The sequence below is a fragment of the Roseateles sp. genome (assembly GCF_036486225.1).
In the GTDB taxonomy this organism is placed as follows: domain Bacteria; phylum Pseudomonadota; class Gammaproteobacteria; order Burkholderiales; family Burkholderiaceae_C; genus Roseateles.
In genome coordinates this window covers 1-51843 of sequence record NZ_DASVNZ010000292.1, presented here as the reverse complement: position 1 = coordinate 51843, position 51843 = coordinate 1, and the positions used below count along the sequence as shown (strand labels likewise).

Sequence of the window (51843 nt, the reverse complement as noted above, 5' to 3'; positions counted from 1 at the left end):
GTCGCCCTCCTCCAAGGACTCGTCATGAAGCGCTCCCTCCTCCTGCTGCTCGGTGCGGCCGCCCTGTGCGCGCCGCTCGCCCCGGCGCTCGCCGACGCCTACCCCAGCCGTCCGATCACCATCGTGGTGCCGTTCCCGGCGGGCGGCGGCACGGACGCCCTGATCCGGAGCCTGGCGCCGGCGCTGTCGCAGGAACTGCACCAGACGGTGCTGATCGACAACAAGGCCGGTGCCGCCGGCACGATCGGCTCCGCCGCGGTCGCCCATGCGGCGCCGGACGGCTACACGCTGGGCGTGGCCACGACCAGCACGCATGCGGTGGCCCTCGCCGTGGTCAAGGGCGCGCGCTACGACCCGCTGCGCAGCTTCGCGCCGATCGGGCTGATCGGGTTCTCGCCGTACGTGCTGGTGGCACGGCCGACCTTGCCGGCGAAGACGCTCGCGGAACTGATCCGCGACGCCAAGGCCGCGCCGGGCAAGCTGACCTTCGCCTCGGTCGGGCAGGGCTCGCTGTCGCACCTGATCGGCGAGCAGTTCAAACAGGCGACGCGGACCGACCTCGTCCACATCCCCTACAAGGGCGCCTCGCCCGCGCAGACCGAGCTCATGGGCGGTCAGGTCGACCTGCTCTTCGACAACCCGGCGACGCTGGTGCAGCAGATCCGCGGCGGCCGGATCAAGGCGCTCGCGCAGACGCAGCGCAGCGCGCTGCTGCCCGAGGTGCCGACCTTCAAGGAGGCCGGCCTCGCGGGCTTCGAGTCGCAGCTCTGGTACGGGCTCGTCGCGCCGGCGGGCACGCCGCCGGCGGTGGTGAAGCAGCTCTCCGACGCGCTGCGCAAGGTGCTCGCCAACCGGACGACCGTCGCCACGCTGCAGAGCAGCGGCGTCGCGCCGGCCGAGGGCACGCCGGCGCAGTTCGCCGCGACCTTGAACCAGCAGGTGCCGTACTGGGCGAACGTGGTGAAGACGTCCGGCGTGGTGATGGAATGAGCGCGCGCATGACTTCCCCGTCGATGACGCGTCGGGTGCGTGTCTTCGCCGCCGCGGACGGCAGCGGCGGCAATCCGGCGCCCATCGTGCTCGATGCTGCGGGCATGAGCGACGAGCAGATGCGCGCCGTCGCCGCCGAGGCCGGGCACGAGAGCGGCTTCGTGCTGCCGGCGGAGACCGGCTCGTCAGCCGACTTCCGGTTCCGCTTCTTTGTTCCTCGCCATGAGATGGAGATGTGCGGCCACGCGACCGTCGGGGCGCTGTGGTGCCTGCGGGAAGCGGGACTCTGGCGCGAGCCGCACGCGCTGATCGAGACGCTCAGCGGCCCGGTGGAAGGCGTCGTCCGCGAGGTGGGATTGCCCACTGAGCGCATCGAGATCACGCAGCCGGTGGGCCGTGTCGAGCCGATGGTCGATGCCGACGTGCTGCGGCGCATCGCCGAGGTGCTGCGCGTTTCCGCCGACGATCTGCTGCCGCATCCGGTGCTGAACGCCGCCACCAGTCGCGTGAAGACGCTCGTGGCGCTGCGTTCGGTGGCGGCGCTGGACGGCCTGCGGCCGGACTTCTCCCGCATGGAGGCGTTGTGCGAGGAGATCGGTTCGACGGGGCTCTACCCCTTCGCCGTCGAGTCGCTGGCGCAGCGCCGCTTCCATGCGCGACAGTTCCCCAAGTCGTCGGGATACCCGGAGGACGCGGCCACCGGCATTGCCGCGGCGGCCCTGCTGTTCGGGCTCAAGGAACTTGGCCTCGTGCCGGTGGACGACGAGGAAGTCCTCATGCATCAGGGGCGTGCGATGGGACACGGCTCCGAGATCCGTGTGCGATTCCATCGCGCGCCGGACGGCGGCGTGCTGGGCTGCTTCCTCGGCGGCCGAGTGGTGGCCGACGCGCCCGCGTGACCTCAGCCGAAGACCGTCTGCACCAGCGCCACGACCTGCGCCGGATCGGCGACGCCGCTGGCGGGCAACCCCTTCGACGACTGCACCCGGGCCAGTGATTTCGCGGACTGGTCGCCGAACACGCCATCGGCCTTCACCGGCTCGCCAGCGTCGGAGAGTGCCAGTTGCAGCAGGCGCACGTCCAGACCGCGCGTGAGCGGCGAGGTGACCGCCACCGGCCGTGTGCCGGGCGCCGGTCCGGCGTAGCAGCCGGGCGGCGGCTCGGACAGCGTCGCGGGGGAGATCTCCAGCCCGCGCACCACCAGGGGCAAGGCCAGGCCCCAGCGATCCTGGTCGATCAGGCGCTGGAAGGCGTCCATGCGGTAGACGGTGGCGCGCAGGTCCTCGCGCGCGCTGGTGGCCAGCCAGTTCATGCGGCGCCTGACGTAGGCCTGGATCCAGCCGCGCTCGCCTTGCTTCTGGAGGCTGCCGTCCTTCTCGGTCGTCTCGTCGCGCAGCCGGTCCCACGAGCCGTGCACGCGGCTGTCGTAGACGACGGCGAACGACAGCGGCAGGGTCAGGCCGAGCTTGCGGGCCGCGTCGACGGCCGGGGTCCAGTAGCGTGTGTCGAAGAACACGTCCTGCGTTTCGCGCATCACCAGGTCGTCGCCGCAGGCGCGCAGCACGTTGGCGAATGTCGCGTCCGTGTCGAGCGACAGGTCCAGCGCCGCGGTGCGCGCCAGGAAGGGCGCCAGGCGTCTGGAGAATCGAGCGCCGGGGTTGGCCGCGTACTGGGCGAGCAGGTCGTGCAGCAGACCCGAGCCGAGCGTGGTCTGCGAGCGGCCGTAGGTCAGGTGACCGGTGTCGCCGGGGATCAGCGTGACCTGGTCGTAGCGGCCCAGCACGGCGCTGGTCTCGAAGATGTTGACGAGGGCCTTGGCGGTCTGGGCCTGGGTGGCCGTCAGCACGAAGGCGCTCCTGGGCTCGCCGGCTCCAGGCGAGGGACCGTCGGTGATGCGTTCGGTGTGTGCCATCGCGGACTCCGTGGAGATTGCCCGATGGATGGCTTGTAGGGCGATCGTCGGCGGGTCGCATCCTCAATCCGGAGGAGGCCGGTGGGCCGGCTGAGCCCTGTTCACGGGTCCTCGGAGCGGCTTTCCGGATCGCGATCGCGCTCGTAGTGCCGGGCGATCGGGAACGGCGGCAGCCAGGCCTCACGGCGCACGGTCCAGAGTTCGTAGGTGGGCATCAGCTGGTCGGGCGCGTCCAGCGCGCCCAGGTGGACCTCGATCTCGTCACCGCTGCGGGAGAAGACGGACGATCCGCAGCGGGGGCAGAAGTGCCGGCCGCGGAACTCGTGGGTGTCGCCCCAGAGGGTGACCGCGTCCAGCGAGTAGATCGCAGACGCGTGGAAGAGCGCGCCGTGGTGCTTGCGGCAGTCGAGGCAATGGCAGAGCCCGACCCGGTAGGGACGGCCCGTCGCGACGAGGCGGACATCGCCGCAGAGGCAGCCGCCGGTGAATCGGTCCATGGGATCGTCTCCTTGCGCCTTACGGCGCTTCACGGCGCTTCACGGCGCTTCACGGCGCCTTCGCTGGCTCGCAGGCGACGCGCTTCATCGGGAAGTCGATGCCCCGCGTCGTGCCGTTGCTCTGACCTTCGATGCGGGCCGCGAGTCCCGTCTCGCCGACGGCCTTGTAGAGGATGCGTTGCGGGAAGTCGTGCGCCGGGTTCTCGAACGTGACCGCGCGCTCGCCGATCGAGGTCGCGACGAAGGTTGCCTCCTTCTGCCGGGACGGCAGCGCGATGTACACGACCTGGCCTTCGGCGTTGAGGCGGATCTGCAGGAACTCATGCTCGACGGTGCGCCCGTTCTTCACCGTGCGGCCGATGCCGAGCATCGTGCCGCCGGCCAGCGGCAGCCAGTGCTCGACCGAGCCGGGCTCACCCTTCTCCGCGGCCCAGCAGCCGGCGAGCCAGCTCAAGCGCTCCAACTGGGCCTCCTCGGCATGCGCCGGCGGCGATGCGAGCGACGAAAGCAAGGTCAGCAGCAAGGCGGTGGCGGCGATGGGTGAACGCATGGCGAAGTCTCCGGGCACTCGATGCACGGAATCTACTGCTGCCGGATGGCGACCGCCATCCGCGCTCAAGGGGGTCAACGGCGCTGCGTCTGATGTGCGGTGCATACGGTGTGAAAGGCGGTCAGCCCGGGTGGCCGCCACCCCTCTCCACCAACGCCTTGAGCGTCCCCAGATCGCGCGCCACATGCGCCGCGTCGTTCTCGAAGGCTTCATCGGTCACGCCGGGCATGCGCAGCAGCACGAAGGCCGCGACGCAGCCGTTGCCGGACGGCGTGATGCGCATCGCGTTGTGGAAGCGCTGGCCGTCCGGCAGCGTCACGTCGTGGTCGAGCACGCGGAACGCGTTGCGCGGCGCCATCTCCACACGGATGCGGCCCATCGGCGATTCGGCGAACCAGCCGTCGGCCTCCTGCCGGATGCCGGTCGCAAGCCCGGAGGCCCAGAGCGGCAAGCGGTCCGGGGCGCAGGCAAAGTCGTAGACCGTGTCGGCGTCGACATCGATCGTCTCGGAGATCACACGGGCGGGATGGACGGTCATGGGGTATCTCCTTTCGAGGGCAGGCCGGCGCACTGGACGACGGCCCATGGTTGCCCTTGGCAGGGAGCAAGGCAAGTGCCACCCCTCCTGCCGGCAGGTCGCACAATGACTGATTGGTTTCTCCAGACAATCCGGCGACATGGATCGATTCGACGCGCTGCAGGCCTTCGCCCGCGTGGTGGAGGCGGGCAGCTTCACCAAGGCGGCCCAGACGCTGCACATGAGCAAGACCACGGTGACGCAGCTGGTGCAGCAGCTGGAGACGAGGCTGCGCGTCAAGCTGCTGCATCGCACCACGCGGCAGGTGCGCGTGACGCCGGACGGCGCCGCGTACTACGAGCGCGTCGTGCGCGTGCTCGCGGAGCTCGACGACGCCGATACGGCGCTGTCGGATGCGACGAGCACGCCGCGCGGGCGGCTGCGCGTCGACGTGCCGAGCCCCTTCGCGCGCATGGTGCTGATGCCGGCGCTGCCCGACTTCCATGCGCGGCATCCGGAGATCCAGCTCGACATGGGCGTGAGCGACCGCATCGTCGACGTGATCGGCGACAACGTCGATGCGGTGCTGCGCGGCGGCGAGGTCACCGTGCCGTCGTTGATCGCGCGGCGCGTCGGGGATCTGCAGCTCGGCGTCTTTGCGTCGCCCGGTTATCTGAAGGTTGCCGGCACGCCGGCTCATCCGGGCGAGATCGAGGATCCCCATCACCGCATCGTCGGTTTCCTGCGCGCCAGCAAGGGCACCGTGATGTCCATCGAGATGCGGCGCGGCGACGAGACCGTGGAGGCGCGAGGCCGCTATGTCGTGGCGGCCGACGACGGCAACGCCTATCTGGCGGCAGGACTCGCCGGCATGGGTGTGCTCTGGCTGCCTCGCTACATGGCCGACCCGCATGCGGCGCGCGGCGAGCTCGTGCCGCTTTTTACGGACTGGGACATGGATCCGATGCCGATGTACCTCGCGTACCCGCCCAATCGGCACGTCAGCGCGAAGCTGCGCGTGTTCATGGACTGGATCGAGGAACTGATGGCGCGCCATGCGCCGATGGCGACAGGGCGCTTGTGACACGCGACCGCTGAGACGCGCCCGCTGAGGCGGATGCGTCCTGGGCGTGTTCAGGGCGCGGCGTTGGCCGACCCCGAGCCGGCGCTGCGGCGGCTGTCGACCCAGGCGTCCACCACCTGCTCGAGCACCGTCAACGGCACATCGCCGGTCAGCAGCACGGTGTTGTGGAACTGCTTGATCTCGAAGCGGTCGCCCAGCTGCTGGCGCGCCTTCTCGCGCAGCGCCTCGATGCGCAGCCGCCCAAGCATGTACGCGCAGGCCTGGCCCGGCCAGGTGACGTAGCGGTCGACCTCCTGCGGCGTGATGCCGTAGTCGATGGCCTGCTGGCGCGTCCACTTCATCGCATGCAGGCCCGTGTCGACCACCAGGCGGCGCGCGCGGAACAGCGCGCCGTACAGCTGGCCGAGGTGCCCCACCGGATCGCCGTCATACCAGCCGTTCTCCACGGCCAGTTGCTCCGAGTAGAGCGCCCAGCCCTCCACATAAGCCGAGCCCGCCATGAACGCGGCGCGACGGCGGAAGTAGGGCAGCTCCTTCGCCTCCATCTGGATCGCCAGCTGGAAGTGGTGACCCGGGATCGCCTCGTGGTGGACCAGCGTGCGCATGTCCGCGATCTCATAGGTCGGCCCCGCGAGCGGCGCCCAGAACACGCCCGGCTGCGAGCCGTCGGGCGCCGGGGTGGTGTAGTGCGCGGAGGCGGTGGGCTCGGTCAGAGCGGGCTCGCGGCGGACTTCGACGGGCGCCTTCGGCATCACGTCGAAGATCAGGCGGGCGCGCGTCTCGGCGTCGCGCAGGTAGGCGGTGTAGCGGTCCAGCAGCTCGCCCTGAGGCGCGGCGCCCGTGGGCTGGCGGTCGGCGTCCATCTTGCGGAAGCGCTGCTCGATCGTGCCGTCGGCATACCCGAGCTGCCGCAGCAGGCCGTCCATCTCGCCCTCGATGCGGGCGACCTGCTTCAGTCCGATGGCGTGGATCTCGGCCGGCGTGAGTTCGGTCGTCGTGTTGGCGCGCAGGCGCGCGGCGTAGAACCGGTCGCCATCGGGCAGGCGCCAGACGCCGGCATCATCGGTGGTCAGCGGCAGTTGCTCGCGCATCAGCGCCAGACCGCGTTTCCATGCCGGCGCGATCGACTTCGCGACGATCGTCTCGGCCCGCGCGCGGACGCGACGGCGGGCGGCGTCGTCCAGGTCGGGCAGCGCGGCCATGCGTTCGGTCAGCGAGATCACCAGCGGATTCGCGGCCGGCGGCACGGCCACGAACTGCTCGATCTGGCCGATCGTCGTGGCGGTGATGAACCGCGGCATCAGCACGCCCCTGACCTGCGCCGCGCGGGCGCGGGCGATGCCCTGGTCCATCAGCGCGGCCAGGCCTTCCATCCGCCTCAGGAAGCTGCGCACGTCGCGCGCGCCGCGCATCGGGTGCTCCTGCACGAGGAAGGTGATCGGCCCGACGTGCACGCCTTCCATGTGCTCGAAGACGTAGTGGTGATCGAAGAACGCCGCCTCGGCCACGTCCTGCTGCAGGGCCCAGGCCATGAGCGCGGCGGAGGTGCGCTGCGTCGGGGTCAGCGACTCGCGCGGGAACCGGTCGAGCTCCGCCAGCGCCCGGCGGTCGCGGGCCAGGTCGGCGAGCGCCGATGCCCGCGAGAGGTCGTCCCATCGGCCGTCCAGCCGGTCCTGCGTGGGGCCTTCGAAGTACTGCATGCGGGTCGCATGCTCGGGGAGGCTCTTCATGCGCGCGGCGGCGGTGCGCTCGGCCCACGCGTCGAAGTCGGCGGCGCCGTACGTGGTCTTCGCCGTCGCCGCGACAGCGTCGAAGACCGGCGAGGCGGTCATCCAACCGGCCACGCCGGCAGCGAGCAAGGTCCGGCGCTGGATGGGCAGCGCGCGGGCGGCTCGGGTCGTCTTCGTCATGTGCTCTCCCTGGTCGACGAGGCGTCGATTGGAACGGGAGGCAGCGTACCCGGCTATTCGTCACTCCCGGACGAGCGGGCGCGGGTCACTCGGCGCTGAACTCGTAGTCGGCGAACTCGGCGTGGTTCCACTTGATCAGCACCTTCAGCTTGGCGCCGGCGGCGGGGAGCGCGGACCGGTCGAACTGACAGAACACGCTGACATTGCCGTCCTCGCCGAACAGGCTGAGCTTGCTGCCCTCGCCGCAGGCGAACGGCTGGCCGTCGAGTTCCGGTGCGATGCTGGCCGAGGTGTCGTCATGCCCGCCGGTGAACATCGCGCGGAAGCTGAAGCGCTTGGGCGTCGTCCCGGCGGGGAGGGCGCAGGTGATCTCGCGCCAGTCCATCATGCGGTCGGTCTCGACGCAGGCGGTCGCCTTGAGCGAGGTGCCGGGTGTTGCGGCGGCGGGCGTTTGAGCGTTCGCGGAGGTGGCGCAGGACGCGCAGATGGCGAGCAGCAGAGCGATCGTTCGCATGGCGAGCCTCGATGCGTGAAAGCGGGAGATCTTCGCGAGGCTGTGTGACAAGGCGACACGCGGAACCTTGACGGTTGTCACGCGGGAATCTTGCGGGGGCGCATCGAGCTCGTTAGACTGCGAAGCTCAAGATCTGCCTGGGCGAGGTGTGATGGGCAGCGCCACCCGAGTCATCGGGTTCCAGTTGAACTGGTTATTCGCAGCAATGCGACAGAGAACCCCGCATCGCGGCGGCCCCTTCGGGGGCCGTCTGTCTTTGTGCCGGTCGATTAGCCTGAAATCTTTCGCCGAAGGGTGGTGGCCCTCAGGAGATTGAGAAACGAAATTCGGCGTCGCACACGGAACCGTTCATACGCAGAGAAGTCAACCGCATACGCGGATTGCACTTGCAGGAGCAGGCGGCCCTTCCGCTTGTTGTCACGCGTCACTTCAAAGAAGACGATGTACTGCTGGCCTCGCTCATCGGACCCTTCGACGGGTTTCGTGGTCACGAAGTTCTGAGGGTAGTCGCGAGCGATCTGAATTGTTCGCTTGCGTAGCTCTCGAATGATTTCCGGCAGATGTCGCTTCGAGAGCTCATACCGACGTTCGCAAAGCACGCGTATTTCGCGGCCGTCGTCGAACAGTTCCGTGGTGGGAATCTCGCGGCGGCGTCGTCCATCGCGCGAGATCGATCGTGTGAAACAGTGACTCGAGAATGCGACGACGACGGTCACTTCAAAGCCAAGCCCTGGATCGATGCGGAACGCGAGAGGGTCCAGATGCGAGAGATCCCATGTGTCTCCTCCGCGTATGACGTTCTTGAACCGATGGTGAGCTCGAACAACGTCAAGGTGATTAGCGATCGGCACATCGATGAAGGGAGAGTCTTCTTGAACAGGGCGCGGCTCGCCCTCCAGCGTTGAACTGCACATGACTTGGCGGCCCTGGGGATGATGGGCCGGTCATGTTTCCGATGAAGGACTCCTGCGATCTTGCGCGTGATCAAAGGATGCGCAGGTCAAGCAGAACGTGCTGCGTTCGTCGTGAGTTCGCGACCTTCAATGTGTGAATCGATCGCCGCAGGTGACTGAAGAATGTGGGCGCGAGACCGAGAGGAGTCGTGCTTATGGAGGTCAATCAGCCGTTCAAACGAACTGCGCCGCCGCGTTCGCCGACGCCCACGCCCACTGGAAGTTGAAACCGCCCAGATGGCCGGTGACGTCGAGCACCTCGCCGATGAAGTACAACCCCGGCGCCTTCAACGACTCCATCGTCTTGGACGACACCTCCTTGGTGTCGACGCCGCCCAGCGTGACCTCCGCCGTGCGGTAGCCCTCGGTGCCCGCAGGCACGACCTGCCACGTGGACAGGCGTTCGGCGATCTGCTCGAGTTCCGCGTGCGTGTACTGCTTGATCGGCTTGGACTCGAACCATTGCTCGCCGATCAGCGTCGCCATCTTCTTCGTGAACAGCTCCGCCAATAGCGTCTTGAGCTCCGCATTGGGTCGGTCGTTGCGCTGCTGCGCGAGCCAGCCCGGCACGTCGAGGTCGGGCAGCAGGTTGATCTCCACCGCCTGGCCTGGCAGCCAGTACGACGAGATCTGCAGGATCGCCGGGCCGCTCAGGCCGCGGTGCGTGAACAGGATGTTCTCGCGGAAGCTCTTCCCGTTGCAGCTGACCAGGCAGTCGACCGAGGTCCCGCTGAGCTCGTTGCACAAGTCCTTGAGCTGGTCCGTGATCGTGAACGGCACCAGCCCCGCGCGCGTGGGCAGCAGCGTGTGGCCGAACTGCTTCGCGACCTGATAGCCGAAGCCCGTCGCGCCCATCGTCGGGATCGACAGCCCGCCGGTGGCGATCACCAGCGACTGGCAGCGCATCGGTCCCGCGGTGGTCGCGAGCGCGTAGCCCGTCTCCGTCTTCTCGATCGTCTCGACGGTGGTGTCCAGCATCGGCGTCACGCCGACCTCGGCGCACTCGGCGAGCAGCATGCGCAGGATGTCGATGGACTTGTTGTCGCAGAACAGTTGGCCGAGCTTCTTCTCGTGGTGCGGGATCTGATGCTTGTTGACCAGCGCGATGAAGTCCCACTGCGTGTAGCGCGCCAGCGCCGACTTGCAGAAGTGCTTGTTCTCCGAGAGGAAGTTGGCCGGCTCGGTGTACAGGTTGGTGAAGTTGCAGTTGCCGCCGCCGGACATGAGGATCTTCTTGCCGGCCTTGTTGGCGTGGTCGACGAGCAGCACGCGGCGGCCGCGCTGGCCCGCGAGCGCGGCGCACATCAGCCCCGCGGCGCCCGCGCCAATGATCACGACATCGGTGTCCTGCACATTCACAACTGCTTCCCTTCGACCCTTGGAGGCCCGCTTCCTGAAACCCGCTTGCACCCACTTGCACCCGCTCCGCGTCGAGCGGAACGCTGCGGGCGATGGGCGCGGGACTTTAACGCATGCGCTCGGGGCAGGTCTTGCCGGCGTCGTCGCGTCGCATCGAGGAAGCGCCTGAGGCCTACAAGCCGATCGGGCCCGTCATCGATGCGCAGACGAGCGCGGCGCTCGTCGAGGGCGTCGCGAAGCTCAGGCCTTGGATGACGTTCAAGGCCTGAGCGTCCGCGGCGCCATGTCGACGGTGGCATCCCGGCAACGGATGCGCCACTCGATGCCCGACACGAAGAGCATGCGGAACTCGATGCCCGCCTCCAGCGCCTCCATCTCGAAGTAGCCGAGGTCTTCGAGTGCTTCGATCGAGATGCCTTCAGGCAGGGTACCGCCCGCGGTCACGCCGATGAACGTCATTGCATAGCGCATTGGATGCCGCAACGGTTGGTCCCAACCGTTCAGCGTGAGCGAGAGCTGTTGTCCTTGGACGTCCGTGTCGACTGCCACAATGCGGGCGTCGTGCAGCGTGTAGTCGTCCCACAGGCGCAGCAGGTCGTCAGGAAGCCGATGTCGGACGGACGCGAGATAGCTGTCGTACTGACGGAACACGGCGAAGTCGGGATCGCCGGCGGCGTCCCGCCACGCTGGGGTGAAGAACTTCATCTGTTGATGGGCTGCCGGGAGTAGGACGGGACATCCTACGTCGGCGTTGCTGCTGCGGACCTCAGAACGCGTGCCGGATCCCCATGCCCAGCCCCGTCTGCGAGCCGCCGGCCACCGGCGTGCTGCCCGCCGCCGCGGCCGCGTTGCTGACGCCCAGCGCGAGCGTGCCGTCGTTGTCGATGCGGCCCGCCGTCGCATAGACCGACGTGCGCTTGGACAGGAAGTAGGTGCCGCGCACCGCCCACAAGGTCGCCTCGTTGGCGCTGTTCTTGTAGTCGAGCTTGAACACCTGCGCGTCGAGCCCCCAGCTCGGGGTCAGCGACCACGTGGCACCGGCGTACCAGAGATTGCTCTTGGGCGTGGCGAGGCTGGCGTCGTTGCGGCGCGCGATCAACCCCGCCGCCAGCTTCCAGTCGCCGGTCTTGAACCAGCCCGCCACCGTGCTGCGGCGATCCTTCATCGCGCTGCTGGTCAGACCCGCGAAAGCGCCGGCGCCGCCGCGGATCTCGTCGACCGCCGCCGCCAGACCCCACACCGGCGTGTCGTACTTGACCATCGCCGACCATTCCCGGCAGGCGTTCTTGTCGGCCGCGTTCTCGCCCGCGCAGTTGGTGCCGGACGGACTCGGTCCCGCGTTGACCGCGTCGCGGCCGGGGCTCCAGGTCGCGCCGACGGTGAAGCCGTTGAACTGGCCACGATAGGCGATCGCGTTGTCCACGCGCGCATTCGGCAGGTAGCTGTCCAGCGAGCCAGAGCCGAACATCGCCGGGCCGAGGATGTCCGCGTCGGTCTGCGACCAGAACAGCATCGAGTACTGTCGCCCGAGGCTGATCGTGCCCCAGCCGCCCTGCAGCCCGACGTAGGCCTGGCGGCCCCACGCGCGGCCGCCTTGGTTGAGCGTGCCGCTGTCGGCGCCTATGCCCATCTCCAGCGTGAACACCGCCTTGAGTCCGTCGCCCAGGTCCTCGGTGCCCCGGAACCCCAGCCGTGAGGGCGCATAACCGCCGCTCAGGCCCGGCATCCGCGTCAGGCTCGCGCCGGCCGCGCCGACGTTGTTCAGGTACTCGACCGGCACATCGAGCAGGCCGTAGATCTGCACGTTGGTCGAGCTCGCCGACTGCGCCTGGACCGGCGCGTGCATAAGGCCGCAGAGCGCGCCGGCAGCGACCAGCGCGGCCGCAGGAATCCCATTTCTTGTCATCGCAATGTCTCCTCGTTTGTCGGTGTTGTCCAGAAAACGGCGCGACTCTAGGCAGCGGCCCGCGCCACCGATAGATGGCGCAACGAGGGGGGCGATAACCGCTCGTTATCATCCGCCCGCATGAAGCTCACGAACTTGCGGGCGCTGGTCGCCGCGGTGGAGGAAGGCAGCCTGCGGTCGGCGGCGCGTCGCGTGGGCGTGTCGCAGCCCGCGCTGACGAAGATGGTCCGGGAGCTGGAACGCGAGCTCGCCACGACGCTGCTGCTGCGCTCGACCACCGGCGTGCTGGCCACCGCGCAGGGCATGGTCCTGTACGAGCGCGCCCTGGCCGCGGATCGCGAGCTGTCGCACGCCCGCGAGCAGATCCAGCAGCTGAGTGGCCGCATGACGGGCTCGCTGACGATAGGCGCGGTGCCGCTGGCGGTGATGCTGCTGGTGCCCGAGGCGCTGCGCACCTTCGGCGCGGAGTTCCCCGACATCCAGCTGCGCATCGTCGAGGAGCTCTACATCGCGCAGCTCACCCGCGTGCGCAAGGGCGAGGTCGACATCGCGCTCGGCCCCTTGCCCGAGCACCTGCCGCGCGGCGAATGCACGGTCGAATCACTGATGCCGATCGACATGGTGGTCGTGGTGCGCAAGGGCAATGCCTTGGCGCGGTCGAAGCATCTGGCGGACCTGGCGGAGGCGCGCTGGGTCTACACCGGCGCGACCGAGGCGACCGGCCTGGCGCGCACGCTCTTCGAGACGAACGGGTTGCCGGCGCCGCCCGCTGGCGCGGTCGTGAACTCGACGCTGGGCCTGCTGTCCGTGATCGCCAGCGGCAACTGCGTGGGCCTGCTGCCGCGGCAGATCGCGGCGCATCCGTTCGCGAGCCAGTACCTGCAGGTGGTGCCCGTGAAGGAGGCACCGCTGCGCCTGACGCTGGGCGCGATGGCGCGCAACGACGCGGCGGTGAAGCCGGCGGTCAGGCACTTCATGGCGCATCTGCATCGCGCGGCCTACGTCATCACGCACGGTCGCGCTTGACGCTTCAGCACTGCCGCCGCCGCTGGCCCTCACCTCACCCTCTCCCGCAAGCGGGAGAGGGGGCAAGAAGGTTGCAGCACTTCCGCCATGCCGGAACTGAATAGCAGCTAGTCCAAGCCATAACTTGGACGACGAGCCTCGGCTCTCCACAATCCGCCGGAGTCGGCACGGCAGGGCAGCGCCATGCCACGGTCGTTCGCATCGAACCAGAGAGCCCCATGATCATCGACGTCCACGGTCACTACACCACCGCTCCTGCCGCGCTCGGCGCCTGGCGCGACCTGCAGATCGCAGGTCTGAAGGATCCGACGCAGGCCCCGAAGGCCAGCGATCTGAAGATCTCCGACGACGAGCTGCGCGAGTCGATCGAGACCAACCAGCTCAAGAAGATGAAGGAGCGCGGCTCCGACCTCACCATCTTCAGCCCGCGCGCCAGCTTCATGGCGCATCACATCGGCGACTTCCAGACCTCGGCCACCTGGGCCGCCATCTGCAACGAGCTCTGCGCGCGCGTCGCCGAGCTCTTCCCCGAACACTTCGTCGGCGCGGCGATGCTCCCGCAGAGCCCCGGCGTCGACCCGGCGAGTTGCATCCCGGAACTCGAGAAGTGCGTCAAGGACTACGGCTTCGTCGGCATCAACCTCAACCCGGATCCGTCCGGCGGCCATTGGACGAGCCCGCCGCTGACCGACCGCCACTGGTACCCGCTCTACGAGAAGATGGTCGAGCTCGACATCCCCGCGATGGTCCACGTCAGCACCAGCTGCAACGCGTGTTTCCACACCACCGGCGCGCACTACCTGAACGCGGACACGACCGCTTTCATGCAGTGCCTGACCGGCGACCTGTTCAAGGACTTCCCGACGCTGAAGTTCCTGATCCCGCACGGCGGCGGCGCGGTGCCCTACCACTGGGGCCGTTTCCGCGGACTCGCGCAGGAGCTCAAGAAGCCGCTGCTCGACGAGCATCTGCTGAACAACATCTTCTTCGACACCTGCGTCTACCACCAGCCGGGCATCGACCTGCTGACGAAGGTGATCCCGGTGAAGAACGTGCTGTTCGCTTCCGAGATGATCGGCGCGGTGCGCGGCATCGATCCCGAGACCGGGCACTACTTCGACGACACCAAGCGCTACATCGCCGCCACGCCGCACCTCAACGACGAGGAACGCCACCTGGTCTATGAAGGCAACGCGCGACGCGTGTTCTCACGCCTGGACGCGCGGCTGAAGGCGCAGGGTCGCTGAGCGGTCGCGGCGTGCCGCGGCGCGAAGTCGCCGCCGCTCATCGGCTTGCGCATAAGGATTCGCGCTGACGCCGCGCCGCTGTGCTGCGACACTCCTGGGCACGCTTTCTGCTTCGTGCCCGGGATGAGCGCCACACCTGACGACACCACACCGCCCGCTTCCATGATCGTCGCGGAGCCGCTCGCCGACCTGGCGATCCGCTCCCACACGGCTTTCGAGGACGCGCAGGCGATCTTCACCGGGACGCTGTTCGTCTCGCTGGCGCTGATCCTGTTCGCGCAGGTGGGGCTGCTGACCGGCGGCACCGCCGGCGCTGCGTTCGTGCTGCACTACGCGACCGGCATCAGCCTGGGCAAGCTGTTCTTCGTCATCAACCTGCCGTTCTACTGGTTCGCCTGGACCCGCATGGGCCGCGAGTTCACGATCAAGACCTTCGTCTCGATCGCGCTGCTGTCGGTGCTGACCGAGTTCTCGCCCAAGCTCTTCGCCATCGACCGCATCCACCCGGCCTACGCCGCGGTGCTCGGCGGCGCGCTGCTGGGCTCGGGCTGCCTGTTCCTGGCGCGGCATCGCGCCAGCCTCGGCGGCGCGACCATCGTGTCGCTCTACCTGCAGAAGGCCAAGGGCTGGCGCGCCGGCAAGGTGCAGATGGCCATGGACTGCGCCATCGTGCTGCTCGCGCTCACCGTCGTGGATCCGGAGCGGGTGGCGTACTCGGTGCTCGCCGCGGTGGTGATGAATCTCTTCATCGCCGTCAACCACAAGCCCGGCCGCTACGCGGTGCTGTGACCCCCGGCCGCTGGTCGAACGAGGGACGCCAACCTAGGGGGCCGTGAGGTCCTAGGGATGGGCTGTTGCGACGGGCCTGCCTAGTCTGCGGGTGAGGATCAATGGCGGTTGAACCGGTCTCCAGGGCCTCCCTAGCCCGGCGTCCCGGCCTGCCGGCGGCGGAATTCCGTCGTCGGCAGGCCGCCGACGCCCCAGTTCTCCAGCTCGACCTCGTCGATGACGACGAAGGTCATGTGATGCGGCTTGCCCATCACCTCGAACAGCAGGTCGCTGACGCCCTGGATCAGGGCCGCCTTCTGCTCGGGCGTGGTGGCGCTGGCGCCGGGGGCGGTGCCCTCGCGGGTCACCTTGATGTTGACGTAAGGCATGGTGGCTCCTTCGTTGGCTGAGACGCGAAGAGACCTTGCTCAGCGGCCGGCGTGCTGGCCGCCGTCGACGTTGAGCAGCTCGCCGGTGACGAAGCCGGCGCGCTCCAGGTACAGCACGGCCTCGACGATCTCGCTGATCTCGCCCATGCGGCCCATCGGGTGCAGCGCGGCGAGGAACTCGTGCGTCTCCGGCGCGTGCATCGGCGTCTTGATCACGCCGGGACGCACCGCGTTCACGCGCACGCCGGTCTTGGCGTACTCGATCGCCAGCGAGCGCGTCACCGCGTCCAGCCCGCCCTTGGTCAGGTTGGCCAGCGCGGCCGGCACGCCGGTGATCGGTTGATCGACCAGCGTGGTCGTGATCTGGACGACGTGGCCGCTCTTCTGCTGCAGCATCTGCGGCAGCGCCAGCTGCGTGACGTGGAAGAAGCCCGCGACGTTGACGGAGAACGCGTCCTGGAAGTCCTGCGGCGTGTATTCGGTGAAGGGCTTGGCGATGAAGATGCCGGCGTTGTTGATCAGCGTGTCGATGCAGCCGAAGCGGTCGAGCGCCGTCTGCACGACGCGCTGCGCGACGAGGCGGTCGCCGATGTGGCCCGGGACGGCGATCACGTCGGCGTCGTCGCCCTGCTGGATGTGGCGCGAATTGGCGACGACGGCGTAGCCCTGTGCGCGATATGCGGCGACGAGCGCGGCGCCGATGCCTTGCGAGGCGCCGGTGACGATGGCGACCTTGCGGGCGGCGGTGTTGGAAGTCGTGGACATGGAAAGGCTCCTGTTCATGCGGGATTCGGAGGATCCGGGTGGGTCGGGACGCCGCGTCGGGTGGTGGAGATCGTTCGGCGTTGGACGCAAGGTTAGGAGCCGGCCCTTCCGGGCGGTAGCCGCTATCCTGTCTCAATGGCTGATCAAAAACGCACAGGGTTCCGCGGGGGCGTCGACTGGGAGGACCTGCGCGTGTTCCTCGCGCTCGGGCGGCACGGCAGCCTGTCGGCCGCGGCGCGGGCGCTGACGGTCAATCACGCGACTATCTCGCGGCGCATCCAGGCGCTGGAGGACAGCCTCGGCGAGAAGCTCGTCGATCGCCGGCCTGACGGCTATGTGCTGACGGCGGCGGGACGGCGCGCGCTCTCGGCGGCGAGCGACATGGAGTCCGCCGCGCAGGCGCTCGCGCGCGAGGGCGGCGACGAGGGCGCGGTGCGCGGGCTGGTGCGGGTGAACGCGCCGCCCGCGCTGTCGCAGGGGTTCCTGATCGACCGGATGGCGCGGCTGGCGGTGTTGCATCCGGGCCTGGATCTCGACCTCGCGACGGACCTGCGGGCGGTGAGCCTCGACCGGCACAAGGCGGACATCGCGGTGCGCCTCACGCGACCGAAGGATGGCGACTTCATCGTGAAGCCGCTGGGCACGATGGGCTTCGGCTTCTACGGCACGCCGGCGGTCTGCGAGGCCACGGAGGCCGGCGCGGACCCGGTGTTCGTCGGCTTCGACGAGGAGAGCGCCGACATGCCCGATGCGCTGTGGCTGGCGCAGCGCTTCCCGCGCGCCCGGGTGGCGTTCCGCGCCAACAACCACATGTCGCAGGCGATCGCGGCGAGGACCGGCGCGGGGCTCGCGGTGCTGCCGCATTACATCGGACGGCAGGTCCCGGGACTGCGCGCGTGTGCGCTGGAACCGGTGCGCGATCCGCGCGAGATGTGGCTGCTGATCCGCGGCCAGGACCGCAAGGACCGGGCGATCCGCACGGTGGCGGACCACCTCCAGCAGGTGTTCGAGGAAGAGAAGGCGCTGTTCCTGCCGTGATGCCGTGATGTCGTGAGCGTCTGCGCGCCGCGGAACCTCAGCTCGAGGCGAGCTCCTGGAGATTCAACAGCCGGCGCACGCGCTCCTCGTCGTCGCGCGTCGCCGGCTGATAGACCACCATGCCAAGATCCGGCCGCTGATCGACGGAGAAAGCCGAGTACTCGAACGCGATCAAGCCGGCGACGGGATGGCGCAGCCGCTTCACGCCTTCGCCAAAGGCCGACACGTCGTGCTCGCGCCAGTACTTCGCGAACTCGGGGCTGAGCGCGCTGACCTCGCGCACCAACGCCTCGACCCTGGCCGTATCGGCGACGCGCGCGGAGTCCGCGCGGAACGCGGCCACGACGAAACGCGCGACGCTGTCCCAATCGTCCTGCGCCGCTTTCACGCGCGGGTTGCAGAAGATCAGCTTCACGATGTTGCGCTGCTCCGGTGGCAGCGCGCTGTAGTCGGTGAGCACGGCGGTCGCCGCGCGGTTCCAGCCGACGACGTCCCACATCGTCGTCTTCACGATCGCCGGGCTCAGCGTGAGCGCATCCAGTACGCGCTGCAGCCGCGGCGTGATGCCGACGGCTTCCGGCGCACGGATCTCGGGCGCGCGACCGAAGGCGAGCTGGAAGAGATGTTCGCGCTCGACGTCGGTCAGCAGCAGGGCGGTGGCGATGCGCTCGAGCACGACCTCCGACGGCGCACCGCCGCGGCCCTGCTCCAGCCACGTGTACCAGGTCGGGCTCACATGGGCGCGTTGCGCGACCTCCTCGCGACGCAGGCCGGGCGTGCGCCGGCGCGTCATCGGCAGGCCGAAGGTAGCGGGATCGAGCCGCTCGCGGCGATCACGCAGGTAGGCGCCGAGCACGTTGTCCCTGGTCGCCTGCACGGGCGCTGTCGGAAGCTCGGAGGCAGGACGCTCGGACGGAGGCAGCGCGGAGGGAAGGGGAAAGACGTTGTTCATCCTGTTAGCCGCCATACCTGGATATGGTCACTACTACACCGGGATGGATTCTGCGTCGACCATGCGAGGCATCAACTGTCGAGGGTTTCTCTCATGCGCGTTTTCGTCACTGGAGCCACGGGCTTCGTCGGGTCGGCGGTGGTCGATGAATTGATCGACGCGGGCCATCAGGTGCTCGGTCTGGCGCGGTCGGATGCTTCCGCGGAGGCGCTCGTCCGTGCGGGCGCCGAGGTGCATCGCGGCACGATCGACGATCTGGACAGCCTGCGTTCGGGCGCGGCAGCGACCGATGCGGTCATCCACACGGCGTTCGATCACGACTTCTCCCGCTTCGCCGAGAACTGCCGCCGCGACAGCGTCGCCATCGAGGCGCTGGGCGAGGCGCTCACCGGATCGGCGCGACCGCTGCTGGTGACGTCGGGGCTGGCGATGGCAGTGTCGGGTCGGCTGGGGCACGAAGGGGATCCGTGCCTGCCGGTGTCCGACGGTTATCCGCGCGCGTCCGAGCCGACCGCGCTGGCGCTCGCGGCGCGCGGCATCAACGCAGCCACCGTGCGGCTCTCGCCGACGGTGCACGGCGCGGGGGATCACGGCTTCGTGCCCATCCTCATCGACCTTGTGCGACGCACCGGCCGGTCGGCCTACATCGGCGACGGACAGAACGCGTGGAGCGCGGTGCATCGGCGCGATGCGGCGGTGGTGTTCCGCCGGGCGATCGAAGCACCGAAGGCCGGCGCGCGCTGGCATGCGATCGCGGAGGAGCGGATCCCATTCAAGGACATCGCGACGGCGATCGGCGAGCGCCTGGGCGTGCCGGTCGTGAGCCTGTCGCAGGAGGAGGCGCCGGCGCATTTCGGCTGGTTCACGAAGTTCGCCGGCTTGAACCTCGCGGCGACCAGCACCGTCACGCATGAAGCGCTCGGCTGGACGCCGCGGCATCCGACGCTGGCGGAGGATCTGGAGGACGCGGGCTACTTCCATGTGAAGACTTGACGGCGGTCTGGCGCGTGCCTGGGTGGCGCGCGCCATCGACATCGGGCTTCTTGACGTTGCGCAGCCATGTCTGCGCGAGCAGGTCGGCCTGCTTGCGCTCGTCGTCGGTGAGTGGCGGGGACGGTATGTCGAATTCGACCGGAGGGAGTGAGCGCCTCGAGCGCGTACGACTGTTCAGCGTTTCGAACGCGATCTCGTAGGCGCGCGTCTCGATGCGCGAGAGCCCGAACACATCGGGATGTCGCGCGAGCATCAGCGGTGCGATGTCGTCGCCGTCGAGGAAGTCGGCACGCAGCGCTTCGCTCAACGGGCCTCTCATCGATGCGGGCGGATCGAAGCCCACGAGTTCGCCGTAGATCGTGGCCACCTGTCGGGAGCCCGCGAGGAGCGCCCGCTCGGCGAGCTCCTTCTCGCGAGCCACGAGATCCGGGGGAATCGATTGGCACTTCCGGCCGCGTTTGCTGAACGCGTCGATCGCGACGGTGCCTGCCTCTCCGGCCATGCGGCCGTCGTCCCTCATCCTCTCGATGATCTGCAGGACGTCCGGATTGAAGCGGCAGACCGACATGAGATTGACCGCCTCGCTGAGCTGCTTGGGCGTGCCGCCGTTGAACGCCGCGATGACGATCTGGCCGTAGTCCCGCATCGCGGCGGAAGCGCCGATGCCGGGCGAAGGAGCGGGGGGGTCATCGGCCGAGCCGGGTGCGCCTCGACGCGCCGGTACGCCTTGACGAGCGGCCTCTGCGCCTTCGGGCAGCGCGGCATGTCGCGGCGCGGATGGCGACGACTGAACGGCAGCGGGCGCGGCGACCGACGCGACCTGCCCGTCCGTCGGCGACTCCTGCCAGAACGCAACGGCGATCGCCGCGACGGTCAGCAGCAGCCCGCTTGCCACGATCCAGCGGCGTGGATGATCCATCTTCGACTCCCTGCGATGCGGTCGTTCGCCGCATTGACGCCGCGGATGTTATCGACGCAGGAAACGAAAAAGGCCAGAGCCCCCCATCGGAGGGGCACCGGCCTCGTGGCCCGCTAGGGCGCAGGCCTCACTTCGGCTGCTTGACGATGCGCAGATACGGCTTCGGCGCCTTCCAGCCTTCCGGATAGATCGTCTTGGCTTCGTCGTCGGACACCGAGCCCGCGATGATCACGTCGTCGCCGTGCTTCCAGTTCACCGGCGTCGCGACGCGGTGCTTGGCGGTCAGCTGGATGGAGTCCAGCACGCGCAGGATCTCGTCGAAGTTGCGACCCGTGGTCATCGGGTAGGTCAGCGTCAGCTTGATCTTCTTGTCCGGACCGACGATGAACACCGAACGCACCGTCGCGTTCGTCGCCGCGGTGCGGCCGTCCGACGTGCCCGGCTCTTCCGCCGGCAGCATGTTGTACAGCTTGGCCACGTTCAGGTCGGTGTCGCCGATCATCGGGTAGTTCACCGCGGCGCCTTGCGTCTCCTCGATGTCCGCCGCCCACTTCGAATGGTTCTCGACCGGGTCGATCGACAGGCCGATCAGCTTGGCGTTGCGCTTGGTGAACTCGGGCTCGATCTTGGCCATGTAGCCCAGCTCGGTCGTGCACACCGGGGTGAAGTCCTTCGGATGCGAGAACAGGATGGCGTAGCTGTCGCCGATCCAGTTGTGGAAGTCGATCTCCCCCTTCGTCGTCTTGGCGGTGAAGTTCGGGGCGATGTCGTTGATGCGCAGAGACATGGTGGGCTCCAAGGTTGAAAGTGCCGTCGCCGGCAGAGGCGGACTGGCAAGCCGGGCGATTCTCGTCGTCAATCCTGCCGTCGGGGGCGCCCGAGGAGGCGGAGCGACATTCTTGTCCTCCAGATTGACGACGGACGGAGTCTGCCCAATGGCCTTACTCGACCCGCGACTTTACTCATGCGCAGACTGGATGCTCACTGGCCGAAGGTCCAGTTCGCACCGACGGTCCACCATCCTTCCTTCTGCGTCCGCGCGGTCGCGGACGTTCTCGCGTAGCTGAGGTCGAGCGTCAGCTGCTCGCTCAGCGTGCGTCGCAGGCCGAGCCGCGACAGCGGCCGTTCGCCGTCATGGAAATGCTCGGCCAGCGCCTGCCAGGCGGGCGTCATCTGCCACTCGACGGCGACACCGCGCTGGGTGCGGTCGTCGGCGCCCTTCAGCCGGGCACGTCCGAGGTTCAGGTGGAACGCCAGGTCCTCGCGCGGCGTCCAGGTCAGCGGCACCAGCAGCGACTGCTGCGACCGTGGGGTCTGGTCTTGCCACCCCAGCGCGGCGACCAGGCCGACCGCCAGTTGCGGCTGCAAGGCGGTCGCCCATTTGAGCTGCACGCCGTGCAGGTGGAGCGACGGGTTCGCCCGGGCGGTCTCGCGGTCGGCGTTGAAGCCGGCTTCGACGCCCAGCAGGTTGCAGCCCAGGCCCGCGTGCTGGAGCTGGCGGCGATCGAGGTTGGACCGCTCGGCCCAGAGTTCGAGGTTGCATTGGCCGGGGTCGTCGATCGCGGCGTCGTCGACGGCGTGATGCCCGCCGGCGGCGAAGCAGTGGACGGGCGGCAGCAGGCCGGTCGCCAGGACCAGCAGGAAAAAGCGCATGGGAAGACTCCTGCGCGCACTGTCAGGCATGCCCGTTGGGGCGTGATGACGGCGCGGTTCACGATGGATCGGATCGGGTGAGTCGTCGCGTGATGGCGACGGTTGCCTCGGAAAGGCGATCGATGCGACAGGAGGAGGAAGGCGACGCGACGCTGCGCGCCACCGGAGCCGGGTCAGCGCGTCAGTCGTGCGGCGGCCGTTCCGGCTCGCGTCGCGATGGGACTGGGGGCACTGTCCACGAAGGGCTCCTGGGGATGAAAGGCGCGGATTGTGGCATCGGGATGACGGGTGGGGCAACCTCGACCAGCCCATGGCGTCGAGAAAACTATCGCTCCGATAAACCCGGACTGTTGCCGCTCCCACTGAGCGGGTTCTAGACTCGTCCGCGCTCGCACGCTGTGGCGGACAAGCGGACTGTTCCCCAAGGCTCAACTCAGGAGGAAGACATGTCAGGCGAATCGGAATCGAAGTGCCCGTTCTCGGGCGGAACCCACCACCACGCGGTGGCCGGCACCAAGGGCAACCGGGACTGGTGGCCCGAGCAGCTCAATCTTTCCATCCTCTCCCTGCATTCGTCCCGCACGAATCCGATGAGCGAGGACTTCAAGTACGCGCATGAGTTCCAGACCCTGGACCTCGACGCGGTGGTCAAGGACCTCACCGCGCTGATGACCGACTCCCAGGACTGGTGGCCCGCCGACTACGGCCACTACGGGCCGTTCTTCATCCGCATGGCCTGGCACTCGGCCGGCACCTACCGCGTGCAGGACGGCCGCGGCGGCGCCGGCACCGGCGCCCAGCGCTTCGCGCCGCTCAACAGCTGGCCCGACAACGGCAACCTCGACAAGGCGCGCCGGCTGCTCTGGCCGGTCAAGCAGAAGTACGGTCGCAAGCTGTCCTGGGCCGACCTGATGATCCTGGCGGGCAACGTCGCGCTGGAATCGATGGGCTTCAAGACCTTCGGCTTCGCGGGCGGCCGCGCCGACGTCTGGGAACCCGAGACCGACGTCTTCTGGGGACCGGAGACCACCTGGCTCGGCGACGAGCGCTACGCCGGTGATCGCGACCTCGCGAACCCGCTGGCCGCCGTGCAGATGGGCCTGATCTACGTCAACCCGGAAGGCCCGAACGGCAACCCCGATCCGGCCAAGTCGGCGCGCGACATCCGCGAGACCTTCAAGCGCATGGCGATGAACGACGAGGAGACCGTCGCGCTGGTCGCCGGCGGCCACACCTTCGGCAAGGCGCACGGCGCGGGCGAGGCCCACCACGTCGGCGCGATGCCCGAAGGCGGGGACATCGAGGACCAGGGCCTCGGATGGAAGAACGCGTTCGGCGAAGGCATGGGTGTCTACACGATCACCAGCGGCATCGAGGGCGCCTGGACGCCGACGCCGACGAAGTGGGACAACAGCTTCTTCGAGACCTTGTTCGGCTACGAGTGGGAGCTGACCAAGAGCCCCGCCGGCGCGCACCAGTGGACGCCCAAGGGCGGCGCAGGCGCGGGCACGGTGCCCGACGCGCACGACAAGAGCCGCAGCCACGCGCCGATGATGACGACGGCCGACCTCGCGCTGCGCGTCGACCCGGCCTACGAGAAGATCTCCCGCCGCTACAAGGACAACCCGGCCGAGCTGGCCGATGCGTTCGCGCGCGCCTGGTACAAGCTGACGCACCGTGACATGGGGCCGCAGTCGCGCTACCTCGGCAAGCTGGTGCCCAAGGAAGAGCTGATCTGGCAAGACCCGGTACCGAAGGTCGATCATCCGCTGGTCGACGACAAGGACGTCACCGCGCTGAAGGCCAAGCTGCTGGCGAGCGGTCTGAGCGTGTCGCAGCTGGTGACCACGGCCTGGGCCTCGGCCTCGACCTTCCGCAGCGGCGACAAGCGGGGCGGCGCCAACGGCGCGCGGATCCGTCTCGCGCCGCAGAAGGAATGGCCGGTGAACCAGCCCAGCGATCTGGAGAAGGTCCTGAGCAAGCTGGAAGCGGTGCGCAAGGAGTTCAACGGCGCGGCGGCCGGCGGCAAGAAGATCTCGCTGGCCGACCTGATCGTGCTGGGCGGCTCCGCCGGCATCGAGGCGGCGGCCAAGCAGGGCGGCCATGACGTCGTCGTGCCGTTCACGGCGGGGCGCACCGACGCGTCGCAGGACCAGACGGACGTCGAATCGATGGGTTATCTGGAGCCCGCGGCCGACGGCTTCCGGAACTACATCCGCAAGGACCTGGTCAAGCACACGGCCGAGCTGCTCATCGACAAGGCCCAGCTGCTGTCGCTCAGCGCCCCGGAATTGACGGCGCTGGTCGGCGGTCTGCGGGTGCTCGACACCAATGTCGGCCATACCAGGCATGGCGTGCTCACGACGCGGCCCGGGACGCTGAGCAACGACTTCTTCGTCAACCTGCTGGACATGCGGACCAAGTGGCAGAAGTCGACGAGCGACGACGGCGTGCTCGAGGGCCGGGATCGCACGTCCGGCGCCGCGAAGTGGACCGCCACGACGGCGGACCTGGTGTTCGGATCGAACTCGCAGCTGCGGGCGCTGGCCGAGGTGTATGCGTCCAAGGACGGCGAGAAGGTGCTGGTCAATGACTTCGTCAAGGCCTGGACCCGGGTGATGAACCTGGACCGCTACGACCTGATCTGACCTACTGATCGGACGGGGCCGCCGCCCGGGAGGGTCGGCGGCCCCTTTTCATTCCGTTGGGCGCTGTAGGCAATCTGGCTATGGTGTAGGCAAATTGGCTACGGCGTAGGCGAATTGCCTACAATGTAGGCAAATTGTCTACACTGGCAGCACCGATGAACGACACCCAACTGACAGAGATCTTCGGCAGCGTCGGGCGATTCAGGGTGCTTCGCACCTTGTTCGCGGAGCCTGGCCGTGGTTTTGGCCAGCGTGAGTTGGCGGCCGAAGCAGGCACCGACGCAGGCAGCGTGTCCCGATGGTTGAGGCGCTGGGCGAGCGCGGGGCTGGTGACGCGCCGTGAGCGGGATGGGTTGCCACGCTATCAAGCGAGCGGAGATCCGACGTTGGCGCCGTTGGTGCTTCTCATGCAGCAGGACAGCCTGCTGGTCCGCACTTTGCGCGAGTCGCTGGAGCCTCTCAAGGGCATCGAGGTGGCCTTCGTCTTCGGGTCCGTGGCACGAGGAGACGCAAGCGCCGAGAGCGACATCGACGTCATGGTTCTCGGAACTTTGTCCGAACTCAAATTGAACGTTGCTTTGAAGCCCGCGAGCCGGCTTTTGGGGCGGAGCGTGCATGCCACCGTTTCTACGATGGACTCTTTTCAGGAACAACTCCGCGGCAGGGAGAGCTTCGCGCAGGACATCGCGCGAGGGCCACGGATTCCCTTGATCGGAGAGTTCGATGTTGAAGTCCTTTCGGGAGTTGGCGGCCCAGCCTGACGCGCCGCTCCGTCCCCTCGCCGTGAACGCGCGGGATGCCGTTCAGTGGCTTGCCCAGTCGCAGATCAAGTTGCAGGATGCGCGGCAGCCGCTGATCTCCAACGGCACGCGGATGGATGTCTCTTGGGATGCGGTCCTGCTTGCGTGCATGTCCGTTGCCTGTGCGGAAGGCTGGCGAGTGACCAGCGACCGCGGGCATCACGTCGTCGTGCTGGAAGGTGCCTGCCACGCCTTGGCGCTTGGCGACGTGCGGTTCGACGAACTGGACATCCTGCGCGACTGGCGCAATCGGAAGTACCGGGCGGGCTTTACTGTCGAGGACAGCGAGCTGGAAGAAGCGCTGGAATGGGTCATCGCCTTTCTCTCTGACGTCGCGCGCTGGTATGAGTCGGAGCATCGGGAGCTGTTGCGGCGGGGCCTCGCCCCCTGACCCTCTGCTACGTTTCGTTCCAGAAATCTTTCCAATCGTTTCCTAAGATGGGAGGATGGACGTCCCCTCCAACAAGCCGGCCCACCGGCAGTTCCCCACCTCGATGATCGCTGCCGCCCTGCTGGCGTTGGGTCTGGGTGCGTGCGGCGGCGGTGGCGGCGACGCCCCGACGGCTGGCGCCGACCCGGTCACGACGCCCACCAATCCGACGAACCCGACCAATCCCGGACCGACGGATCCGCCCCTCGTCGCCGGGACTTGCGACCTGCCCAACTTCAAGCAGGACCTGCTCACCCGCATCAACGCGCTGCGCGCCTCGGGCGCGAGTTGCGGCACGTCGGGGAACTTCCCCGCCGTCGCGCCGGTGGTCTGGAACGACAAGCTGACAGCCGCGGCCGACGGGCACGCGCTGGACATGGCGACGAAGAACTACTTCAGCCATGACAGCCAGGACGGCCGCAGCTTCTCCACCCGCATCACCAACGCGGGTTACACCTGGTCCGCGGTCGGCGAGAACATCGCCGCCGGGCAGGGGACCGTCGAGTCGGTCATGACCTCCTGGCGCAACAGCGCGGGCCACTGCGCCAACCTGATGTCGGCCAACTTCGTCGACGTCGGCGTCGCCTGCCGACCAGCGGCATCCTCTTCCAACACGTACAGCAAGTACTGGGTGATGGATCTGGGCAAGGCGCGCTGAGGCTCAGGCGCGCCCGGGCCGCCGAACGGCCCGCACCTTGCCGCTGCCGCCCCCGCCGCAATAGAACAGCCCGGCACCGTCCGACTCCAGGCCGCTGACGCCGACGTTCGCCGGCATCGCGAGGCGCTCGAGCACGGCGCCGTCCGCCGGATCCACGCGGCGCAATTCGCTCTCATCGCCTTCCCAGGTGCCATGCCAGAGCTCGCCGTCCACCCACGTGACGCCGGTGACGAAGCGGTTGGACTCGATCGTGCGGCGTACCGCGCCGGTCTCCGGATCGATCTGCACGATCTTGCGGTCGCGGTACTGGCCGACCCACAGGCTGCCCTCCGCCCAGGTGAGTCCGGAATCGCTGCCCTGGCCCGATGGCGCCGGAATGGTCCCGACGACGCGACCGCTCTGCGGATCGATCTTCTGGATCTGCGAATCGCCGATCTGGTAGAGGTGACGGCCGTCGAAGGCCGTGCCAGCGTCTGCTGCGCACGGCAGCGTGCGCTGGACCTCGCCGCTGGACGGATCGATCGCCAGCAGGCCCGCCGCCGTGGCGGCCCAGACGCGGTCGCCGTCGTGGCTCACGCCGTGGACGGCGGGCGCGCCCGGGTAGGGACCGTATTCGCGCACGACCTCGGCCATGCGGGCCGCGGGCAGGTGCGCGTTGGAGGCCATGCGCGCCTCGGCGTGAGGATCGCAGGCGTCGGAACTGGGAGCAGTCATCGTGTTCTCCTTTGCGGCGAACCGTCGCCGCATGGACCTCAATCTATCCAGCCGTCGGCGGAGCGGGGAGTAACAAGATCGTCGCGATTCCCGTCATCGGCGGCGCGAGCCAGCGCTTCGCACGCGCCTGACCGATGGCGCGCACCCGTCCTGCCGCTTCGAATTCCGCGAGCGCGCGCTGCACCGTCCGCTGGCTGGCGCCGAGCGCCATCGCGAGCGCCGACGTCGACCACGCCGCGCCGTCGGCCAGCAGGGCCTGCAGTGACGCGGTCTCGCCTTCCAGAGGCGGCACCAGCAGGCAGACCGCGCGCTCGCCCGCCACGCGCAGTGCGAAGCCCTCGCGCGTCGCTTCGATGCGGGCGACGGGATCGATCAGCGCGCGCAGGCGGCCCAGCTCGACGCGCAGCCGCGCGCGATGCGTCTCGTCGGGATGACGGGTCCGGAACGCGCGGAGGATGAGCGTCGCGCGATCCGCATCGGCGGGCCAGGATTCGGCGAGCACGCGTGCCAGTGCGAACAGCACGGGTCGACGCGAGAGATCGACGTGGAGCCCGGCGCCCCGAATGGTGCGTCGGCAGGCGTCCACGACGAGCATCGGCGAGGCCAGCAAGGCCTCGACCTCCTCCAGCCGCAAACTCCTCGCCTGACCGCCGTCGATGCGGCGCGCGGCCGGATGATCGAGCGAGGCGCGCAGATCGTTCGCCTCCGCGATCAGGGCTGCCACGCCGGCACGTTGCGCGGCGACGAGCGCCTGTTCGACGGCGACCCGGGCATCCCGGATGCGCAAGGCCCTCATCGCGAGTTCCGCCGAGGCCAGCGCCGCCATCGCGACGAGCAAGGGCGGCGCGCTGCCGACGTCCTCGGCGGGGAGCGCATCGCCCGCCTGTTCCAGACGACCCAGCAGGATCAGACGCCGCGCGGCGACCAGCCGAGCCTGCAGCGCGTTGGCGCGATCGTCGTGGGCGTCCAGCGTGGTGGCGGCCTGCAGCAGCGGACGCGTCGGTTCTCCAAGGTCGCGCATCGCCAGCGCGACCTCTGCTTCGGCCACGACGCAGCGTGCGCGGGCGACGGCCTCCTTCGGTCCGAACGCCTTGGCGGCCTGACGCAGCAGCTCGCGGGCGCGCGAGTGCTCGCCGAGCTGCGCCATCGCGATGCCGCGCAGCGCGAGCGCGGGAGGATCGTCGCGCAGGGCGACCCGCTGCAACGCGCTCAGCGCATCCCCGGCGGCGAGGAAACGGGCGGCGGCGGTGATCAGGGCGTCCATGGGGAGGAGCTTAAGCGCCGGCGACGGCTGCCCCCCGATCCCCCAGGGTCAGGGAGACCCCTCGTCGGCAGGTGCGGGGGGCCCCGAATACACTCCCGCCCATGGAACTGAAGATCGTCGTCTATTCGAAGTCCGCCTGCCCGCAATGCGACACGGCGAAGAGTCTGCTCAAGTCCCGCGGGATGGACTATCAGGAGATCCTGATCGACGACGAGGCCGAGCGTCTGGCCTTCTACGAGAAGTGCGGCCCGGCCGTGCGCCAGATGCCGCAGGTGTTCATCAACGACCAGCGCGTCGGTGGTGTGACGGGCCTGCAGGCCGCGTTGAAGCAGCTGGGCCGCTGATGTCCCAGGCCCTGCTCGACGTTCCCAGCCCGATCGACCTTCGCGAGATGTCCGACGCCCGCCAATGGGCGGACGAGGCGATGGTCAAACGGCCCTGGCGGACCGAGTTCTTCGCGGCCTTCGCCGACGCGCTCGACGCCGGCAACGCGCATCACGTGCTGGAGCTGGGTTCCGGTCCAGGCTTCCTGGCGGAGTACCTCCTGAGGGCGCTTCCCGGCATCGACTACGTGGCGCTCGATTTCTCGTCCGCCATGCATCAGCTGGCCGCCGAACGCATCGGCGATGCGGCGCATCGCGTGCGTTTCGTCGAGCGCAGCTTCCGCGAGCCGGACTGGGTCGACGGCCTCGGCCCGTTCGATCACGTCGTGACGAATCAGGCGGTCCACGAGTTGCGCCACAAGCGCCACACGCGCGCGCTGCATGAGCAGGTGCGCGGGCTGCTCAAGCCGGGCGGCCGTTATCTCGTCTGCGACCATTTCGCCGGCGACGGCGGCATGAAGAATGAACAGCTCTACATGAGCATCGAGGAGCAGCGCGTCGCCTTGGCCGAGGCCGGCTTCGCGCGCGTGGAGCCGCTGCTGCTCAAGCGCGGCCTGATGCTGTACGCCGCGTCGATCGAACGCTGAGCGGTCCGATCGGCCGGCCGGCACGCGCGCCTTCCCGGCGCGCGGCGATCACTTCGCCGGCGCGATCCCCAGCAGGCCGTCGCGGGTGCTGCCGCGGACCTTGGGGCCGATCCAGACCTTCATCATCATCGGGAAGAAGCTCTCGCCCTGGATGGTGTCGCCGACCTTCTGGCCGTTGACGTTGAACTCCGTCGTCTGCTTCGCGGGGTCGTAGTCGATCGTGACCAGGTCGCCCTTGAGCAGCTTCGCGCGATTGCCGAAGACGACGCCCAGCTGCGAGGTCTGGATGATGTTCTTCGAGAACTCCTCGGCCGCGTTCTGGCGGATGCGGTCCAGCATCGCGTTGGCCAGGTCGCGCGAGGACACGTCGCGCATCATGTAGAAGGTGATGCGCTTCGCGCCCTTCTCTGCGACCGCGGCTTCCATCGTCGTCTGCTTCCTCGGCAGGTAGAAGGCCACCGCGGTGGAGCGCGTCGACAGGATGCTCGAGGTCGCCGCGCCGTTCAGCTGCAGCGTCTGGTTGTGCAGCAGCGCCGTGTCCTGGAACTTGAAGCCCTCGACTTCCACCTCCGCCGCGAAGGCGAACGAGGACATCGCGGCGAGGCCGATGAACAGGGCATTCCGGACGGAGCGGGTGAAGGTGGAACGTTGCATGGGGAAGTCTCCTCGCAGTGACGCGTCGTGTTGTGGGGTTGAGCCGCGAGCCGACCGGACGCGGTGGCGAAGAAGTGGCGTGGCTCGTGGCGTCGCGAGTTCGAGCCGATGGTGACGGCGATCGCGGGGCGCGGTGCGGACCGGATTAAAGCGCGGCGGTATGTGGCGCGTCAGCCCCGGAATCTGGGGCCGTGCCTCTAATCCGAGGTCCGATGTGACGAATGGCACAAGCCCCGGCCTGTTCCGCTGGCACGATGCGCCCCGATTCGAAAATCCAGAACTCCCCGGAGGGATCCCCGTGTCCATCGACCTTCTCCGCGTGCGCCCGTCCGCGCTCGCCGCCGCCATCGCTTCGCTCGTCACCCTCGCCGGCACCGCGCACGCCACCGAGAACAGCCAGGTCCGCGCGCTGCTCGGCGCGCCGTCCTATGAGATTTCGACCCCGCAGTTCCCCGGCGTCTACCTGCAGACCTGGTACCAGCACTACGAGGCCGACAAGCTGCGCGACGTCGACGGCAACACGCCGACGCGCTCGTTGACCATCCCCGGCGTCGGCACGCTGCCGCTGACGGTGAACGGCTCGATCAAGGCCGACGTCTTCGTGCCTCGTCTGACCTGGGTGACCGAGAAGATCGTGATGGACGGCCGCCTGGGCTTCTCCGCCGCGTTCCCGCTGGTCAAGCAGACCAACGACTTCACGCTGACCACGGTGCTGCCGGCGGGCCTGCCGGCCAACGCCGTGGCGCAGATCAACCAGCAGCTGTCCGCCGCCGGCGGCGCGCTGTCGGGCACGCGCAGCGGCCTGGCCGATCCGGAGATCGCCGCCTACATCGACTGGCAGCAGGACGAATCGCGCGTCGCGCTCGGCGTCGCGTTCAACCCGCCGATGGGCTCGTACGACTCGAACCGCGCGGTCAATCCCGGCGCCGGCAAGTACTGGACCTTCAAGCCGCTGCTGGTCGCGTCGCGTGTGTGGGAAAACGGCTTCGCCGTCGGCCTGCGCGCCACGTACTCGATCAACACGCGCAACGACGACACCGGCGTGCGCTCCGGCCAGTACCTGCATGCGGACTGGTCTGGTACCTACAACGTCAACGACCAGTGGAAGGTCGGCGTGCAGGGCTACGTGCTCAAGCAGTTCACCGCCGATCGCGGCGGCGATGCCGGCGCCAACAAGGTCCAGGCGCTGTCGGCCGGTCCGCTGGTCGCCTACCTGGCGGAGAGCGGCGAGTGGGGCGTCGACTTCAAGGTGATGAAGGAGTTCTCGGTGCGCAACCGCCCCGAGGGCACCATCACCTGGTTGCGTCTGAACTACCGTCTGAACTGATCGTCGGCAGACGGACGAAGGAAGACGGAAGTCGGGCGTCAGAAGTCGTAGATGTGCTCGATGTGGTCGCCGGCCCGGTCGGCGCGCCGGAGTTCGTCGCCCAGACGCGCGATCGGCAGCGCGATGACCGCGCGTTTGGTGCCCGGCCGCGTGAGGATTGGCTGCTCGAAGAGCAGCCGCGCCCCGGTCGGCCGCCAGGCCTGCGGGACCAGTTCGCTGACGACGATCTCGCCGGTGTTGCCGGCGACGCTGAGGAAGTCCACATCCTGTCGCGCGAGCCAGCGGCTGTAGCTCGTGAACCCCTCGTAGCGGGGAATCGTCGCGAAGACCGGTCCTTGCGCCGATGAGGACGACGGCGACGCCATCGGCGGGACGATGAAGTCCGGATGCGCGGCGCGCTCGGCCGCGTCGTCCGGCGCCCGGCTCAGCCACACGGCGGTGACCGGTTTCGGCGCGTCGTAGATCGTCTGCGTGCCCAGCTTGATCAGGCGCGCGTAGCCTTCCTTGACGAGCAGTTCCGTCGTCAGCAGGTAGCGGCGTTCCCACTTGCGCGCCATGCCCGGGCCGGTCATCGGCACGTCGCGCCACAGCGATTTCAGCTGCGACGCGAAGTCGAACTTGTACCAGGGGTCGACGCGGATGAAGTCGACGTAGTCCTGCGCGTAACGGGCTGCGAAGCGCTCTTCCTCGACGGGGCCGTCCGTGCCGCGCAAGCCTTCGGCGATGCGGCCGATCGTGCGTTCGTAGGCGCCCTTGAGCGCGTACTCCACCGTCGTGCTGACGCCGATGACCATCACCATCAGGTGGTAGCCGCCGTTGAACGGGTAGCGCTCGATCTCGCGGTTGATCGCGCCGTACGACTGCCAGAACTGCCCGATGTGCGCGAACAGCGGGAAACGGCTCGGTGCGTCGCTGTGGCCCAGCCAGGCGGCGTACTCCGCCGGGCTGTGGACCAGGTACCACTCGGGGAAGGTGAGGAAGGTCTGGTCGGGCGTGCGGCGATCCTCGACCGGTGTTTCAGGCTCAGCGGCGCCGACGACGCCGGCGCCACCGAAGGCCACCGTGACCCCGATGGCCAGCATCGATGCGAGGGTCCGAGCCCTGGCGATCCAACCCTGCGACCGTGATGGCGAGCGTCCGTTCATGCGACCTCCGCCGGCTTGATGAAGCAGAACAGCGTGTTCATCGTCGGATCGTTGGCCTGCAGCACGCGATGGCCGCTGTCCTCGAAGCCGGCGTCGCGCAGGCGATCCACCCAGTCCTGTCCCGAGGCGAAGTGGCGCCGCTCCGCGACGTTGCTCTCCCAGGTCTCGCCCAGTCCGGCGTTGAAGACCGTGTGCGCCAGCGATACCAGCGCACCGAGGTCGGGGTCGCGCACGTCGTGGTCGCGCACGATGAACGCGCCGCCCGGGCGCATCACGCGATGGACCGAACGCAGGAAGGGCCTCAGCGTCTCCGGCGTCATGTGGTGCAGGCCGATGTAGCAGGTCACCAGGCCGATGCTCTCGGAGGCGATGGCCTCGGGCAGCGGGGCGTAGTCGTCGAGCGTGAAGTGCCGGCCGGGCCGCGCGATCCGGCCGCGCTCGACGATGTCGACGGGCGAGTTGCCCTGGGGCTTCTCCTCGACGAACACCAGTTCGCCGCGCAGTCGCAGGGCCTTCGCCAGTCCGCCGTGATACCGGGCCTTGGAGCCGATCTCGAGGTAGCCGTCGAACTCGCGCTCCGCCAGCACGGTCAGCGTCTGCCGCGTCATCTCCGCCTTCTGCTTGAAGAGCGCCGGCAGCGCATAACGCAGCTCCGCGGCGGCTGGCTTGATCGACGGCAGCCGGCGCTGGATGTCGCGGTAGATGCTCTCCTCGTCGCGGTGGCGGGCCACCGCGTCCGCGATCAGGTGATGGAAGCGATCCTCCGGCGCGGTGTGGAAGACGTTCTGGAGGAAGAGGTAGAAGGCGTCGGAGAGGCGCGTGTCGCCGAACACGCGGTGGAACTCGGTGGCGCCGCTCGCCGGCGCGGCAACGGCTGCTTCCACCGCATCCGCTGACGCCGCTGATTCTGCTGAATCCGGCGCGCAGGTCGGCCCGGGGCAGTACTTGTCCCAGAGGGCATTGGTGAAGCGGCCCTGCGGGTCCAACCGCCGCTTGAGCGCGAAAAGTTCGCGCGCGCCCGGATAGGCGCGGTGGAACTGCTCGTGCGTCGCGTGCGGCTGATAGGGCAGGTAGTAGGCGCCGCCGACCGACAGCACCGCGTCGATCAGCTCGCGCGTCCACACGGCGACGCGGCGACGCGCGTTCTCGCGGGTGCGCTGCTTGTGGTACAGCACGAAGGCGAAGGTCTCCGTCGGCGCCCAGGCCAGCAGCGTGTCCGGGTCCGGCATCGCATGGCGGATCGAGATGTTGAGCGCGTTCACCCGATGTCGCCGCAGGATCTCGGCCATCTTCGGCACGAACGCCGTCAGCCGCTCCACCGGCACGAAGTACTCCTGCAACACGTAGGTGCGGTGCATGCGCGTCGGCGGTTCCAGTTCGGCGACGTCGTAGCCGGCCTCGTAGTTGCGCCAGTGCACCTTGCCGCGCAGGTAGAGCAGCGGATCGATCAGCTTCTCCCGGCGTTCCTTGCCGAAGGGCGTCTCCGACATCGACCACAGGAAGTAGCGGTGCAGCGGATACGACGTGCGCAACGGTTGCAGCCGGTCGGGGACGGTGGCGGGCTTGTCGGTCTCCCTCCAGGTGACCGCGCGCAGCGTGCGGTAGTGGGGGCCGTACAGATCCGCGTTGTGGAAGACCGCGGCCGGGTTGCCGCGCACCTGGTCCTTGAAGTAGCTCCAGTAGTCCTCCAGCGCCATGACCGCGTCGTGGCGCTCCACCTTCTGGTTGGTGTCGAGGTCGAGCTCGACCTCGACGATCACGCCCAGCGCCCCGTAGCCGCCGATGGCGCCGCGGAAGATCTCGGCGTGGGATTCGCGCGTGGCCTCGACGACGCTGCCGTCGTGCAGGACGACGCGGATCGCGCGCACCGACAGCACCAGCGGGCCGAGGCCGACGTAGCGGCCGTGGCAGTTGACGCTCAGCGCGCCGCCGACGGTGAAGTTGGCGTAGGTCTGCATGATCTTCACCGACAGCCCGTGCGGGTCGATGAAGCGTTGGATGTCGCACCAGCGCGTGCCGGCCTGGACCCGGATCGTGCGCGCCGTCGGCGAGAACGCGACCACGCGGTTCATCGTCCGCATGTCGATGTGCAGGCTGCCCGGGCTGGCCGTCTGGCCGCCCATGCTGAAACGGCCGCCGCCGACGGACACGGGTCCGGTGGTGCGCCGCAGCGCTTCCTGGACGTCCTCGACCGATTCCGGCGCGACGATGGCCATGACGCGCACCGGATTCAGGCCGGTCACGTCGTTGACGATGTGATGGGAGGACATGCTCATGGGGCGACGGTGAGGTAGTCGGCGGGCCGCTGCGCATCGAAGCGGCGGCCCTCGGGGACGGAGCGGCGCAGGCCGCATTCGATGCACAGCGCCAGCGGGCCCAGCACCGGCAGCGCCGCGAGCAGCAGCCACCAGGCGGAGCGTCCGCGGTCGTGCAGGCGTCGCCCCCAGATCGAGATCAGCAGGACGGTCGCGACCAGCGCGGCGGCCCATCCCAGCGGCGTGTCGGCGACCGCGATCGCGATCCACAGCGCGAGCGGCACCAGCGTGCCGTGGCGCAGCCAGAATCCGCGTCGCGTGAGCGTGCCGGCCGTCGAGAACTCCCTCGCGGCCGCGTTTGTCGATGGCATGGCCATTCCTCCCAGGCGCGCATCATGCCGCAGGGCGGGTGTCGCTCCGGCCCGGGGAACCCCGCCCGGGTGAGGGGGCCTCAGCGCTCGTAGAGCTCCAGCGGCAGCCCGTCCGGATCGGCGAAGAAGGTGAAACGCTTGCCGGTGAGTTCGTCGACGCGCACCGACTCCACGGCGATGCCTTTGGCTTCGAGGTCCCGCTTTCCCGACTCGACGTCGTCGACCTCGAAGGCCAGGTGGCGCAGCCCCTGCGCTTCGGGATACGACGGCCGCGGCGGCGCGTCGGGGAAGCTGAAGAGCTCGATCTGCGAGCCGTCGGGCAGCGCCAGGTCCAGCTTGTACGAGCGCCGCGCCTCGCGGTAGGTCTCCGCGATCACGCGCAGGCCCAGGACCTCGGTGTAGAAGCGGCGCGAGCGCGCGTAGTCGGCGCAGATGATCGCGGTGTGATGGATGCGCAGCAGCAGGGTCATGCCATTCGGTCCATTCGGTCTGTTCGGTTCATCAGCTTCATCAGGTTCGTTCAATCCGCCGTCGGCCGCCGCACGGCCATCAGGGCGGTCCTCAGCACGTCGACGTCCACCGGCTTGACCATGTGCTCGTCGAAGCCGGCCTCGCGCGTCTTTTCGCGGTCCTGCTCCTGGCCCCAGCCGGTCAGCGCGATCAGGCGCGGCCGGCCGATGTCGTCGCCCATGTCGCGCAGCCGGCGTGCGACCTCGTGGCCGTCCATGTCGGGCATGCCGATGTCCAGCAGGATCGCGTCCGGTCGCAGCGCGTGGACGGCCTTCAGCGCCGACGGCCCGTCGTACGCCACCGCCACCTCCGCGCCCATCAGTCGCAGCAGTTCCGCCGTCGTGTCGGCGGCGTCGCGGTTGTCGTCGACCAGCAGCAGCCGCGCGCTCAGCGGTTCGTCGTCGCGCCTCGAGGCGGAGGTGCCCGTGGCCGCAGCCGGGATCTCCGGCAGGCGCAGCTGGAAGCTGCTGCCCAGGCCGAGTCCGTCGCTGGTCGCGGTCAACTGGCCGCCGTGCAGCCGCGCCAGCGTCTGCGACAGGCTGAGCCCGATGCCCAGTCCGCCCTGCGAGCGGCTGTGCGAGCGGTCCAGCTGCGAGAACAGCTCGAACAGCTGCGGCAGCTGCTCCGGCGCGATGCCGATGCCGTTGTCCGTCACGGTCAGGACGGCCTCGGCGTCTTCACGCGCGATGTGCACGTCGATGCGGCCGCCCGCGTCGGTGTAGCGCGCCGCGTTGTTCAGCAGGTTGACCAGCAGCTGCGTCAGCCGCACCGGGTCGCCCTGCACCCACGGCGCCGGACCGTCGAAGCGCAGCGTCAGCCGATGGCCCTCGCGGTCGATCAGCGGGCGGCTGCTCTCCACTGCCGCGTCGACGACGCTGCTGAGGCTCACCGGCTCATGTCGCAGCGTGATCAGGCCGCGGCTGATGCGCGAGACCTCCAGCAGATCGTCGACCAGCCGCACCATGTGGTTGACCTGGCGTTCCAGCAGCTCGCGGATGCCGGTGAAGCGGCCCTCGCGATCGGCGGCGGTCAGCAGGTGCACGGCATTGCGGATGGGCGCGAGCGGATTGCGCAGCTCATGCGCGAGCGTCGCGAGGAACTCGTCCTTGCGCCGGTCCGAGCGCAGCAGCCGCTCCTCCCGGTCCTGCGCGATCGCCTGGTTGCGCGCGCGTTCGACCGCGACGCGGGTGCGGTGCGCCGCCTCGCGGATCAGCGACACGTCGTCGGCGCTCCAGGCGCGCGGCGACTCGTCATGCACGAACAGCAGCGCGACCAGCCGGCCCTGCTCCAGCACCGGCACGTTCACGATCGAACGCACGCGCATGGCGTCGAACGACCGCCGGTGGTCGCGCGTGCGCGGATCCTCGTGGACATCGACGATCTCGACGACCTCGTCGCGCTTGAGCTGGTCCACGAAGCTGCCGTAGTCGCGGAAGCGGCGCAGCCCGGCCAGGCTGTCGAAACCGCCGCGCCGCCAGTCGCGCTCGATGCGGACGGTCTCCGTCTCGTGATCGACGGTGCAGTAGCCGGCGCGTGTCGCGGTCAGCATCATCCCCAGCATCTGCGCCGAGGCGAAGCCGATGTCGGCGGTCGAGCCGACCTCGCGCAGCCGTTCGCTCAACCCGGCGAGCGCCGCGCCGCGCTGTTCGCCGCGCACGCGCGCGGTCACGTCGGCGCCCTCGACGAAGATGTGGGTGACCGCGCCGCGGTCGTCGCGGATCGGCTGGTAGACGAAGTCGAGGAAGTGCTCGCGCGCCTGTCCGCCAGGCCCGTCGATTCCGTCGGCCCCATCCGGCCCGTCAGGCGCTTGCGCGACGAACAGCGCCGCCTGCGCCGTGTAGGCGCGCCCGGTCGCGTAGACCGTGTCCAGCAGGCTCACATAGCCCTGCGCGGCCGCGTCGGGCAGCGCCTGCGCGACGGTGCGGCCGATCACGTCCCGGTCGCCGATCAGCCGCTGGTAGGCGGGGTTGACGCTCTCGAAGCGGTGCTCGGGTCCGGCCAGCACGGCCATGAAGCTCGGCGCCTGCTCGAAGAGCTGGGTCAGCCGTTCGCGCTCGCTGCGGACGCGGCGCTCGGCCATCACTTTCCCGGTGGTCTCCACCACGATCGCCATCACGCCGGCCGGTCGTCCGTCGTCGTCCAGCAGCGGCGAGTAGGCCAGGTTCATCCAGACGTTCTCGGCCCCGCCGTGGCGATGCAGGACGAGCTCCTGGTCCTCGTAATGCAGCGTGCCGCCGGCCAGGCCGACGCGCATGACGTGGTCGTTGAAGTCGGCGACCTCGGGCCAGCCTTCGCGCACGTTGCTGCCGAGTAGCCGCGGGTGTCGCGCGCCGGCGAACACGCCGTAGGCGTCGTTGTAGATCATCACGCCGGGCTCGCCCCAGAGCATCACGATCGGCGTGCGCGAACGCAGCATCAGCGCCGTCGCGTGGCGGACGTGGTCGGGCCAGGTGCTCAACGGTCCCAGGGCGGTCGCTCCCCAGTCGAAGGCGGCGATCAGCGGCGCGACCTCGCCGCCGCCGGACAGGAAGGGCGGCAACGGGAGAGAGACGGAGGACACCGGAGGGTCGGAGGGGGCTGCCAAGCGCGCTCCCGCGGGGCTGGGGATGCGGAAGTATCCGCCGAACCGGGGCGCGGGCCAGCGCGGGGGCTCACCGATCCCCCAGCGGTCCCTCCGCGTGCGGTCAGTGAGCGCCGGCGCTCACGAGCACGTCGCGGGGACCGGCGACGAAGCGGTACTCGGACGCCGGCATCGACGAGGCCTCGTCGTCCAGCGCATAGACATGCAGGTGCACGGCCTCGCCGCCGGCCTCGAACTGGCAATGGCCGCCGAAGCTCGTGCCCTTGGCCAGGCGGCGGTCCAGGTCGTCATCGTCGTCGTGGACTTCGGCGTTCACCCAGACGTAGTCCAGTCCCTGCGTGCCGTGCTCGACCGCCGTCGAGCGCACCGGCTGGCCGTGCAGCATCGGGCGCAGCAGCGCGACGCAGCGGTCGTGCTGGGCGGTTTCGTGGGCGGTCATCGCCGGCTTGCGGCTGGTCGAGCCCGACCCGCAGGCACTCAGCAAGGCGCACAGGACCGCCACCGCGACCACGGCGCGGACCGCGGTCGCAGGGCGCTGGATCGATCGAAGGTCAGTCACGGCTACTCCTGGATCGTCCCGCTGGACCGCAGGACGAGACGCGCAGCCTAGCGAGGCTTCGTCAAGCGCGTGTGAATGGGGTTTCTGGGCGAGATGCGCCCGGCCCCAGATCCCGGGGACACCCGCAGTGTGGCGGCCGGCCATCGGGACGGTTCCACCGGTGGGAGCTCCCCGGTGCGTCGCGTCCTCCTGCAGTTCATCCTCTCCGGAGATCGGTTGGTCGGAGGAGCGACCATCGCGGGCGCGCTTGCCTAGACTGCGCCTCGACATCCATTTTCGAGGGAACCGTTTCATGACCATCCGCTCCATCCGCTCCATCCAGATCGCCCGTCCGGTGGCGCTGCTGCTCGCCGGCGCCGCCGCAGTCCTGTCCACCGGCTGCGTGATCGCGCCCAACACGTCCGAGGCCAACACCCAGCGCATGGACGACGTCCGCAAGATGAGCGAACAGGCGACCGCCACCTGCGGCGCGGGCAACGTCAAGGAAGTGAATTCGAAGAGCTTCACCTGCAAGTGAGGTGGCGCCGTGATGGCGACGCGGTCGCCATCGCGAGCCCCCGCCGTCGCTGCTGACAGGACCTGGCGCGCGGCCCCTCGAGGGCCGCGTATCGTTGCTGCTCACCTTCAACGGGAGACAGCGACATGGGCAACGAAAGACACGACCGGCCGCTGGCCGGCCGCGTGACCGTGGTCACCGGCGCGAGCCGGGGCGCGGGACGTGGCATCGCGCTGGAACTGGGCGCCGCCGGCGCGACGGTCTACGTCACCGGCCGCAGTACCCGTGAGCAGCCGGCGACGCAGTACGACCGCCTCCAGGCCTTGAGCGGGATCTCCCGAATTCCCGGCACGATCGACGACACCGCCGACGAGGTCACCCGGCTCGGCGGCCGGGGCATCGCCGCGCGCTGCGACCACACCGACGAGGCGCAGGTGCGCGCGCTGTTCGAGCGCGTGCAGGCGGAGCAGGGCGGCCTGGACCTGCTGGTCAACAACGCCTGGGGTGGCCACGAAGTCTTCAGCGGCGTCTTCGATGCGCCGTTCTGGGAGCGGCCGATGGACGAGTGGGACGCGATGCTGGACCGCGGCGTGCGCAACCACCTGCTGGCGAGCCGCGCCGCGGCGCCCCTGCTCATCGCGCGCGGCGGCGGACTGATCGTCACGACGACCTTCTGGGACCGCGACAGGTTCCTCAAGGGCAACCTCGTCTACGACCTGGCGAAGGCGGCGATGACGCGCCTGGCCGGCGCGATGGCGCAGGACCTGCGGGCGCATCGCGTCGCGTCGGTGGCGGTGTCGCCGGGCTGGATGCGGACGGAGTTCGTGCTCGCCGGCCACCACACCGACGAGGACCATTGGCAGCAGCGTCCCGAACTGGCGGGCACCGAATCGCCGCGGTATGTCGGTCGCGCCGTGGCGGCGCTGGCCGCGGATCCGCGCATCATGGATCGCACGGGCCGGGTGCTGCGCGTCGGAGACCTCGCCGCCGATTACGGCTTCACCGACATCGACGGCCGCCGCATTCCGCCCTTCGAGATGCAGAACGACTGACAGGGTCTTCGAGCATGCGCGATCATCAGGACTCGTCTTGTCGAGTCCAGGATCCGCCGCCATGCCTACCTCCAGCGCGCCTTTCGCTCCGTTCTTCCTCGGCACCCGGTTGCCGCTGATCCAGGCGCCCATGGCCGGCGTGCAGGACGCGCGGCTGGCCCTCGCGGTGAGCAACGCGGGCGGGCTCGGGTCGCTGCCCGCGGCGATGCTGACGCCGGAGGTCCTGCAGAAGGAACTGAAGGCGCTGCGCGACGGCACCGACAAGCCGTTCAACGTCAACTTCTTCGCCCACACCTCGCCGACGCCGGACGACACGCGTGAGGCCCATTGGCGCGATCGCCTCGGTCCTTACTACGCCGAGTTCGGCATCGATCCGGCGCAGATCAAGGCCGGCCCCGGACGCGCGCCGTTCACGGCGGAGATCGCCGATCTGGTCGAGCCGTTCAAGCCGCCGGTGGTGAGCTTCCATTTCGGCCTGCCGTCCGCCGACCTGATCGCACGGGTGAAGGGCTGGGGCAGTCTGGTGCTGGGCAGCGCGACCACGGTCGAAGAAGCCCGCTGGCTGGAGGCGCACGGCGCCGACGGCGTGATCGCGCAGGGATGGGAGGCGGGCGGTCATCGTGGCCACTTCCTCAGCGACGACCTGACGCGACAGCCGGGGACGATGGCGCTGCTGCCGCAGATCGTGCGTGCGGTGAAGGTGCCGGTGGTTGCGGCCGGCGGCATCGCCGATGTGCGCGGCATCCGTGCGGCCTTGGCGCTGGGGGCGTCGGCGGTGCAGCTCGGCACGGCCTTCCTGCTGTGCGATGAAGCGACGACCAGTGCGCCGCATCGGGCGGCCTTGCGTGATCCGGCGAATCACCACACGGCGGTGACGAATCTCTTCACGGGTCGTCCGGCGCGCGGCATCGTGAACCGCTACATGCGGGAGCTCGGTCCGTTGAACGACGCGGCGCCGGAGTTTCCGCTGGCGACGTCGAGCATTGCGCCGTTGCGCGCGAAGGCCGAGGCACAGGGCAGCGGCGATTTCTCGCCGCTGTGGTCGGGTCAGAACTTCGGTGCCGTGCGCGAGATTGGCGCGGCGGCGCTCGTGACAGAGCTCAGCGCGGCGTTCTGACGGGCTTCATGACTGCCACCGCCGCTGGTCCCCACCCCCACCCTCTCCCGCAAGCGGGAGAGGGCGTGAGAATGCACCGAGCCATTCGGAGCAGGAGCACTGGGGTGGCCCCCTCTCCCGCTTGCGGGAGAGGGGGGTGAGGGCCAGCGGCCTCACGCAGTCAAGGCAGCGGCGCACCCCGCGCCGCCACGTACAGCGCGTACCACTCGTTGCGGCTGAGCTGAATCTTGAGCGCATCGCCGCAGGCGCGGATGCGATCCGGATTCGCCGACCCGATGACCGGCTGGATGCGCGCCGGATGCTTCATCAGCCACGCCAGCAGGATGCCTTCGGTGCTGACGCCGTGCTCATGCGCCAGCTTCTGGACCAGCGCGCGGGCGGCCTCGTCGGCCGGGTCTTGCGCGGTCTCGCCGCTGAAGCGTCCGCGGGCCAGCGCGGCCCAGGCCTGCAGCTGGATGCCGTGCTGCTGGCAATGTTCCAGCGTGCCGGTCCAGGCCAGCGCGCCGGGTCGTGCCGCGGCCTGGCGGTCGTTGAAGCAGGTGCCCGCGTCCAGCGGTTCCAGGTGGCCGAGGCCGAGTTCCAGCTGGTTCACGACCAGCGGTTGATCCAGCGCACGGCCCAGCCAGGCCATCTGGCCGACGTTCATGTTGGACACGCCGAAGTGGCTCACCTTGCCTGCCGCGCGCAGGCGCTGGAAGGCTTCCGCGATCTCCTCGGGCTGCATCAGCGGATCCGGGCGATGCAGCAGCAGGATGTCCAGGCGCTCGGTGCCCAGGCGCTTGAGGCTGGCCTCGACCGCCTGGACGATGTAGCCGCCCGACAGGTCGTAGCGGCCCGGGCCTTCTTCGTCGGCGAAGCGGATGCCGCACTTGCTCTGCAGCACGATGCGCTCGCGCAGCGAGGGCTGGCGGCGGAACAGTTCGCCGAAGACCGATTCGGCCTTGCCGCGGGTGTAGATGTCGGCGTGGTCGAACAGCGTGACGCCGATCTCCAGCGCGGCCTCGACGGCGGCCTGCGCGTGGTCGACGTGGGCGTGGGTGAACGGGGAGTCGTCCCAGTGGCCGCCCAGTCCCATGCAGCCATAGGCGAGCGGGCTGACGGTCGGGAGGTGCTGCTGCAGCGGAAGGGCGTGGCTCATGGTGGGCGTGCGCGTTCTGGAATGGGGAACGCGCCCGGGTGGGCGCGCGGTGCGGGATTGTGACGCGGCGCGCGGGCGCCGCGTTTCATCGTGGTTACGTCGCCGGGAGGATGTCCACGCGCCAGGCGTTGCCGGCGCGCGAGACCTCCAGGCGCGAGTCGAAACGCACGTCCAGGAATCGCTCGATGACGGCGAAGTTGGTCCGGCTGTGCTCGGTCAGCTCGGTGCAGGTGAACGCGGCCGGGCGACCCGATCCCGCCACCGCCAGCGCGAGCGGCAGTGCGAGTTGATCCGCCAGGTGCGGGCCCGCCGCGCCGGCCGAGGTCTCGTACGCGCGCATCTCCGTGAAGACCTTCTGCGCCACCTCCTCCGCCGACAGACCGCGCTCGCCGAAGGCGATGAACACCTCGGTCAGATGCTCGTGGACCAGCGTCGTCATCAGCGCGTTCCCGGGGCCTTCGTTCTGACGCGCCGTGCCGACGCGCAGCTGATGCTTGTCCCAGCCGGTCAGTCGTTCCAGCACTTCCAGTTCGCGGTCCGCGACGCCGCGCGGCAGCGCGGGCGCCAGCACCTCGGCGAAGGCTTCCAGCGGCTCGCCGCGCTCGAGCAGGTCGAACGGGCGCAGGCCGCCGTCGGCCGGCGTGATCATGGCGTCGATCTCTCCGCCGCCGGCGGGGAAGAAGCCGTGACGACGCAGGGTCAGGTCGAGCTTCGCCCCCGTGCGTCGCACCAGCGGCGCGAAGCTGCGCTGCAGGAAATGGAACGGCGGCGCCATCGGGTTGTGCGTGCCGCCGGACAGGCGCAGGCGGCTGGGGCCGTCCGCCAGCATCAGCGCAGGCAGCACGGTCTGCAGCACCAGCGTGCAGCTGCCCGCCGTGCCCACCGCGAAGCGGTAGTCGCCGGCGTGCACCTGCCCGGGACGGAACTCCAGCGCCTGCGAGCCGAGCTCCGCGCCGATCACCGTCGCGCCGCAGACCTCCTGCGCGGCCAGCACGCAGGTCAGGTGCTGGCGCATCAGGCCCGGCTTGGGGCGCCTGGCGCGGATGCGCTCGATGCGCAGCGACGTGCCGGTGCACATCGCCAGCGCGAGCGCCGTGCGCAGGATCTGCCCGCCGCCTTCGCCTTGCGAGCCGTCGAGTTCAACCATGTTCTCCCTGATCTTCATTTCTTCTCGCGGTCCCCGCGGCGATGCGCCGCGGGTCCACGCCTTTCTCTCTTGGTCTTCTGTTCTATCTTCTTCGATCCGGCCTCAGCGTGCCGGCAGCAGGCCGCAGGTCGTCAGTGCGAACGACAGGCTGGCGCGGAGCGCCGGCGGCAACACCGGAGACGACATCCGCCACTGGTCGCGCAGCTGAGCGGCTTGCGGTTCGCCGGGCGCGGACACGCCACGTCGCGTGCTCACTTCCCAGCGCTCGAACGCGTTGATCAGCGCGTCGACACCGCCCTCGGGCAAGGGTCGGCGCGCCAATTCGAGCAACTCGCCGAACTGCGTCCACAGGCCCCAGGATCGCGACATCCTGAGCCCGCGGCGCAGCGCGACCGCGCTGCCGTGCGCCATCACCAGCGGCCATAGTTCGGCGGGCGAGAGCCCGGGAGCGCCTCGTCCCACGGCCTCCGCCGCGATGCGCTGCACGCGCGGCGAGGTGTCGCCCAGGGCGCGGCACAGCCAGTGCTGCTGCCGATCGTCGACGCTCGCGCGGATCAGGTGCTCCAGCGCGACGGCGCGCAGCGGCGCCTTCGGTTGGACGCCATCGGCCATCGCCAGCAGTCGCTCGGCCCGGCTCGTGGTCGACGCGGGATCGACCTGCGCCAGCAACACGAAGGCCGGCACGCCGCTGTGCGGTGCGTGGTCGAGCGCCTGCGCCTGCAGTTGCGATTCGGCGGTGACACGGACCAGGTCCGTCCCGCTGCTCCGGCGCAGGAATGCGAGCGCCACGTCCCGTACGCCGCCGCGCGGATCCAGCGCCAGCCGTTGTGCGGTCGCGGTGCCGAGCTCCGGCGTCGTGTCGCACAGGCGGCGCAACGCGTGAGCCCGGACCGGCCCGGTCGGGCTGTCGCAGGCGGTGAGCCAGAGCGCCGACCGCGCCAGACCGCCGGGCAGATCCTCGATGCGTTCGAGCGCCCAGCGGGCCGCGACGATGTCCGCGCCGCGCAAGCGGGCCGACAGCAGCGCCGTGCGCTCGGCCTTCGGCGAGATCCGCCATTCGGCGGTGTCCAGCCAGCGTCCCACCACGGGAGGCAGTCGGGTGCGTGCGTCGGACAACTGCTCGATCCGGCCCGGCGCGAGCAGGAAGTCCGCGATCGTCGTCAGCAGCGGCCCGTGGTCGGCGCGCTGTCCGCGCAGCACGTCGGCCAGTGCCGGCAAGGCCGCCGGCCAGGTCGCGAGGCGGTCGTCGGCGAGGAATCGCTGCACGGCGATGCCGGCGGCCCATCGCACCTGCGGGACCCAGTCGTTCACGCGGGCCAGCAGGCCCGGCAGGGCCGCGGGCGCCCGCAGTTCACCCAGCGCCTCCACGGCTTCCTGCCGTGAGTGACCGCTGCGCGCCTCCAGCATCGGCAACCAGGCCTCCGCTGTCTGCTCCGACGGTCTGTCGCCGGAGAACCAATCCTTCCAGTTCATCTTCTTCTCCCTGACGGTACGACGCCCGCCGCCAAAGCCGCGCGCGCCGTCCGCTCGTCGCCGGCCGTCAGGCCGGTCTCTTGTTCCTCATCCCTTCACACACACCACCTGCTTCAGCGTGTGCACCACCTCCACCAGGTCCTGCTGCGCCGCCATGACCGCGTCGATGTCCTTGTAGGCCATCGGGATCTCGTCGATGACGTCCTTGTCCTTGCGGCACTCGACGCCTTCGGTGGCTTCGCGCTGGTCCTTCAGCGTGAAGCGGCGCTTGGCTTCCGTGCGGCTCATCGTGCGGCCGGCCCCGTGCGAGCAGCTCTCGAAGCTCTCCGGATTGCCCTTGCCGCGCACGATGTAGCTGCGCGCGCCCATGCTGCCGGGGATGATCCCCATCTGGCCCTGCTTCGCGCTCACCGCGCCCTTGCGGGTCACGAATACGTCCTGGCCGAAGTGGGTCTCCTTCTGCACGTAGTTGTGGTGGCAGTTGACCGCCTCGATGTGGCTCTCGAACTTCTTCCCGATCACCTTCTTCGCAGCCCCGATCACGCGGCGCATCATCACCTCGCGGTTGGTCTCGGCGAACTTCTGCGCCCAGCCCACCGCGCGCACGTAGTCGCCGAAGTACTTCGCGCCTTCCTCGAAGTACGCGAGGTTCGCATCGGGCAGGTTGGCCTGGTGCTGCATCGCGTCCTTCTTCGCCAGCTCGATGAACATGGTGCCGATCGCGTTCCCGACGCCGCGCGAACCCGAATGCAACATGAACCACACGAAGCCCACCTCATCCAGGCAGACCTCGATGAAGTGGTTGCCCGTCCCGAGCGTGCCCAGGTGCTTGTGGTTGTTGGTGTTCTTCAGCTTGGGGTAGTCGCGGCAGATCTCGGCGAAGCCGGGCTGGAGTTCCGCCCAGGCCGCATCGACCATCTCGGGCGGGTTCTCCCACGAGCCGACGTCGCGGCCCTTGGGCGTGCGACCGTGCGGCACGGCGGCCTCGATCGCGGAACGCAGCGGACCCAGGTTGTCCGGCAGGTCCTCGGCGCGCAGCGTGGTCTTGCAGGCCATCATCCCGCAGCCGATGTCGACGCCGACCGCGGCCGGGATGATCGCCTTCAGCGTCGGGATCACCGACCCCACCGTCGCGCCGATGCCCAGGTGCACGTCGGGCATCGCCGCGATGTGCTTGAACACCACCGGCAGCTTTGCCGCGTTCATCAGCTGCTTGCGCGCTTCATCCTCGACGGGCACGCCCTGCGTCCACATCTTCACCGGCACGCCGCCGGCGACTTCCATCTCGTTGTAGTTCTTCATGGCTTTCTCCTGCCGCCGGCACGCGCCGACGTTCCTGTGTTCTCTGCGATCTCGATTCTCAAGGCGGTCTTTGTTCGAGCTCCGCCACGGCTCCCCGGGGGCGGTACACATGCACCGCCTCTTCTTCATTGCAACGCCCGTGCCAGGTCTTGCCAGGCCATGCCGGGACTGATCTTCTGCTTCATCAAGTCGTTGATTCGCAACGAAAAATTTTTCCCAACGCGAAAAGATCGCTGCCCTCCATTCATCCGCGACATGCTGTTGTGCTGGATAACTGGCTAGAAAACTAGCGAAAAAGATAGCTAGGCTGGGAGGCCCGGATAAACTGCGGCCATGGCGAAGAAGAATGTGGTGATCGGCTACCTGGGGTCTCAGCTGGACGGCGGCATGGGCGCGGGCCGCTGGGAGAAGTGGCGGCCGACGGTCTCGCTGGTGTCGCAGCCGGACGTGGTCGTGCACCGGCTGGAGCTCTTCCATGCGCCGCAACACCTGGCCCTCGCGGAGCTGCTGCGGACCGACATCGCCAAGGTCTCGCCGGAGACCGAGGTCCAGCTCATCGAGATGCCGCACGAGGATCCCTGGGACTTCGGCGAGGTCTACGCCACGCTCTACGACTGGGTCCGTGGCTACCGCTTCGATCCCGCGCACGAGCAGTACTGGGCCCACATCACCACCGGCACGCACGTCGCGCAGATCTGCATGTTCCTGATGGTGGAGGCGCGCTTCATCCCCGGCGTGCTGCTGCAGACCTCGCCGCCGCGCAAGTGGAAGGAGGGCGAACCCGGTTCGATGACGCTGATCGACCTGGACCTGTCGCGCTACGACCGCATCGCGCAGCGCTTCGAGGCGGAGCAGCACGACGCCGTCGCTTTCCTGAAGCGCGGCATCGCGACGCGCAACCGCCGCTTCAACGCGTTGATCGAGGAGATCGAGCGCGTGGCCGTGCACTCGCGCGCGCCCCTCCTGCTGGCCGGGCCGACGGGCGCGGGCAAGTCCTTCCTCGCGCGCCGCATGTACGAGCTGAAGCAGACGCGTCACCAGCTCGCCGGCGCTTTCGTCGAGGTCAACTGCGCGACGCTGCGCGGCGACGGCGCGGCGTCGACGCTGTTCGGGCACAAGAAGGGCTCGTTCACCGGCGCGATGGCGGACCGCGCCGGCCTGCTGCGCACGGCGGACGGCGGGCTGCTGTTCCTGGACGAGATCGGCGAGCTGGGCCTGGACGAGCAGGCGATGCTGCTGAAGGCGATCGAGGAGAAGCGCTTCCTGCCCGTCGGCGCCGACCGGGAGGTGGCGAGCGACTTCCAGCTGATCGCCGGCACCAACCGCGACCTGCGCGCCGAGGTCGCGGCGGGGCGCTTCCGCGACGACCTGTTCGCGCGGATCAACCTCTGGACCTACAGCCTGCCAGGCCTGCGCGACCGGCCCGAGGACATCGAGCCCAACGTCGACCATCTGGTGCAGCAGGTCGGCCGCGAGAGCGGCCGCGCCGTGCGCTTCAACGCCGAGGCGAAGACGCGTTACCTGGCCTTCGCGCAATCGCCGCGGGCGCCGTGGAGCGGCAACTTCCGCGACCTGTCGGCGTCCGTGACCCGGCTGGTGACGCTGGCCGAGGGCGGCCGCATCGGCACGCCGCTGGTCGAGGCCGAGATCGCGCGGCTCGAATGGCTGTGGGAGCGGGAGACGGTCGGGTCTGGCCGTCCGGGCAAGTCAGGCATGGCGGGCACGGCGGGCGGCGCCGGTGACGGCGAAGAGGGCGGCGAAGGGGGTGGCGACGCGCTGCTGGCCGCGCTCTTCGATCCGCCCGAGCTGGCAGCGATGGACCTCTTCGACCGTCTGCAGCTCGCCGCGGTGCTGCGCGTGTGCGCGGCGGCCTCGTCGCTGTCAGAGGCGGGGCGGCAGCTCTTCCACGCGAGCCGGCAGGCCCGCAGCGTGGTCAACGACGCGGACCGCCTGCGAAAGTACCTGCTGAAGTTCGGCCTCTCCTGGGATCGCATCGCCGCGGCGCGGTGAACGATGAGCGCCCCCGCCTTCACGCGAACCGCACCCGTCGTCCGTACGGCAGCCCGGATGCTTCTTCAGGACCGGTCACAATCGCCGCTTCCCTGCCTATGACTTTCGACCGGTCCTCCTCCTCCGCTCCCTGCGCCGATCCCGTGCCCGCGACGACCCCGCGTCATCGCCTGGCGGCTTGGCTGATCGCCGCGTGTTGCGCGGCGTTCGCGGCACCGGGGGCCATGGCGGCGACGGCGGCGTCGGCACCGACCTCGGCGCCTGTCGGTGGAAAGGCGGCATCGGCATCGGCATCGAACAAGGCGATACCGGCTCCGACCTCCGCGTCGGCTTCAGCGCCAGTCGTCGACCCGGGCGCCATCGGCGACCTGTCCGACCCGGTGCGCGCCGTCAGCCAGTACAAGATCGACCTCTGGCAGACCGAACAGGGGCTGCCGCTCAATACCGTCCAGGCCTTGCTCCAGTCCCGCGACGGCGGTCTGTGGATAGGCACCGGCGGTGGGCTGGCGCGTTTCGACGGCAAGCGCTTCGTGGGCTTCGACGCCGCGCAGGCGCCGGACGTCGCTTCGCAGCCGGTGTTCGCGCTGCTCGAGGACCGTCTCGGCCGGTTGTGGATCGGTCATCCCAACGGCGTGACCGTCTACGAGCATGGCCGCTTCTCTGCGGTCATCACCAAGGCGCAGGCCGGCGGACGCCGGATCTGGTCCCTGGTCGAGGACAAGGCCGGCGCGATCTGGGCCGCAGGCGATGGCGGGCTGGTCCGCTGGAAGGACGGCGCGGTCAAGGTCTTTGGCGCCGCCGACGGCCTGCCCACCGCGCGGCTGCGCAGCGCCGCCTTCGACACCGCCGGCACGCTCTGGATCGGCACCACCGGGGCCGGCCTGTTCGCGATGACGCCGGACGGCCGGTTCAAGACCTTCGATCCGGCGGCCGGCTTCCCGCATGCGCAGGTGCGCTTCGTGTTGGCCGATCCGGCCGGCGGCATCTGGGCGGCGACCGCGGGCGGCGGGCTGGTCCGCATGCAGGGCGTCGACAAGCCCGACATGCGCGTCTACACGACCGCCGACGGCCTGCCCAGCGATCACCTGACCGCGCTGACCCGCGACGCCCGCGGCGACCTGTGGGTCGGCAGCTGGGGCGCTGGCGTGAGCCGCCTGCGCGACGGTCGCTTCAGCACGATCTCGTCCGGCACCGGTCCGGGCACGGGATTGGCCGGCAGCCAGATCTGGTCGCTGATGGCGGACCGCGAGGGCAGCATCTGGGTCGGGACCTGGGTCGACGGGCTCAACCGCCTGCGCAACCGCGCCTTCACCGTGCTGGGCACGCCCGAGGGCCTCAGCCACGACAACGTCCGGTCGGTCGTCGCCGCGCGCGACGGCTCGATCTGGGCCGCGACCTCCGGCGGCGGACTCAACCGCTTGAAGGACGGCCGCATCACGACGGTGCGCCAGGCCGACGGCCTGCCGACCGACGAGATCTCCACGCTGCACGAGGCGCGCGACGGCACGCTCTGGATCGGTACCTATACCGCCGGCGTCGCGCGCCGGCGGCCGGACGGCCAGATCGACCGCTTCGGCGCCGACAGCGGCCTGCCCGGCATCGAGATCCGCGCCCTCTTCGAAGACCGCGCCGGCACGCTGTGGGTCGGCACGCGGACGGCGCTGGCGCGCTTCAACGGCCACGGCTTCGACGTCGTCACCGCGCCCGGCCTGCCCAACGAGGGCGTCGCCGCGATCCTGCAGGACCGCGACGGCACGCTCTGGTTCGGCACCACCGGCCAGGGGCTGGTGCGTTGGCGCGACGGCAAGGCGCGGCAGTTCACGACGGCCGACGGCCTGTTGTCCGACTGGATCATCGCGCTCAAGGAAGACGCCCGCGGCGAGCTCTGGATCGGCACGAACGGCGAAGGCATCAACCGCCTGAAGGACGGCCGCATCGGCGCGATCAAGCCGGCGGACGGTCTGTGGGACGGGCTGTCGCAGGTCTTCCTCGAGGACCGCGCGGGGTACTTCTGGATCACCTGCAACCGCGGCTTCTACCGCGTCGCGCGGGACGATCTCGACGGCTTCCTCGACGGCCGGCTGAAGCAGGTGCGCTCGGTCGGCTACGGGCCCGGCGACACGCTGCGCGCGACCAGCTTCGCCGGCAACCTGCAGGCCGCCGGCGCGATCGACGCCCAGGGACGCGCCTGGCTGCCGTCGTCGGCGGGCCTGGTGGTGGTCGATCCCGGACGCCTGCCCGGCGGCGGCGAGCCGCCCACGGTGCGCATCCAGCAGATCAAGGTCGACGGCGAGACGCTCGCGCTCGACGGCCGGCCGCTGGAACTGCCGCCGGGGCCGGTGGCGCTGTCGGTCAGCCTCGCGGCGTCGACGCTGCGCGAAGCCGACCGGGTGCGCTTCCGCTTCTGGATGGAAGGCCTGTCGCGCGGCTGGACCGACGTCGGCAACGACCGCGAACTCACCTTCCCCGCGCTGTCGCACGGCCAGTACAAGCTGCGCCTGGCGGTGTCCGGCGACGGACAGCGCTGGCGCGAATCGGACACGCCGCTGCCGGTCACCGTGCAGCCGCGTTTCCATGAGACGGGCTGGTTCCACTTCCTCGTCGCGGTGGCGGCGATCGGTTTCTTCGCCGGGGCCGTGATGTTGCGGATGCGCCAGCTGCGCGCGCGCCACATCGAGATGGAGCGCCTGGTGGCCCAGCGCACCGAGGAACTCCGGCAGGCCAACGAGCATCTGAAGCAGCTGTCCTTCCTCGACGCGGTCACCGGGCTGCCGAACCGCCGCCGCTTCAATGAAGCCGCCGACGAGGAATGGCGCCGCGCGCGCCGCACCGGCACCTCGCTGGCGCTGGTGCTCGCCGACGTCGACGCGTTCAAGCGCTACAACGACCAGATGGGGCACCTGAAGGGCGATGAATGCCTGGGCGCCGTGGGCGCGGTGCTGGGCGCGTCGATCGGGCGCGCCGGCGATCTGGCGGCGCGCTACGGCGGCGAGGAGTTCGTCGTGCTGCTGCCCGGCGCCGACCGCGAGGCCGCGCTCAAGGTGGCCGAGTCCGTCCGCGCCGGCATCGAGTCGCTCGCCATGCCGCATCCCACCTCGCCGGTCTGCCCGGTGGTCACCGTCAGCCTCGGCGTCGCCGCCTGCGTGCCCAGCGAGGAATGCACGCTGGAAAGCCTCATCGCGCAGGCGGACGAGGCGCTCTACCTCGCGAAGCGGGAAGGGCGGAATCAGGTCCGCTGATCGGTCGACCGAGCGGTCGCCGGGCAAGCCGGGGCCCCCCG

At 69.3% G+C, this 51843-nt stretch carries 50 protein-coding genes and 1 pseudogene; 21 read left to right on the top strand and 30 right to left on the bottom strand.

The features are described 5' to 3' along the window. Nucleotides 1–24: 24 nt before the first annotated feature. Nucleotides 25–990: a tripartite tricarboxylate transporter substrate binding protein gene (locus VF536_RS19325; RefSeq protein ID WP_331616499.1), complete on the top strand. Its 966-nt coding sequence runs from the start codon at nt 25–27 to the stop codon at nt 988–990. A gap of 8 nt (nt 991–998) precedes the next feature. Continuing rightward, nucleotides 999–1889 (top strand): PhzF family phenazine biosynthesis isomerase, encoded by an 891-nt coding sequence (locus VF536_RS19320; protein WP_331616498.1) that lies wholly within the window; start codon nt 999–1001, stop codon nt 1887–1889. Nucleotides 1890–1891: 2 nt separating this feature from the next. Here VF536_RS19320 and VF536_RS19315 read toward each other — a convergent pair whose 3' ends face one another. From VF536_RS19315 to VF536_RS19300, 4 genes are all read right to left on the bottom strand, one after another. Continuing rightward, nucleotides 1892–2902, bottom strand: a complete 1011-nt coding sequence (locus tag VF536_RS19315) for a peptidoglycan-binding protein (RefSeq protein WP_331616496.1) — start codon at nt 2900–2902, stop codon at nt 1892–1894. 101 nt (nt 2903–3003) lie between these two features. Continuing rightward, complete coding sequence (locus VF536_RS19310) at nt 3004–3399, bottom strand: GFA family protein (protein WP_331616495.1); 396 nt, start codon at nt 3397–3399, stop codon at nt 3004–3006. Nucleotides 3400–3448: 49 nt separating this feature from the next. Beyond that, nucleotides 3449–3949 (bottom strand): DUF6265 family protein, encoded by a 501-nt coding sequence (locus tag VF536_RS19305; protein ID WP_331616493.1) that lies wholly within the window; start codon nt 3947–3949, stop codon nt 3449–3451. 121 nt (nt 3950–4070) lie between these two features. Further along, a complete protein-coding gene (locus tag VF536_RS19300) occupies nt 4071–4487 on the bottom strand; it encodes an SRPBCC family protein (protein WP_331616491.1) in 417 nt (138 codons plus the stop codon). Between the two features lie 139 nt (nt 4488–4626). On the opposite strand from VF536_RS19300, the gene VF536_RS19295 reads away from it, so the two are divergent. Then, the gene (locus tag VF536_RS19295; protein WP_331616490.1) at nt 4627–5550 is read left to right on the top strand and encodes a LysR family transcriptional regulator; all 924 of its coding nucleotides are present in this window, start codon (nt 4627–4629) and stop codon (nt 5548–5550) included. A gap of 50 nt (nt 5551–5600) precedes the next feature. Here the strand turns inward: VF536_RS19295 and VF536_RS19290 are convergent, their stop codons facing one another. From VF536_RS19290 to VF536_RS19275, 4 genes are all read right to left on the bottom strand, one after another. Further along, nucleotides 5601–7460 (bottom strand): DUF885 domain-containing protein, encoded by a 1860-nt coding sequence (locus tag VF536_RS19290; RefSeq protein WP_331616488.1) that lies wholly within the window; start codon nt 7458–7460, stop codon nt 5601–5603. Nucleotides 7461–7545: 85 nt separating this feature from the next. Further along, complete coding sequence (locus VF536_RS19285) at nt 7546–7974, bottom strand: hypothetical protein (RefSeq protein ID WP_331616487.1); 429 nt, start codon at nt 7972–7974, stop codon at nt 7546–7548. 269 nt (nt 7975–8243) lie between these two features. After that, entirely contained in the window at nt 8244–8888 is a 645-nt protein-coding gene (locus tag VF536_RS19280; protein ID WP_331616486.1) for a hypothetical protein, read from the bottom strand. A gap of 213 nt (nt 8889–9101) precedes the next feature. Continuing rightward, entirely contained in the window at nt 9102–10280 is a 1179-nt protein-coding gene (locus tag VF536_RS19275; RefSeq protein ID WP_414710411.1) for an NAD(P)/FAD-dependent oxidoreductase, read from the bottom strand. A 152-nt stretch (nt 10281–10432) separates the two neighbouring features. Between VF536_RS19275 and VF536_RS19270 the strand changes: the two are divergent. Beyond that, nucleotides 10433–10555, top strand: a pseudogene (locus VF536_RS19270) (RtcB family protein); the annotation flags it as partial. Here the strand turns inward: VF536_RS19270 and VF536_RS19265 are convergent. Continuing rightward, nucleotides 10545–10991, bottom strand: coding sequence for a DUF4085 family protein (locus tag VF536_RS19265; RefSeq protein WP_331616483.1), 447 nt, complete (start codon nt 10989–10991; stop codon nt 10545–10547). The pseudogene VF536_RS19270 and the gene VF536_RS19265 sit on opposite strands and share 11 nt — an antisense overlap. A 61-nt stretch (nt 10992–11052) precedes the next feature. Further along, on the bottom strand, nt 11053–12192 hold the full coding sequence (locus VF536_RS19260; RefSeq protein ID WP_331616482.1) for a porin: 1140 nt from the start codon (nt 12190–12192) through the stop codon (nt 11053–11055). A gap of 120 nt (nt 12193–12312) precedes the next feature. On the opposite strand from VF536_RS19260, the gene VF536_RS19255 reads away from it, so the two are divergent. The 3 genes from VF536_RS19255 (at nt 12313) to VF536_RS19245 (ending at nt 15254) form a co-directional block, all read left to right on the top strand. Next, nucleotides 12313–13218, top strand: a complete 906-nt coding sequence (locus tag VF536_RS19255; protein WP_331616481.1) for a LysR family transcriptional regulator — start codon at nt 12313–12315, stop codon at nt 13216–13218. A gap of 218 nt (nt 13219–13436) precedes the next feature. Further along, nucleotides 13437–14465, top strand: coding sequence for an amidohydrolase family protein (locus tag VF536_RS19250; protein ID WP_331616479.1), 1029 nt, complete (start codon nt 13437–13439; stop codon nt 14463–14465). A gap of 162 nt (nt 14466–14627) precedes the next feature. After that, entirely contained in the window at nt 14628–15254 is a 627-nt protein-coding gene (locus VF536_RS19245; RefSeq protein ID WP_331616502.1) for a YitT family protein, read from the top strand. Between the two features lie 131 nt (nt 15255–15385). On the opposite strand, the gene VF536_RS19240 is transcribed toward VF536_RS19245, so the two are convergent. Both VF536_RS19240 and VF536_RS19235 read right to left on the bottom strand, forming a co-directional pair. Further along, a complete protein-coding gene (locus tag VF536_RS19240; protein ID WP_067278132.1) occupies nt 15386–15622 on the bottom strand; it encodes a tautomerase family protein in 237 nt (78 codons plus the stop codon). A gap of 39 nt (nt 15623–15661) precedes the next feature. Further along, nucleotides 15662–16387: an SDR family oxidoreductase gene (locus VF536_RS19235; RefSeq protein WP_331616478.1), complete on the bottom strand. Its 726-nt coding sequence runs from the start codon at nt 16385–16387 to the stop codon at nt 15662–15664. Nucleotides 16388–16522: 135 nt separating this feature from the next. Here VF536_RS19235 and VF536_RS19230 point away from each other — a divergent pair, with 135 nt between their 5' ends. After that, a complete protein-coding gene (locus VF536_RS19230) occupies nt 16523–17425 on the top strand; it encodes a LysR family transcriptional regulator (protein ID WP_331616477.1) in 903 nt (300 codons plus the stop codon). Between the two features lie 37 nt (nt 17426–17462). Here the strand turns inward: VF536_RS19230 and VF536_RS19225 are convergent, their stop codons facing one another. Then, the gene (locus VF536_RS19225) at nt 17463–18302 is read right to left on the bottom strand and encodes a helix-turn-helix transcriptional regulator (RefSeq protein WP_331616476.1); all 840 of its coding nucleotides are present in this window, start codon (nt 18300–18302) and stop codon (nt 17463–17465) included. Between the two features lie 168 nt (nt 18303–18470). Here VF536_RS19225 and VF536_RS19220 point away from each other — a divergent pair, with 168 nt between their 5' ends. Next, nucleotides 18471–19370, top strand: coding sequence for an SDR family oxidoreductase (locus tag VF536_RS19220; RefSeq protein ID WP_331616475.1), 900 nt, complete (start codon nt 18471–18473; stop codon nt 19368–19370). On the opposite strand, the gene VF536_RS19215 is transcribed toward VF536_RS19220, so the two are convergent. The 3 genes from VF536_RS19215 to VF536_RS19205 all read right to left on the bottom strand — a co-directional run bounded on the left by VF536_RS19215 (nt 19282) and on the right by VF536_RS19205 (nt 21942). Continuing rightward, a complete protein-coding gene (locus VF536_RS19215) occupies nt 19282–20016 on the bottom strand; it encodes a hypothetical protein (protein ID WP_331616474.1) in 735 nt (244 codons plus the stop codon). The genes VF536_RS19220 and VF536_RS19215 overlap by 89 nt on opposite strands. Before the next feature lie 400 nt (nt 20017–20416). Further along, nucleotides 20417–21076 (bottom strand): peroxiredoxin, encoded by a 660-nt coding sequence (locus tag VF536_RS19210; protein ID WP_088404866.1) that lies wholly within the window; start codon nt 21074–21076, stop codon nt 20417–20419. A 194-nt stretch (nt 21077–21270) separates the two neighbouring features. Further along, nucleotides 21271–21942: a hypothetical protein gene (locus tag VF536_RS19205; protein ID WP_331616472.1), complete on the bottom strand. Its 672-nt coding sequence runs from the start codon at nt 21940–21942 to the stop codon at nt 21271–21273. A gap of 446 nt (nt 21943–22388) precedes the next feature. On the opposite strand from VF536_RS19205, the gene katG reads away from it, so the two are divergent. The 4 genes from katG to VF536_RS19185 all read left to right on the top strand — a co-directional run bounded on the left by katG (nt 22389) and on the right by VF536_RS19185 (nt 26478). Beyond that, nucleotides 22389–24590 carry a catalase/peroxidase HPI gene (gene katG, locus VF536_RS19200; protein WP_331616471.1) on the top strand — a complete coding sequence of 734 codons (2202 nt, stop codon included), beginning with the start codon at nt 22389–22391 and terminating at the stop codon, nt 24588–24590. 155 nt (nt 24591–24745) lie between these two features. Then, on the top strand, nt 24746–25351 hold the full coding sequence (locus tag VF536_RS19195; RefSeq protein WP_331616470.1) for a nucleotidyltransferase domain-containing protein: 606 nt from the start codon (nt 24746–24748) through the stop codon (nt 25349–25351). Then, nucleotides 25314–25781 (top strand): hypothetical protein, encoded by a 468-nt coding sequence (locus VF536_RS19190; protein ID WP_331616469.1) that lies wholly within the window; start codon nt 25314–25316, stop codon nt 25779–25781. Before VF536_RS19195 ends, VF536_RS19190 begins: the two co-directional genes overlap by 38 nt. A gap of 55 nt (nt 25782–25836) precedes the next feature. After that, a complete protein-coding gene (locus VF536_RS19185) occupies nt 25837–26478 on the top strand; it encodes a CAP domain-containing protein (RefSeq protein ID WP_331616467.1) in 642 nt (213 codons plus the stop codon). Nucleotides 26479–26481: 3 nt separating this feature from the next. Here VF536_RS19185 and VF536_RS19180 read toward each other — a convergent pair whose 3' ends face one another. Then, on the bottom strand, nt 26482–27144 hold the full coding sequence (locus VF536_RS19180) for a DUF5074 domain-containing protein (RefSeq protein WP_331616501.1): 663 nt from the start codon (nt 27142–27144) through the stop codon (nt 26482–26484). A 91-nt stretch (nt 27145–27235) separates the two neighbouring features. Then, nucleotides 27236–28456 carry a helix-turn-helix domain-containing protein gene (locus tag VF536_RS19175; protein WP_331616466.1) on the bottom strand — a complete coding sequence of 407 codons (1221 nt, stop codon included), beginning with the start codon at nt 28454–28456 and terminating at the stop codon, nt 27236–27238. 101 nt (nt 28457–28557) lie between these two features. Between VF536_RS19175 and VF536_RS19170 the strand changes: the two genes are divergently transcribed. Further along, nucleotides 28558–28800 (top strand): glutaredoxin, encoded by a 243-nt coding sequence (locus VF536_RS19170; protein ID WP_331616465.1) that lies wholly within the window; start codon nt 28558–28560, stop codon nt 28798–28800. Further along, nucleotides 28800–29426 (top strand): class I SAM-dependent methyltransferase, encoded by a 627-nt coding sequence (locus tag VF536_RS19165; protein ID WP_331616464.1) that lies wholly within the window; start codon nt 28800–28802, stop codon nt 29424–29426. Before VF536_RS19170 ends, VF536_RS19165 begins: the two co-directional genes overlap by 1 nt. 48 nt (nt 29427–29474) lie before the next feature. On the opposite strand, the gene VF536_RS19160 is transcribed toward VF536_RS19165, so the two are convergent. After that, entirely contained in the window at nt 29475–30080 is a 606-nt protein-coding gene (locus tag VF536_RS19160) for a chalcone isomerase family protein (protein WP_331616463.1), read from the bottom strand. Nucleotides 30081–30378: 298 nt separating this feature from the next. On the opposite strand from VF536_RS19160, the gene VF536_RS19155 reads away from it, so the two are divergent. After that, nucleotides 30379–31407 carry a SphA family protein gene (locus VF536_RS19155; protein ID WP_331616461.1) on the top strand — a complete coding sequence of 343 codons (1029 nt, stop codon included), beginning with the start codon at nt 30379–30381 and terminating at the stop codon, nt 31405–31407. Nucleotides 31408–31445: 38 nt separating this feature from the next. Here VF536_RS19155 and VF536_RS19150 read toward each other — a convergent pair whose 3' ends face one another. The 6 genes from VF536_RS19150 to VF536_RS19125 form a co-directional block, all read right to left on the bottom strand. Beyond that, nucleotides 31446–32489: a hypothetical protein gene (locus VF536_RS19150; protein ID WP_331616460.1), complete on the bottom strand. Its 1044-nt coding sequence runs from the start codon at nt 32487–32489 to the stop codon at nt 31446–31448. Nucleotides 32490–32548: 59 nt separating this feature from the next. Further along, complete coding sequence (locus tag VF536_RS19145) at nt 32549–34828, bottom strand: FAD-binding protein (RefSeq protein WP_331616459.1); 2280 nt, start codon at nt 34826–34828, stop codon at nt 32549–32551. Beyond that, nucleotides 34825–35178: a DUF805 domain-containing protein gene (locus tag VF536_RS19140; protein ID WP_331616458.1), complete on the bottom strand. Its 354-nt coding sequence runs from the start codon at nt 35176–35178 to the stop codon at nt 34825–34827. Before VF536_RS19140 ends, VF536_RS19145 begins: the two co-directional genes overlap by 4 nt. A gap of 80 nt (nt 35179–35258) precedes the next feature. Next, on the bottom strand, nt 35259–35642 hold the full coding sequence (locus VF536_RS19135) for a VOC family protein (protein ID WP_331616500.1): 384 nt from the start codon (nt 35640–35642) through the stop codon (nt 35259–35261). A gap of 56 nt (nt 35643–35698) precedes the next feature. After that, nucleotides 35699–38248, bottom strand: coding sequence for an ATP-binding protein (locus tag VF536_RS19130; RefSeq protein ID WP_331616457.1), 2550 nt, complete (start codon nt 38246–38248; stop codon nt 35699–35701). Between the two features lie 124 nt (nt 38249–38372). After that, complete coding sequence (locus VF536_RS19125) at nt 38373–38828, bottom strand: hypothetical protein (protein WP_331616456.1); 456 nt, start codon at nt 38826–38828, stop codon at nt 38373–38375. A 292-nt stretch (nt 38829–39120) separates the two neighbouring features. Between VF536_RS19125 and VF536_RS19120 the strand changes: the two genes are divergently transcribed. From VF536_RS19120 to VF536_RS19110, 3 genes are all read left to right on the top strand, one after another. After that, nucleotides 39121–39345, top strand: a complete 225-nt coding sequence (locus tag VF536_RS19120; protein ID WP_331616455.1) for a hypothetical protein — start codon at nt 39121–39123, stop codon at nt 39343–39345. A gap of 125 nt (nt 39346–39470) precedes the next feature. After that, complete coding sequence (locus VF536_RS19115; protein ID WP_331616454.1) at nt 39471–40376, top strand: SDR family NAD(P)-dependent oxidoreductase; 906 nt, start codon at nt 39471–39473, stop codon at nt 40374–40376. Nucleotides 40377–40437: 61 nt separating this feature from the next. Further along, nucleotides 40438–41493, top strand: coding sequence for a nitronate monooxygenase (locus VF536_RS19110; RefSeq protein WP_331616453.1), 1056 nt, complete (start codon nt 40438–40440; stop codon nt 41491–41493). Nucleotides 41494–41653: 160 nt separating this feature from the next. Here VF536_RS19110 and VF536_RS19105 read toward each other — a convergent pair whose 3' ends face one another. The 4 genes from VF536_RS19105 to VF536_RS19090 form a co-directional block, all read right to left on the bottom strand. Then, the gene (locus tag VF536_RS19105; RefSeq protein WP_331616452.1) at nt 41654–42631 is read right to left on the bottom strand and encodes an aldo/keto reductase; all 978 of its coding nucleotides are present in this window, start codon (nt 42629–42631) and stop codon (nt 41654–41656) included. 94 nt (nt 42632–42725) lie between these two features. Continuing rightward, complete coding sequence (gene rtcA / locus VF536_RS19100) at nt 42726–43778, bottom strand: RNA 3'-terminal phosphate cyclase (RefSeq protein WP_331616451.1); 1053 nt, start codon at nt 43776–43778, stop codon at nt 42726–42728. A gap of 102 nt (nt 43779–43880) precedes the next feature. Next, nucleotides 43881–45251 (bottom strand): hypothetical protein, encoded by a 1371-nt coding sequence (locus VF536_RS19095; RefSeq protein ID WP_331616450.1) that lies wholly within the window; start codon nt 45249–45251, stop codon nt 43881–43883. A gap of 87 nt (nt 45252–45338) precedes the next feature. Next, nucleotides 45339–46553, bottom strand: coding sequence for an RtcB family protein (locus VF536_RS19090; RefSeq protein WP_331616449.1), 1215 nt, complete (start codon nt 46551–46553; stop codon nt 45339–45341). Between the two features lie 333 nt (nt 46554–46886). Here VF536_RS19090 and rtcR point away from each other — a divergent pair, with 333 nt between their 5' ends. Further along, nucleotides 46887–48563, top strand: coding sequence for an RNA repair transcriptional activator RtcR (gene rtcR, locus VF536_RS19085; RefSeq protein ID WP_331616448.1), 1677 nt, complete (start codon nt 46887–46889; stop codon nt 48561–48563). 163 nt (nt 48564–48726) lie between these two features. Here the strand turns inward: rtcR and VF536_RS19080 are convergent, their stop codons facing one another. Next, a complete protein-coding gene (locus VF536_RS19080; protein ID WP_331616447.1) occupies nt 48727–48966 on the bottom strand; it encodes a hypothetical protein in 240 nt (79 codons plus the stop codon). Between VF536_RS19080 and VF536_RS19075 the strand changes: the two genes are divergently transcribed. Then, nucleotides 48944–51802 (top strand): two-component regulator propeller domain-containing protein, encoded by a 2859-nt coding sequence (locus VF536_RS19075; RefSeq protein WP_331616446.1) that lies wholly within the window; start codon nt 48944–48946, stop codon nt 51800–51802. The two genes, VF536_RS19080 and VF536_RS19075, sit on opposite strands and share 23 nt — an antisense overlap. Nucleotides 51803–51843: the final 41 nt, after the last annotated feature.

Bases quoted from the DNA above. Each gene is read 5' to 3' on its own strand.
- VF536_RS19195 (WP_331616470.1), top strand. From the start codon at position 24,746: ATGAACGACACCCAACTGACAGAGATCTTCGGCAGCGTCGGGCGATTC.
- VF536_RS19320 (WP_331616498.1), top strand. From the start codon at position 999: ATGACTTCCCCGTCGATGACGCGTCGGGTGCGTGTCTTCGCCGCCGCG.
- VF536_RS19210 (WP_088404866.1), bottom strand. From the start codon at position 21,076: ATGTCTCTGCGCATCAACGACATCGCCCCGAACTTCACCGCCAAGACG.
- VF536_RS19105 (WP_331616452.1), bottom strand. From the start codon at position 42,631: ATGAGCCACGCCCTTCCGCTGCAGCAGCACCTCCCGACCGTCAGCCCG.
- VF536_RS19160 (WP_331616463.1), bottom strand. From the start codon at position 30,080: ATGCAACGTTCCACCTTCACCCGCTCCGTCCGGAATGCCCTGTTCATC.
- VF536_RS19315 (WP_331616496.1), bottom strand. From the start codon at position 2,902: ATGGCACACACCGAACGCATCACCGACGGTCCCTCGCCTGGAGCCGGC.
- VF536_RS19110 (WP_331616453.1), top strand. From the start codon at position 40,438: ATGCCTACCTCCAGCGCGCCTTTCGCTCCGTTCTTCCTCGGCACCCGG.
- VF536_RS19230 (WP_331616477.1), top strand. From the start codon at position 16,523: ATGGCTGATCAAAAACGCACAGGGTTCCGCGGGGGCGTCGACTGGGAG.
- VF536_RS19265 (WP_331616483.1), bottom strand. From the start codon at position 10,991: ATGAAGTTCTTCACCCCAGCGTGGCGGGACGCCGCCGGCGATCCCGAC.
- VF536_RS19325 (WP_331616499.1), top strand. From the start codon at position 25: ATGAAGCGCTCCCTCCTCCTGCTGCTCGGTGCGGCCGCCCTGTGCGCG.
- VF536_RS19180 (WP_331616501.1), bottom strand. From the start codon at position 27,144: ATGGCCTCCAACGCGCACCTGCCCGCGGCCCGCATGGCCGAGGTCGTG.
- VF536_RS19120 (WP_331616455.1), top strand. From the start codon at position 39,121: ATGACCATCCGCTCCATCCGCTCCATCCAGATCGCCCGTCCGGTGGCG.
- rtcR (WP_331616448.1), top strand. From the start codon at position 46,887: ATGGCGAAGAAGAATGTGGTGATCGGCTACCTGGGGTCTCAGCTGGAC.
- VF536_RS19185 (WP_331616467.1), top strand. From the start codon at position 25,837: ATGGACGTCCCCTCCAACAAGCCGGCCCACCGGCAGTTCCCCACCTCG.
- VF536_RS19260 (WP_331616482.1), bottom strand. From the start codon at position 12,192: ATGACAAGAAATGGGATTCCTGCGGCCGCGCTGGTCGCTGCCGGCGCG.
- katG (WP_331616471.1), top strand. From the start codon at position 22,389: ATGTCAGGCGAATCGGAATCGAAGTGCCCGTTCTCGGGCGGAACCCAC.
- VF536_RS19300 (WP_331616491.1), bottom strand. From the start codon at position 4,487: ATGACCGTCCATCCCGCCCGTGTGATCTCCGAGACGATCGATGTCGAC.
- VF536_RS19305 (WP_331616493.1), bottom strand. From the start codon at position 3,949: ATGCGTTCACCCATCGCCGCCACCGCCTTGCTGCTGACCTTGCTTTCG.
- VF536_RS19090 (WP_331616449.1), bottom strand. From the start codon at position 46,553: ATGAAGAACTACAACGAGATGGAAGTCGCCGGCGGCGTGCCGGTGAAG.
- VF536_RS19250 (WP_331616479.1), top strand. From the start codon at position 13,437: ATGATCATCGACGTCCACGGTCACTACACCACCGCTCCTGCCGCGCTC.
- VF536_RS19175 (WP_331616466.1), bottom strand. From the start codon at position 28,456: ATGGACGCCCTGATCACCGCCGCCGCCCGTTTCCTCGCCGCCGGGGAT.
- VF536_RS19170 (WP_331616465.1), top strand. From the start codon at position 28,558: ATGGAACTGAAGATCGTCGTCTATTCGAAGTCCGCCTGCCCGCAATGC.
- VF536_RS19240 (WP_067278132.1), bottom strand. From the start codon at position 15,622: ATGCCTTACGTCAACATCAAGGTGACCCGCGAGGGCACCGCCCCCGGC.
- VF536_RS19165 (WP_331616464.1), top strand. From the start codon at position 28,800: ATGTCCCAGGCCCTGCTCGACGTTCCCAGCCCGATCGACCTTCGCGAG.
- VF536_RS19255 (WP_331616481.1), top strand. From the start codon at position 12,313: ATGAAGCTCACGAACTTGCGGGCGCTGGTCGCCGCGGTGGAGGAAGGC.
- VF536_RS19290 (WP_331616488.1), bottom strand. From the start codon at position 7,460: ATGACGAAGACGACCCGAGCCGCCCGCGCGCTGCCCATCCAGCGCCGG.
- VF536_RS19140 (WP_331616458.1), bottom strand. From the start codon at position 35,178: ATGCCATCGACAAACGCGGCCGCGAGGGAGTTCTCGACGGCCGGCACG.
- VF536_RS19190 (WP_331616469.1), top strand. From the start codon at position 25,314: ATGTTGAAGTCCTTTCGGGAGTTGGCGGCCCAGCCTGACGCGCCGCTC.
- VF536_RS19235 (WP_331616478.1), bottom strand. From the start codon at position 16,387: ATGTCCACGACTTCCAACACCGCCGCCCGCAAGGTCGCCATCGTCACC.
- VF536_RS19295 (WP_331616490.1), top strand. From the start codon at position 4,627: ATGGATCGATTCGACGCGCTGCAGGCCTTCGCCCGCGTGGTGGAGGCG.
- VF536_RS19150 (WP_331616460.1), bottom strand. From the start codon at position 32,489: ATGCTGGCCATCGGGGTCACGGTGGCCTTCGGTGGCGCCGGCGTCGTC.
- VF536_RS19220 (WP_331616475.1), top strand. From the start codon at position 18,471: ATGCGCGTTTTCGTCACTGGAGCCACGGGCTTCGTCGGGTCGGCGGTG.
- VF536_RS19245 (WP_331616502.1), top strand. From the start codon at position 14,628: ATGATCGTCGCGGAGCCGCTCGCCGACCTGGCGATCCGCTCCCACACG.
- VF536_RS19145 (WP_331616459.1), bottom strand. From the start codon at position 34,828: ATGAGCATGTCCTCCCATCACATCGTCAACGACGTGACCGGCCTGAAT.
- VF536_RS19280 (WP_331616486.1), bottom strand. From the start codon at position 8,888: ATGTGCAGTTCAACGCTGGAGGGCGAGCCGCGCCCTGTTCAAGAAGAC.
- VF536_RS19095 (WP_331616450.1), bottom strand. From the start codon at position 45,251: ATGAACTGGAAGGATTGGTTCTCCGGCGACAGACCGTCGGAGCAGACA.
- VF536_RS19285 (WP_331616487.1), bottom strand. From the start codon at position 7,974: ATGCGAACGATCGCTCTGCTGCTCGCCATCTGCGCGTCCTGCGCCACC.
- VF536_RS19215 (WP_331616474.1), bottom strand. From the start codon at position 20,016: ATGCGGGACTACGGCCAGATCGTCATCGCGGCGTTCAACGGCGGCACG.
- VF536_RS19205 (WP_331616472.1), bottom strand. From the start codon at position 21,942: ATGCGCTTTTTCCTGCTGGTCCTGGCGACCGGCCTGCTGCCGCCCGTC.
- VF536_RS19310 (WP_331616495.1), bottom strand. From the start codon at position 3,399: ATGGACCGATTCACCGGCGGCTGCCTCTGCGGCGATGTCCGCCTCGTC.
- VF536_RS19115 (WP_331616454.1), top strand. From the start codon at position 39,471: ATGGGCAACGAAAGACACGACCGGCCGCTGGCCGGCCGCGTGACCGTG.
- rtcA (WP_331616451.1), bottom strand. From the start codon at position 43,778: ATGGTTGAACTCGACGGCTCGCAAGGCGAAGGCGGCGGGCAGATCCTG.